Origin of the sequence: Streptomyces sp. NRRL S-920 (assembly GCF_000717945.1) — a bacterium.
GTDB lineage: Bacteria > Actinomycetota > Actinomycetes > Streptomycetales > Streptomycetaceae > Streptomyces > Streptomyces alboniger.
Genome location: NZ_JODF01000044.1, coordinates 1 through 54,878, shown reverse-complemented (window position 1 = coordinate 54,878; position 54,878 = coordinate 1). Strand labels below are relative to the sequence as shown.

The 54,878-nt window shown below is 71.2% G+C and carries 59 protein-coding genes (1 of these 59 running past the window's edge); 35 read left to right on the top strand and 24 right to left on the bottom strand.

Going from position 1 to position 54,878, the window contains the following annotated elements:
* From IG54_RS0126880 to IG54_RS0126870, 3 genes are all read left to right on the top strand, one after another.
* A protein-coding gene (locus IG54_RS0126880; protein ID WP_030789720.1) for an ABC-F family ATP-binding cassette domain-containing protein crosses the window boundary here: on the top strand, window positions 1-925 show its 3' portion. Its footprint begins 674 nt before the window's first position; 925 of the gene's 1,599 nt are visible here — the last part of the coding sequence; the start codon falls outside the window, past its left edge; it ends in the stop codon at window positions 923-925.
* Between the two features lie 389 nt (window positions 926-1,314).
* Window positions 1,315-1,536, top strand: a complete 222-nt coding sequence (locus tag IG54_RS0126875; protein WP_030789717.1) for a helix-turn-helix domain-containing protein — start codon at window positions 1,315-1,317, stop codon at window positions 1,534-1,536.
* 157 nt (window positions 1,537-1,693) lie between these two features.
* Window positions 1,694-2,497 carry an enoyl-CoA hydratase/isomerase family protein gene (locus IG54_RS0126870; RefSeq protein ID WP_030789714.1) on the top strand — a complete coding sequence of 268 codons (804 nt, stop codon included), beginning with the start codon at window positions 1,694-1,696 and terminating at the stop codon, window positions 2,495-2,497.
* 43 nt (window positions 2,498-2,540) lie between these two features.
* Here IG54_RS0126870 and IG54_RS0126865 read toward each other — a convergent pair whose 3' ends face one another.
* Entirely contained in the window at window positions 2,541-3,257 is a 717-nt protein-coding gene (locus IG54_RS0126865; RefSeq protein WP_030789711.1) for a hypothetical protein, read from the bottom strand.
* A 96-nt stretch (window positions 3,258-3,353) separates the two neighbouring features.
* On the opposite strand from IG54_RS0126865, the gene IG54_RS0126860 reads away from it, so the two are divergent.
* The 5 genes from IG54_RS0126860 to amaP are packed head-to-tail and all read left to right on the top strand — an operon-like array spanning window position 3,354 to window position 5,713.
* Complete coding sequence (locus tag IG54_RS0126860; RefSeq protein ID WP_030789707.1) at window positions 3,354-3,836, top strand: Asp23/Gls24 family envelope stress response protein; 483 nt, start codon at window positions 3,354-3,356, stop codon at window positions 3,834-3,836.
* A 40-nt stretch (window positions 3,837-3,876) separates the two neighbouring features.
* Window positions 3,877-4,062 carry a hypothetical protein gene (locus IG54_RS0126855; protein ID WP_030789704.1) on the top strand — a complete coding sequence of 62 codons (186 nt, stop codon included), beginning with the start codon at window positions 3,877-3,879 and terminating at the stop codon, window positions 4,060-4,062.
* Between the two features lie 3 nt (window positions 4,063-4,065).
* Entirely contained in the window at window positions 4,066-4,449 is a 384-nt protein-coding gene (locus IG54_RS0126850; RefSeq protein ID WP_030789701.1) for an Asp23/Gls24 family envelope stress response protein, read from the top strand.
* Complete coding sequence (locus IG54_RS0126845) at window positions 4,446-5,129, top strand: DUF6286 domain-containing protein (RefSeq protein WP_030789696.1); 684 nt, start codon at window positions 4,446-4,448, stop codon at window positions 5,127-5,129. The genes IG54_RS0126850 and IG54_RS0126845 overlap by 4 nt, the downstream gene beginning before the upstream one ends.
* Entirely contained in the window at window positions 5,126-5,713 is a 588-nt protein-coding gene (gene amaP / locus IG54_RS0126840) for an alkaline shock response membrane anchor protein AmaP (protein ID WP_234336357.1), read from the top strand. The genes IG54_RS0126845 and amaP overlap by 4 nt, the downstream gene beginning before the upstream one ends.
* A 27-nt stretch (window positions 5,714-5,740) precedes the next feature.
* Here amaP and IG54_RS0126835 read toward each other — a convergent pair whose 3' ends face one another.
* The 6 genes from IG54_RS0126835 to IG54_RS0126810 form a co-directional block, all read right to left on the bottom strand.
* The gene (locus IG54_RS0126835) at window positions 5,741-6,496 is read right to left on the bottom strand and encodes an SDR family oxidoreductase (protein WP_030789690.1); all 756 of its coding nucleotides are present in this window, start codon (window positions 6,494-6,496) and stop codon (window positions 5,741-5,743) included.
* A gap of 5 nt (window positions 6,497-6,501) precedes the next feature.
* Window positions 6,502-8,286, bottom strand: a complete 1,785-nt coding sequence (locus tag IG54_RS0126830) for a glycoside hydrolase family 15 protein (protein WP_030789687.1) — start codon at window positions 8,284-8,286, stop codon at window positions 6,502-6,504.
* A gap of 45 nt (window positions 8,287-8,331) precedes the next feature.
* Window positions 8,332-9,120, bottom strand: coding sequence for an SURF1 family protein (locus tag IG54_RS0126825; RefSeq protein ID WP_030789684.1), 789 nt, complete (start codon window positions 9,118-9,120; stop codon window positions 8,332-8,334).
* Between the two features lie 47 nt (window positions 9,121-9,167).
* Window positions 9,168-9,401 carry a hypothetical protein gene (locus tag IG54_RS0126820; protein ID WP_078594554.1) on the bottom strand — a complete coding sequence of 78 codons (234 nt, stop codon included), beginning with the start codon at window positions 9,399-9,401 and terminating at the stop codon, window positions 9,168-9,170.
* 92 nt (window positions 9,402-9,493) lie between these two features.
* Window positions 9,494-10,489 carry a DEDDh family exonuclease gene (locus IG54_RS0126815; protein ID WP_030789679.1) on the bottom strand — a complete coding sequence of 332 codons (996 nt, stop codon included), beginning with the start codon at window positions 10,487-10,489 and terminating at the stop codon, window positions 9,494-9,496.
* A gap of 31 nt (window positions 10,490-10,520) precedes the next feature.
* Window positions 10,521-11,156, bottom strand: a complete 636-nt coding sequence (locus tag IG54_RS0126810) for a TetR/AcrR family transcriptional regulator (protein WP_030789677.1) — start codon at window positions 11,154-11,156, stop codon at window positions 10,521-10,523.
* Between the two features lie 82 nt (window positions 11,157-11,238).
* On the opposite strand from IG54_RS0126810, the gene IG54_RS0126805 reads away from it, so the two are divergent.
* From IG54_RS0126805 to IG54_RS0126775, 7 genes are all read left to right on the top strand, one after another.
* Window positions 11,239-12,036, top strand: a complete 798-nt coding sequence (locus tag IG54_RS0126805) for an acetoacetate decarboxylase family protein (protein ID WP_030789675.1) — start codon at window positions 11,239-11,241, stop codon at window positions 12,034-12,036.
* Between the two features lies 1 nt (window position 12,037).
* Entirely contained in the window at window positions 12,038-12,922 is an 885-nt protein-coding gene (locus IG54_RS0126800; RefSeq protein WP_030789673.1) for an SDR family NAD(P)-dependent oxidoreductase, read from the top strand.
* 14 nt (window positions 12,923-12,936) lie between these two features.
* On the top strand, window positions 12,937-14,238 hold the full coding sequence (locus IG54_RS0126795) for an amidohydrolase family protein (RefSeq protein ID WP_030789670.1): 1,302 nt from the start codon (window positions 12,937-12,939) through the stop codon (window positions 14,236-14,238).
* Entirely contained in the window at window positions 14,235-15,497 is a 1,263-nt protein-coding gene (locus IG54_RS0126790; RefSeq protein WP_420712284.1) for an amidohydrolase family protein, read from the top strand. Before IG54_RS0126795 ends, IG54_RS0126790 begins: the two co-directional genes overlap by 4 nt.
* A 24-nt stretch (window positions 15,498-15,521) precedes the next feature.
* Window positions 15,522-16,232, top strand: a complete 711-nt coding sequence (locus IG54_RS0126785) for a VIT1/CCC1 transporter family protein (RefSeq protein WP_030789664.1) — start codon at window positions 15,522-15,524, stop codon at window positions 16,230-16,232.
* A gap of 106 nt (window positions 16,233-16,338) precedes the next feature.
* Window positions 16,339-17,265, top strand: a complete 927-nt coding sequence (locus IG54_RS0126780; RefSeq protein ID WP_051819994.1) for a sterol desaturase family protein — start codon at window positions 16,339-16,341, stop codon at window positions 17,263-17,265.
* Window positions 17,262-18,008 carry a lysoplasmalogenase gene (locus IG54_RS0126775; protein WP_051819993.1) on the top strand — a complete coding sequence of 249 codons (747 nt, stop codon included), beginning with the start codon at window positions 17,262-17,264 and terminating at the stop codon, window positions 18,006-18,008. Before IG54_RS0126780 ends, IG54_RS0126775 begins: the two co-directional genes overlap by 4 nt.
* Here IG54_RS0126775 and IG54_RS0126770 read toward each other — a convergent pair.
* The 4 genes from IG54_RS0126770 to IG54_RS0126755 all read right to left on the bottom strand — a co-directional run bounded on the left by IG54_RS0126770 (window position 17,915) and on the right by IG54_RS0126755 (window position 23,825).
* The gene (locus IG54_RS0126770; protein WP_030789655.1) at window positions 17,915-18,919 is read right to left on the bottom strand and encodes a CopD family protein; all 1,005 of its coding nucleotides are present in this window, start codon (window positions 18,917-18,919) and stop codon (window positions 17,915-17,917) included. The two genes, IG54_RS0126775 and IG54_RS0126770, sit on opposite strands and share 94 nt — an antisense overlap.
* Window positions 18,920-19,095: 176 nt before the next feature.
* Window positions 19,096-20,544: a CoA transferase gene (locus tag IG54_RS0126765; RefSeq protein ID WP_030789652.1), complete on the bottom strand. Its 1,449-nt coding sequence runs from the start codon at window positions 20,542-20,544 to the stop codon at window positions 19,096-19,098.
* Window positions 20,545-20,685: 141 nt separating this feature from the next.
* Window positions 20,686-22,257 (bottom strand): S8 family serine peptidase, encoded by a 1,572-nt coding sequence (locus IG54_RS0126760; protein WP_030789650.1) that lies wholly within the window; start codon window positions 22,255-22,257, stop codon window positions 20,686-20,688.
* Window positions 22,258-22,280: 23 nt separating this feature from the next.
* Window positions 22,281-23,825, bottom strand: a complete 1,545-nt coding sequence (locus tag IG54_RS0126755; protein ID WP_030789647.1) for a S8 family peptidase — start codon at window positions 23,823-23,825, stop codon at window positions 22,281-22,283.
* Window positions 23,826-24,162: 337 nt separating this feature from the next.
* Between IG54_RS0126755 and IG54_RS0126750 the strand changes: the two genes are divergently transcribed.
* The 3 genes from IG54_RS0126750 (at window position 24,163) to moaA (ending at window position 27,382) form a co-directional block, all read left to right on the top strand.
* Window positions 24,163-24,561, top strand: coding sequence for a DUF485 domain-containing protein (locus tag IG54_RS0126750; protein ID WP_030789644.1), 399 nt, complete (start codon window positions 24,163-24,165; stop codon window positions 24,559-24,561).
* Window positions 24,558-26,195, top strand: a complete 1,638-nt coding sequence (locus IG54_RS0126745; protein WP_030789641.1) for a cation acetate symporter — start codon at window positions 24,558-24,560, stop codon at window positions 26,193-26,195. Before IG54_RS0126750 ends, IG54_RS0126745 begins: the two co-directional genes overlap by 4 nt.
* Window positions 26,196-26,374: 179 nt before the next feature.
* Window positions 26,375-27,382 (top strand): GTP 3',8-cyclase MoaA, encoded by a 1,008-nt coding sequence (moaA, locus tag IG54_RS0126740; protein WP_030789638.1) that lies wholly within the window; start codon window positions 26,375-26,377, stop codon window positions 27,380-27,382.
* A 10-nt stretch (window positions 27,383-27,392) separates the two neighbouring features.
* Here moaA and IG54_RS0126735 read toward each other — a convergent pair whose 3' ends face one another.
* Together IG54_RS0126735 and IG54_RS0126730 are read right to left on the bottom strand one after the other, a co-directional pair.
* Window positions 27,393-27,608, bottom strand: a complete 216-nt coding sequence (locus IG54_RS0126735) for a hypothetical protein (RefSeq protein WP_030789635.1) — start codon at window positions 27,606-27,608, stop codon at window positions 27,393-27,395.
* A gap of 188 nt (window positions 27,609-27,796) precedes the next feature.
* On the bottom strand, window positions 27,797-28,183 hold the full coding sequence (locus tag IG54_RS0126730; protein WP_037897779.1) for a DUF3099 domain-containing protein: 387 nt from the start codon (window positions 28,181-28,183) through the stop codon (window positions 27,797-27,799).
* A 222-nt stretch (window positions 28,184-28,405) separates the two neighbouring features.
* On the opposite strand from IG54_RS0126730, the gene IG54_RS0126725 reads away from it, so the two are divergent.
* Entirely contained in the window at window positions 28,406-28,681 is a 276-nt protein-coding gene (locus IG54_RS0126725; RefSeq protein ID WP_030789629.1) for a GlsB/YeaQ/YmgE family stress response membrane protein, read from the top strand.
* 96 nt (window positions 28,682-28,777) lie between these two features.
* Here IG54_RS0126725 and tyrS read toward each other — a convergent pair whose 3' ends face one another.
* From tyrS to IG54_RS0126710, 3 genes are read right to left on the bottom strand one after another with little or no spacing between them, the layout of a single operon-like run.
* Window positions 28,778-30,046, bottom strand: coding sequence for a tyrosine--tRNA ligase (gene tyrS / locus IG54_RS0126720; RefSeq protein WP_030789626.1), 1,269 nt, complete (start codon window positions 30,044-30,046; stop codon window positions 28,778-28,780).
* A 57-nt stretch (window positions 30,047-30,103) separates the two neighbouring features.
* Window positions 30,104-31,498, bottom strand: a complete 1,395-nt coding sequence (locus IG54_RS0126715) for a metallopeptidase TldD-related protein (protein ID WP_030789624.1) — start codon at window positions 31,496-31,498, stop codon at window positions 30,104-30,106.
* A complete protein-coding gene (locus IG54_RS0126710; RefSeq protein WP_030789622.1) occupies window positions 31,495-33,018 on the bottom strand; it encodes a TldD/PmbA family protein in 1,524 nt (507 codons plus the stop codon). The genes IG54_RS0126715 and IG54_RS0126710 overlap by 4 nt, the downstream gene beginning before the upstream one ends.
* A 186-nt stretch (window positions 33,019-33,204) precedes the next feature.
* Here IG54_RS0126710 and fabG point away from each other — a divergent pair, with 186 nt between their 5' ends.
* From fabG to IG54_RS0126695, 3 genes are all read left to right on the top strand, one after another.
* Entirely contained in the window at window positions 33,205-33,924 is a 720-nt protein-coding gene (gene fabG, locus IG54_RS0126705; RefSeq protein WP_030789620.1) for a 3-oxoacyl-[acyl-carrier-protein] reductase, read from the top strand.
* A gap of 4 nt (window positions 33,925-33,928) precedes the next feature.
* Window positions 33,929-34,690, top strand: a complete 762-nt coding sequence (gene fabI / locus IG54_RS0126700; RefSeq protein WP_030789618.1) for an enoyl-ACP reductase FabI — start codon at window positions 33,929-33,931, stop codon at window positions 34,688-34,690.
* 115 nt (window positions 34,691-34,805) lie between these two features.
* The gene (locus IG54_RS0126695; protein WP_030789616.1) at window positions 34,806-35,132 is read left to right on the top strand and encodes a hypothetical protein; all 327 of its coding nucleotides are present in this window, start codon (window positions 34,806-34,808) and stop codon (window positions 35,130-35,132) included.
* Here the strand turns inward: IG54_RS0126695 and IG54_RS0126690 are convergent.
* On the bottom strand, window positions 35,116-35,796 hold the full coding sequence (locus IG54_RS0126690; protein WP_030789614.1) for a FadR/GntR family transcriptional regulator: 681 nt from the start codon (window positions 35,794-35,796) through the stop codon (window positions 35,116-35,118). The two genes, IG54_RS0126695 and IG54_RS0126690, sit on opposite strands and share 17 nt — an antisense overlap.
* A gap of 110 nt (window positions 35,797-35,906) precedes the next feature.
* On the opposite strand from IG54_RS0126690, the gene IG54_RS0126685 reads away from it, so the two are divergent.
* The 4 genes from IG54_RS0126685 to IG54_RS0126670 all read left to right on the top strand — a co-directional run bounded on the left by IG54_RS0126685 (window position 35,907) and on the right by IG54_RS0126670 (window position 38,359).
* Window positions 35,907-37,184 carry a CynX/NimT family MFS transporter gene (locus IG54_RS0126685; RefSeq protein WP_051819990.1) on the top strand — a complete coding sequence of 426 codons (1,278 nt, stop codon included), beginning with the start codon at window positions 35,907-35,909 and terminating at the stop codon, window positions 37,182-37,184.
* A gap of 43 nt (window positions 37,185-37,227) precedes the next feature.
* Window positions 37,228-37,344, top strand: coding sequence for an SGM_5486 family transporter-associated protein (locus tag IG54_RS43490; RefSeq protein WP_106977094.1), 117 nt, complete (start codon window positions 37,228-37,230; stop codon window positions 37,342-37,344).
* A 192-nt stretch (window positions 37,345-37,536) separates the two neighbouring features.
* Complete coding sequence (locus IG54_RS0126675) at window positions 37,537-37,752, top strand: hypothetical protein (protein ID WP_030789610.1); 216 nt, start codon at window positions 37,537-37,539, stop codon at window positions 37,750-37,752.
* Between the two features lie 88 nt (window positions 37,753-37,840).
* Window positions 37,841-38,359, top strand: a complete 519-nt coding sequence (locus IG54_RS0126670; RefSeq protein WP_030789608.1) for a SixA phosphatase family protein — start codon at window positions 37,841-37,843, stop codon at window positions 38,357-38,359.
* 98 nt (window positions 38,360-38,457) lie between these two features.
* On the opposite strand, the gene serB is transcribed toward IG54_RS0126670, so the two are convergent.
* Both serB and IG54_RS0126660 read right to left on the bottom strand, forming a co-directional pair.
* Window positions 38,458-39,678, bottom strand: coding sequence for a phosphoserine phosphatase SerB (gene serB, locus IG54_RS0126665; protein WP_030789606.1), 1,221 nt, complete (start codon window positions 39,676-39,678; stop codon window positions 38,458-38,460).
* Window positions 39,679-39,976: 298 nt separating this feature from the next.
* Window positions 39,977-41,671: a streptophobe family protein gene (locus tag IG54_RS0126660; protein ID WP_030789605.1), complete on the bottom strand. Its 1,695-nt coding sequence runs from the start codon at window positions 41,669-41,671 to the stop codon at window positions 39,977-39,979.
* Window positions 41,672-41,920: 249 nt separating this feature from the next.
* Here IG54_RS0126660 and IG54_RS0126655 point away from each other — a divergent pair, with 249 nt between their 5' ends.
* Window positions 41,921-44,521, top strand: a complete 2,601-nt coding sequence (locus IG54_RS0126655) for an FHA domain-containing protein (protein ID WP_234336356.1) — start codon at window positions 41,921-41,923, stop codon at window positions 44,519-44,521.
* Window positions 44,522-44,629: 108 nt separating this feature from the next.
* On the opposite strand, the gene IG54_RS0126650 is transcribed toward IG54_RS0126655, so the two are convergent.
* The gene (locus IG54_RS0126650; protein ID WP_030789599.1) at window positions 44,630-45,322 is read right to left on the bottom strand and encodes a DUF6033 family protein; all 693 of its coding nucleotides are present in this window, start codon (window positions 45,320-45,322) and stop codon (window positions 44,630-44,632) included.
* Between the two features lie 422 nt (window positions 45,323-45,744).
* Between IG54_RS0126650 and IG54_RS0126645 the strand changes: the two genes are divergently transcribed.
* From IG54_RS0126645 to IG54_RS0126630, 4 genes are all read left to right on the top strand, one after another.
* On the top strand, window positions 45,745-46,890 hold the full coding sequence (locus tag IG54_RS0126645) for a GAF domain-containing sensor histidine kinase (protein WP_030789595.1): 1,146 nt from the start codon (window positions 45,745-45,747) through the stop codon (window positions 46,888-46,890).
* Window positions 46,883-47,548 (top strand): response regulator transcription factor, encoded by a 666-nt coding sequence (locus tag IG54_RS0126640; protein WP_324615431.1) that lies wholly within the window; start codon window positions 46,883-46,885, stop codon window positions 47,546-47,548. The genes IG54_RS0126645 and IG54_RS0126640 overlap by 8 nt, the downstream gene beginning before the upstream one ends.
* Before the next feature lie 139 nt (window positions 47,549-47,687).
* Window positions 47,688-47,933: a chaplin gene (locus tag IG54_RS0126635; RefSeq protein WP_030789588.1), complete on the top strand. Its 246-nt coding sequence runs from the start codon at window positions 47,688-47,690 to the stop codon at window positions 47,931-47,933.
* Between the two features lie 125 nt (window positions 47,934-48,058).
* Window positions 48,059-48,307, top strand: a complete 249-nt coding sequence (locus IG54_RS0126630) for a chaplin (protein ID WP_030789584.1) — start codon at window positions 48,059-48,061, stop codon at window positions 48,305-48,307.
* A gap of 165 nt (window positions 48,308-48,472) precedes the next feature.
* Here IG54_RS0126630 and IG54_RS0126625 read toward each other — a convergent pair whose 3' ends face one another.
* Window positions 48,473-49,255 carry a hypothetical protein gene (locus tag IG54_RS0126625; protein WP_051819988.1) on the bottom strand — a complete coding sequence of 261 codons (783 nt, stop codon included), beginning with the start codon at window positions 49,253-49,255 and terminating at the stop codon, window positions 48,473-48,475.
* Window positions 49,256-49,376: 121 nt separating this feature from the next.
* On the opposite strand from IG54_RS0126625, the gene IG54_RS0126620 reads away from it, so the two are divergent.
* From IG54_RS0126620 to IG54_RS0126605, 3 genes are all read left to right on the top strand, one after another.
* Window positions 49,377-50,174 carry an ABC transporter ATP-binding protein gene (locus IG54_RS0126620; protein WP_030789579.1) on the top strand — a complete coding sequence of 266 codons (798 nt, stop codon included), beginning with the start codon at window positions 49,377-49,379 and terminating at the stop codon, window positions 50,172-50,174.
* 67 nt (window positions 50,175-50,241) lie between these two features.
* Window positions 50,242-50,670 (top strand): NfeD family protein, encoded by a 429-nt coding sequence (locus IG54_RS0126615; RefSeq protein WP_030789575.1) that lies wholly within the window; start codon window positions 50,242-50,244, stop codon window positions 50,668-50,670.
* Between the two features lie 117 nt (window positions 50,671-50,787).
* Complete coding sequence (locus IG54_RS0126605) at window positions 50,788-51,723, top strand: SPFH domain-containing protein (protein ID WP_030789573.1); 936 nt, start codon at window positions 50,788-50,790, stop codon at window positions 51,721-51,723.
* Between the two features lie 30 nt (window positions 51,724-51,753).
* On the opposite strand, the gene IG54_RS0126600 is transcribed toward IG54_RS0126605, so the two are convergent.
* From IG54_RS0126600 to IG54_RS0126590, 3 genes are all read right to left on the bottom strand, one after another.
* Entirely contained in the window at window positions 51,754-52,266 is a 513-nt protein-coding gene (locus IG54_RS0126600) for an HNH endonuclease (protein ID WP_030789570.1), read from the bottom strand.
* Between the two features lie 147 nt (window positions 52,267-52,413).
* Window positions 52,414-52,953 carry a YbhB/YbcL family Raf kinase inhibitor-like protein gene (locus IG54_RS0126595; RefSeq protein ID WP_030789567.1) on the bottom strand — a complete coding sequence of 180 codons (540 nt, stop codon included), beginning with the start codon at window positions 52,951-52,953 and terminating at the stop codon, window positions 52,414-52,416.
* 42 nt (window positions 52,954-52,995) lie between these two features.
* Window positions 52,996-53,778 (bottom strand): sporulation protein, encoded by a 783-nt coding sequence (locus IG54_RS0126590; protein ID WP_030789564.1) that lies wholly within the window; start codon window positions 53,776-53,778, stop codon window positions 52,996-52,998.
* 163 nt (window positions 53,779-53,941) lie between these two features.
* On the opposite strand from IG54_RS0126590, the gene IG54_RS0126585 reads away from it, so the two are divergent.
* Complete coding sequence (locus IG54_RS0126585) at window positions 53,942-54,583, top strand: DNA-3-methyladenine glycosylase (protein ID WP_030789561.1); 642 nt, start codon at window positions 53,942-53,944, stop codon at window positions 54,581-54,583.
* Window positions 54,584-54,878: the final 295 nt, after the last annotated feature.

The following is a 54,878-nucleotide window of genomic DNA, read 5'->3' as shown; positions in this document are numbered from 1 at the left end:
CTTCTACCTGGACGCCAACCGCTCCGCGATCGACGTCTACAACATGGGCTGGAAGCTCTACCAGCAGCAGCGCGAGTCCGACGAGAAGCGCCGCAAGCGCGAGCGGCAGAACGCCGAGAAGAAGGCCTCCGCCCTGCACTCGCAGGCCGACAAGATGCGCGCGAAGGCCACCAAGACCGTCGCCGCGCAGAACATGGCCCGCCGCGCGGACAAGCTGCTGGCCGGCCTGGAGGCCGAGCGGAAGTCCGACAAGGTCGCCAAGCTCCGCTTCCCCGAGCCCTCGCCGTGCGGCAAGACGCCGCTGATGGCCGAGGGCCTGTCGAAGTCGTACGGCTCGCTGGAGATCTTCACCGACGTCGACCTCGCGATCGACAAGGGCTCACGCGTCGTCATCCTCGGCCTCAACGGCGCGGGCAAGACCACGCTGCTGCGGCTGCTCGGCGGCGCCGAGAAGCCCGACACCGGCCAGGTCATCGAGGGCCACGGCCTCAAGCTCGGCTACTACGCGCAGGAGCACGAGACCCTGGACCCCGAGCGCACGGTCCTGGAGAACATGCGCTCGGCCGCCCCCGACCTCGACCTCGTCGAGGTGCGCAAGACGCTCGGCTCGTTCCTCTTCTCCGGGGACGACGTCGACAAGCCGGCGGGCGTGCTGTCCGGCGGCGAGAAGACGCGGCTCGCCCTCGCGACCCTCGTCGTCTCCTCGGCCAACGTCCTGCTCCTCGACGAGCCCACCAACAACCTCGACCCCGCCAGTCGCGAGGAGATCCTCGGCGCCCTGCGCACCTACAAGGGCGCGGTCGTCCTCGTCACCCACGACGAGGGCGCGGTGGAGGCCCTCCAGCCGGAGCGCATCATCCTGCTGCCGGACGGCGTCGAGGACCTGTGGGGCCAGGACTACGCGGACCTGGTCGCGCTCGCCTGACCCCCGCCGCCGCCCGTTCCGCCGCGTCCCCGGGGGCGTCCACACAGCGTGATCGAACCACTGATCCACTGCGTATGGATCATTCGGCCGATCCGTGATCCCTCATCTGTGTGAGCTGTCCTCGTACCGAGGTGTGTCATACACGGATTTTGGCGGCGCGACGGCATGGTGGCGGCTCTCCCGCCCCGCACCCCGCTGACCTGGCCGTTCGTCACTCAGCGCGTTCGGATGTGCACAATCCCACACGCGGAATCACGCATTCCGATCGTGGTGGCCCCTTCCTGAGCGGCAAACCTTGTCGTACGGACCTTGCCGAATGGGTGGCCAGGAAGCCCGCAAGGGGTGATCATGAGAAGTCCAGAGCGCACTTCCCATGAGGAGGCATTCGGGTGGCCGAGACTCTGAAGAAGGGCAGCCGGGTAACCGGCGCCGCGCGCGAAAAGCTCGCGGCAGACCTGAAGAAGAAGTACGACGGCGGTGCGAGCATCCGGGCGTTGGCCGAAGAGACCGGCCGTTCGTACGGGTTCGTGCACCGGATGCTCAGTGAATCCGGCGTCACGCTGCGGGGACGCGGCGGGGCGACGCGGGGCAAGAAGGTCGCCTCCGCCTGACGGCCGACGGCACGCGGTCTGGCTGACGGCCGGCGGCACGCAGTCCGGTGGTCGATGGTGACCACCCGGTCGATCGTGTGATCGCCCGGGTGGTTACTGTGCAGTCACTTACGGGCGCCCCCGCGCCCGGCCCGACTGCATCCCATCGGAGGCACCCATGGCTTCGTCCGACAGCGAGCTGACACCGGTTCTCGACAAGGACGGCGTACGCCTCACCATCGACGAGGCCGTCGCCACGGTGACGCTGACCAATCCGGCCAAGCGAAACGCCCAATCTCCCGCGCTGTGGAGGGCGTTGACCGAGGCTGGTCAGCTGCTGCCCGGCAGTGTCCGCGTCGTGGTGCTCCGCGGCGAGGGCAAATCCTTCTCCGCGGGCCTGGACCGGCAGGCGTTCGCGCCCGAGGGCTTCGACGGCGAGCCGTCCTTCATCGATATGGCACGCGGTGAGGACGACGTCCTCGACGCCACGATCGCCGGGTACCAAGAAGCGTTCACCTGGTGGCGGCGCGGCGACATCGTGTCCATCGCCGCCGTCCAGGGCCACGCCATCGGCGCCGGCTTCCAGCTCGCGCTCGCCTGCGATCTGCGGATCGCGGCGGACGACGTGCAGTTCGCCATGCGCGAGACCAGCCTGGGCCTCGTCCCCGACCTCACCGGAACGCACCCGCTCGTGGGCCTCGTCGGCTATGCCCGCGCCCTTGAGATCTGCGCCACCGGCCGCTTCGTCCACGCGGACGAGGCCGAGCGCGTGGGCCTCGCCAACCTCGTCGTGCCCGCGGACCAACTCGACGCCGCCGCCAAGGACCTGGCCGCCGCACTGATCTCCGCGCCGCGCGACGCGGTCATCGAGACCAAGACACTGCTCCAGGGCGCCACGGACCGCTCCTACGAAGAGCAGCGCATCGCCGAGCGCGCCGCACAGGGCCGCCGACTGCGCGACCTCGCGGGCCTCGGCGACTGACACCCGGCCGATGCCGAGTCTCGGCCGGTCCGCCGGACACGCCCTAGTCCACCGCCGTGACCAGCACGGCCACCGAAGGGTGATCCGGCAGGGTGGCGGCGATTGCCGCGCGGACCGCGAGCGCCACGTCCAGGGCGCGGTGCTCGCGGTCCGTCGCGACCTCCACGCGCGCGTGGCGGCGCGGCAGCGCGCCCGTCGCCGGGCGCTCCTCGATATGCACGGCAGGGCCGAGCGCCCCCGTCAGCCGGGTCACCCCGAGCACCCCCAGGGCGGCCCGCCCGGCGCGCGCCTCGGCGCTGTCGCCCTCGGGTGCCCACGCCTCGCCGCCCCGAGGCGCTTCAGTGCGTACGTCCCCGGGCTCGGCGTTCTCGTCCAGCAGCGCCGTCACCCGTAGATCCACCTCGTCGACCACCAGGCCGAGCCGGTCCGTGGCCCCGCGGAGCGCGGCGCGCAGCAGGTCCGCCGCGGCGGGCAGCGGCCGGCCGGTGGCGGCCGCGAAGTCCGCCGTGACGCGCAGCGGCCCCGGCGGCAGCGCGCTCGGCGGTGGCGGCACGGCCCCGACGTACGCGCCGCCGGGATCGGCCAGGGCGATCCGGAGCGTGCCGAGGCGCACACCGGTCACTCCTCGCGCGGCGTGCCGCAGCGCGCCGCCCGCCGCCGACTCCGTCACCCATGTGCCGTCCCGCGCGCCACCCAGTGGCAGCACCCGGCCGAGGCCCAGCTGTCGGCGTACCGCCTCGGTCCAACCGTCACCCGTCATGGCCCCAGCCTGCCGCATCCCTGGAGCGCTGCCGCGCAACCCGTCTTAATGTGGGCAAAGAAAGCAGATCCCCCTTTCGAAACGGACGGCACGGCGATGACCGAAACCGGAGAGCGGAAGACGGCTCAGACGCTGGAGAAGGACTCCCCGAACGAAGGCCTGACGGGCGCGGCCGGGCGCGGCGGGGGCGACGCCGCGAGCCGGGGCCGCACCACCATCGCGGACGGAGTCGTCGAGAAGATCGCCGGGCTCGCCGCGCGGGACGTCGAGGGCGTGCACGCGATGGGCGGCGGCCTCGCGCGGACCTTCGGGGCCGTGCGCGACCGGGTCCCCGGCGGCTCGAAATCCGTATCGCGCGGGGTGAAGGCCGAGGTCGGCGAGGTGCAGACCGCGCTGGACCTGGAGATCGTCGTCGAGTACGGCGTGCCGATCGCCGATGTCGCGCAGGACGTACGGGAGAACGTGATCGCGGCCGTCGAGCGCATGACCGGGCTCGAAGTCGTCGAGGTCAACATCGCGGTCAGCGACGTCAAGCTGCCCGACGAGGACGACGAGGAGCCTCCGGGCCGCCTCCAGTAGCAACCAACCTTCAGTCGCGTCTCGCTAAGGAGCGCACGAGATGAGCATGGCCGTGATCGGCATGGTGGCGGGAATGGCGCTCGGCTTCGCCGGATACTTCGGCGGATTCGGGGCGTTCCTGCTGGTGGCCGCCCTGGGAGCCATCGGCTTCGTGGCCGGCCGGTTCCTCGAGGGGGACCTGGAGCCCGGCGAGTTCTTCCGTACCCGCGGCGACCGGGGGAGGTGAGCGGTGGCGGCACAGGTCGCTCCCGGGGAGCGCGGCGCCACCCGGATCGCCGACCGGGTCGTCGCGAAGATCGCCGCGCGGGCGGCGCGCGAGGCGGTGGAGTCGGTACCCCCCGGCGGCGCCCCGCCGCACGCCACGGTCTCCGTGCTCGCGCCCCCGCACGACTCCGCGCGAGCGGGCCGGACCCCGTTCGGCACCGCCCGCGTCCGCGTCAGCCTCGAACTGGACTACCCCTGCGACATCGGCCGCCAGTGCGGTGCCGTGCGCCGGCAAGTCACCGAGCGGGTCGAGGCGTTGGCGGGAATGGACGTGCCCGAGGTGGTGGTCCAGGTGGAGCGGCTGCACTCGGCGCGGGTACGCGTCGCCGCGCAGGGGAGGACACGATGAGCGAACCCTCGGGGAGCGGCGCCACGCAGCCGCTGCCGGTCGTCGGACAGGCGCGACAGGGCGAGGACGGATCCGGGCCGGCGTCCGGCGCCACCCCTCACCCACTGCCCACGCTCGCGGCCGAGGACACCGGCGGCAAGGCCTCCCGGTTCTGGTCCCCGCGCCGGGTCCCCGCCGCGCTCCTCGCCCTGTTGATCTTCGGCGGCGCGGGGCTCCTCCTGTACGACATCGTCGCCGTGCGGGCCGGCCACTCCGCGATGCGCTGGCGGCACGACCTCGCACACCAGCTCGGCGAGCGGCCCCTGGACGACGCCGCGGTGCTCGCCGGGGCCGCCGTCGCCGCCCTCGCCGGACTCTGGCTCCTCGTGCTCGCCGCGACCCCCGGACAGCGCGCGCTCCTGCCGATGCGGCGCACCGGCTCCGACGTACGCGCCGGGCTCTACCGCGACGCCGCCGCCACGATGCTGCGCGATCGCGCCATGGACGTGTCCGGCGTGCAGTCCGCGCGAGTGCGCATGACACGCTCCAAGGTGAACGTGCGGGCCGTCTCGCACTTCCGTGAACTCGACGACGTACGCGGCGACCTGGACGCCACGCTGGCCGACGCCATCCGCGACCTCGGCCTCGCGCGCGCCCCCGAACTCTCGGTCCACGTCGCCCGGCCCGGAAAGAAGGGGTGAGCGCGATGCCGCGCACGGTCAACCGCGTCATCCTCGCCCTGCTCGGGCTCGTGCTGCTCGTCCTCGGCGGCTCGGTGCTTGCCATCGGGCTCGGCGCCTCGCCGCCCTCCTGGTGGATCCACGACGGGCGGCACGACGTGCTGCTCAGCGCCGCCGACCGGACGAGCCGGCGGGACGAGGGATGGTTCTGGCCCACGGTCATCGGCGGCCTCGCCCTCGTGGTGCTGCTCGCCCTGTGGTGGCTCTCGGCACAGCTGCGCAGGCGCCGTCTCGCGGAGGTCCTGGTGGAGACCGGGGACGGCGAGGGCGCACTGCTGCGCGGGCGCGCCCTGGAGCAGGTCCTTGCCGGTGAGGCCGAGGTGCTGGACGGCGTCGAGCGCGCCCACACCGCCCTGACCGGGCGCCGCGGCACACCGCGGGCACGCGTGGACCTCGTCCTCACGCCCGACGCCACGCCCTCCGCGGCGCTGCACCGGTTCTCCTCCGAGGTCCTCGCGCGCGCCCGCACCTCGGCGGGCCTGGCGAGCCTGCCCGCCACGGTGCGGCTGCGCGGGGTCAAGCACCGCGCCGAACGCGTGAGCTGAGCCCCGCGCCCCGCGGGCCCGCACCCATCAGAAGCCGCTGCGCGCCCCGCCGTCCACCGGCACCATGACCCCTGTCACGTACGAGGCGGCGGGTGAGAGCAGGAAGGCCGCCGCGCGCCCGAACTCCTCCGGTGTGCCGTAGCGGCGCAGCGGGATCCTCGCCTCGTTGGCGGCGCGGGTCGCCTCCGGGTCGGGGGAGAGCCCGTCCAGCTGACGCAGGCGGTCGGTGGCGATGCGGCCCGGCAGGACGCCGAGGACGCGGATGCCGCGCGGTCCGACCTCGTCCGCCAGGGACTTGGCGAACCCGGCGAGGCCGGGCCGCAGGCCGTTGGAGATCGTCAGGCCCGCGATCGGCTCGTACACCGAACTGGACAGCACGAACGCGATGACGCCGCCCTCGTGCAGCTCCGCGGCGGCGGTGCGGGCGAGCCGGACCGCGCCGAGGAAGACCGTGTCGAAGGCGGCCTGCCACTGCTCGTCGGTGTTGTCCGCGGCAAAGCCGGGCGCGGGCCCGCCCACGCTGATCAGCACGCCGTCGAAGCCGCCGAAGTGTTCGCGTGCCGCCGCGACCAGCCGGCCCGCGGCGGCCGGGTCGGCGTTGTCGGCGGCGACGCCCACCGCGTTCGGGCCGAGTTCGGCGGCCGCCCCGGCGACGGTCTTCTCGTCGCGGCCGGTGATGACGACCTTCGCGCCGTCGGCGACCAGCTCGCGCGCGGTGGCGTGGCCGAGGCCGCGCGTGGCGCCGGTGACTACGTAGACACGGTCCTTCAGTCCAAGATCCATGGCCGCTATCCTTCCGTGTCCTCGCCGAAGAGCGCCAGGGCGGTGTTCACCAGGCCGATGTGGCTGAATGCCTGCGGGAAGTTGCCCAGCTGGCGGCCGCAGACCGGGTCGTACTCCTCCGCGAGCAGCCCCACGTCGTTGGTCAGCGACACCAGGTACTCGAACAGTTCGAGCGCCTCCTTCGTGCGCCCCGTCATGTGCAGGGCGTCCACCAGCCAGAAGGTGCAGACGAGGAAGGTGCCCTCCTGGCCGGGCAGGCCGTCGATCTCCTTCCCGTCGGAGGTGTAGCGGCGCAGCAGGCCGTGGTGGCTCAGCTCGGCGCGGACCGCGTCGATCGTGCCGATGACCCGCGGGTCGTCGGGGGGCAGGAAACCGGTGTGCGGGATGAGCAGCAGCGAGGCGTCCAGCTCGGTGGAGCCGTAGGACTGCGTGAAGGTGTTGCGCTCCGGGTCGTAGCCCTTCTCGCACACCTCGCGGTGGACCTCGTCCCGCAGTTCCCGCCAGCGGTCCGCGTCGCCGGGCAGCTCCGGGTCCTCCTCCAGGGCGCGCACCGCGCGGTCGGCGGCGACCCACACCATCACCTTCGAGTACACGAAGTGGCGGCGCGGGCCGCGCACCTCCCACAGCCCCTGGTCGGGCTCGCGCCACTTCTCGCGCAGGAACTCCAGGAGGCAGAGCTGGAGGTTCCAGGCCTGCGGGCGGCGGGCGAGGCCCGAACGGTGTGCGAGGGCGAGGGAGTCGACGACCTCGCCGTACACGTCGAGCTGCAACTGCTCCACGGCTTCGTTGCCGATGCGCACGGGGGCCGAGCCCTCATACCCGGGCAGCCACGGAATCTCGTACTCCGGAAGGCGCCGTTCGCCGGCGAGGCCGTACACGATCTGGAGGTCGGCGGCGTTGCCCGCGACCGCGCGCAGCAGCCAGTCGCGCCAGGCCTCGGCCTCCTCCAGGTAGCCGGCGAGGAGCAGGGCGCCGAGGGTGAGGGTGGAGTCGCGCAGCCAGCAGAAGCGGTAGTCCCAGTTGCGTACGCCGCCGATCTCCTCGGGCAGGGAGGTGGTGGGGGCGGCCACGACACCGCCGGTCGGGGCGTAGGTGAGCGCTTTGAGGGTGATCAGGGAGCGTATGACCGCGTCGCGGTGCGGCCCGTCGTACTGGCAGCGGGAGGTCCAGGCACGCCAGTCCTCCAGGCTCTCGCGCAGCGAGGTGTACGGGTCGACGAGGGGCGGGCGCGGCTCGTGCGAGGGGTGCCAGGTGAGGACGAACGCCACCTTCTCGCCCTCCTCGACGGTGAACTCGGAGTGGGTGCCGAAGTCGTGGCCCCAGGTGCGCACGGGCGGTTCGCTGCGCAGCCACACGGAGTCGGGTCCGGCGACGGCGACGCGGTGGCCGTCCACCTTGCGCACCCACGGCACGACGGAGCCGTAGTCGAACCGGAGCCGGAGCGTGCTGCGGACGGTGACGCTGCCCTTGAGGCCCTCGACGATGCGTACGACATCGGGGGCGCGGTCACGCTGGGGCATGAAGTCGGTGACACGGATGGAGCCGTCCTCGGTGTCCCACTCGGTGTCGAGGACGAGGGAGTCGGGGCGGTAGGCGCGGCGGGCGCAGGAGTCCGCGTCCGTGGGGGCGATGCGCCAGTGGCCGTTCTCCTCGTCGCCGAGCAGCGCGGCGAAACAGGCGGCGGAGTCGAATCGGGGCAGGCAGAGCCAGTCCAGCGAGCCGTCCCTGGCGACGAGGGCGGCGGTCTGGTGGTCGCCGATGAGTGCGTAATCTTCAATGGGGCGGGACACGCAGAACGGGTTCCCGGAGGAGGCCCTCGTCAATCGAAGGGTGCCTCAAGCGGTGGTGGGCGCGGCTTCCGGAGTGGGTGCTTCCGCGGCGGCGGCGCGGTCACGGCGCTCCCTGCGGACCAGGACCACCCAGCCGATCGGGACGCCCGTGGCGAACAGCCACCACTGGACCGCGTACGCCATGTGCGCGCCGATGCCGCTGTGGTCGGGCTCGCCGATCAGCTCGGGGGTGTTGCCGCGGTTCTCGGGCGAGGTCTGCTCGATATAGCCGCCGAGGACCTGCTTGCCGAGGCTGTCGGCCTGCTGCCCGCTGCTGATCAGCATGATCTGACGGTCCGGCAGGCCGCGGACGTCCTTGATGCCGCTGGCCGCGGACGTCTCGTCGGCCATCAGGCGCCCGGTGATGGTCACTTCGCCCTTGGGGGCGGCGGGGATCTCCGGGAACGCGGTCTGCGGGCCGTCGGCCGGGATCCAGCCGCGGTTGACGAGCAGGACCTTGCCGTCGTCCAGGACGAACGGCGTCAGGACGTGGAAGCCGACCTCGTCATCGGAGTTCGTGCGGCGCCGCACGACGACCTCGTGCTTGGTGTCGTACGTCCCCTTGGCGCTCACCCGGCGGTACAGATCCGTCCTCGGCACCTCGTGGCCGGGGGAGGTCAGCTCCTCGGCGGGGACCGGGTCGGCGGCCAGTGCCTTGGCGATCCGCTCGTTCTGCGCGACGCGGTGCTCGTGCCGGTGCAGCTGCCAGAAACCCAGCTCGACCATCACGGGGATGAGAACGAGGGCGATAAGGGTGAGGATCACCCACTGCCGGGTCAGGAGGAAGCGGTACACCCCACGACGGTACAACTCGGTCGCGGGGTGCCGGGACGTGGGGTCACTCAGACCTTGTCGACGATGCCCACCCGCCCCTCCGCGCGTGAGCAGTGGGCGCCGCAGTACCAGTGGCCCTCCACCTCGACGCCCTGGCCGATGATGCGGCACCGGCAGTGCTCGCAGATGGGCGCCATGCGGTGGATGGCGCAGGAGAAGCAGTCGAAGACGTGCACCGAGCCTTGCGCGTGCACTTCAAAGGACATGCCGTAGTCGTTTCCGCAGACCTCGCAACGTGCCATGCGCCACAGGGTGGGGCGCCGCGGCGGTGCGGAGCGAGTGGTGTGCGGGCGAGTCGCCCGCAATCACCCGTCTGACGGTCACCGACCCGCGATCACCCGTCCGTGGCGGGCGCCACGTCCTGGAGCAGCTGGCCGAAGGCGGCCTCGTCGATCACCGGCGTGCCGAACTGGCGTGCCTTGACGGTCTTGGAGGTGCCCGAATCCGGGTCGTTCGTCACGAGCAGGCTGGTGAGGCGGGACACGCTCGTCGCGATGTGCAGGCCCGCCTCGACCGCCCGGTCCTCAAGGAGATCGCGCTCCACGGAGGTGTCTCCGGAGAACGCGACCCGCATGCCCTGCTTGAGTGGTTTGCCCGGTTCGTAACGCCCTGGGTTCGGGTAGGGGCACGGCGGTCGCTTGCGCGAGGGGCGCCAACTGGCGGGCCGGTACGACGAGGAGGGCGCCGGTCCCGTCGACTGCCGGACGACGCGGGGCGTGCCGTCGGACCACTCGGTGAGCGGGCGGCACTCCAGGAGCGGCAGGCGGACATTGCCGCCGGCCGCCGCGTGCAGGCTCGGGCGGAACGCCTCGGCGAGCACGCGCGCGTCGTCGAGGGCGTTGTGCGCGTGGCGCTGCTCGACGCCGAAGTGCGCGGCCAGGGACTCCAGCTTGTGGTTGGGCAGCGGGAGCGCAAGCTCCTTGGAGAGCGCGATGGTGCACAGCCGCTGGCGCACCGGGGCGGTGCGCTCCGCGCGCGCGTACTCCCTGGCGATCATCGACCAGTCGAAGACGGCGTTGTGCGCGACCAGGACGCGGCCGTCGAGGCGGCTCGCGAACTCCTCGGCGATGTCCTTGAACAGCGGCGCGTCCGCGAGCACCTCGCTGGTGAGGCCGTGGATCCACACGGGCCCCGGGTCGCGCTGGGGGTTCACCAGCGTGTACCAGTGGTCCTCGATCTCGCCCTGGGCGCCCACCCGGTAGACGGCGGCCGACACTATGCGGTCGTCGCGGGCCAGGCCGGTGGTCTCCACGTCGACGACCGCGTACCCCGTTGGATACGCGGCCGGCCAGGGGGCGGCGGACGCTGCGGTCGTGCGGTCTTCGAGCATGGTCAATGAGGATACGGGCCGCCACCGACAGTCATGCCCCCGGTCCGAGAAGCCCCGTCACCAGAGCCTTGACGGAGACGGTGAACAAGGCCTCCGGATCGAGGGGTCCTGCCAGCGCGCGGGCGAGCGCGCCGTCCTGCTCCGCCGTGTCCTTCGTCCACGGCTCCTCCTCGGCGGGGCGCTGCACGGGAGCGCGTTCGCGGTTGCGCTCGACGAGGACATGGCCGACGACATGGACCTGGACGGAGCGCACCGCGTCGGCGGCCCGGGCGCCGCGCAGGCCTGCCTCGTGCACCTCGTGGACCAGGGACCGCTGGGCGGGCAGGAACATCCGTTCGGTGAGGCCGCGTTCGTGGACCATCGCGACGAGGTGCGGGTGGTCGAGCAGTTGGCGGCGCAGGGCGCGGGCCACGGAGACGACGCGCTGGGCGGGGGTGCGGCCGACGGGGTGGATCTCGCCGAGGTCGGCGACGGTGCGCTCGACGAGGGCGGCCAGGAGCGACTCGCGGTTGCCCACGTGCCAGTAGATCGAGGTGACGGCGGTGCCCAGCTCGGCCGCGAGGCCGCGCATCGTCAAGGACCGGGGACCGTGCCGCCGCACCAGTTCCGCGGCGGCGCCGAGCACGTCCTCCCGGCTCAGCCGCGTGCGCGTCTCTTTACCCTTCACGAGTCCTGTTGTAACTGTGTTACAGAACCCCCGCAAGTCCCGGCCGCGGGCCCCAGTCCGCGCTGACGAAGGGTGGTACGACATGGCACGCGTACGGTACGCAGCGCGCACCGAGGCGGAGATCGCCGCCGCGCGCACCGCCAGTTCCCGGCTCCCCGAAGTCTGGTCGACGGGCGTGGTGGCCGTCTGGGAGAGCGACCCCGACGCGGTCGCGGCGGTCCTGCCGCCCCCGCTGAAACCCACCGGGCGGCCCCTGGTGCGGGCGAACATCAGCAAGGTCGACCTGCCCGGCTATCCGCTCGGCGCGGGCTCGGTGGCCGTCGCCGCCGAGCACGGGGGAGTGGGCGGCTGGTATCCGCTGGTGATGCCGATGACCCACGAGCGGGCCCTGATCGGCGGGCGCGAGGTCTTCGGGGAGCCGAAGAAGCTCGGCGAGGTCGAGGTCGAGCGCGACGGCCTGGTCGTGCGCGCCGCGCTGGCCCGGCACGGCATCGCGTTCGTGGAGGTGCGCGGTGCGGTCAGCGGCGCGCTGCCGCTCCCGGAGCCGGCCCGCAGGACGGACTTCTACTTCAAGTTCCTGCCCGCGGTGGACGGTTCGGGCTTCGACGCCGATCCGGTGCTCGTGCACTGCGTACGCGACGAGAAGGTGCGCAAGCTGGAGGGCGTCACCGGAGACGTCGTCCTGCGCGAGTCGATGTACGACCCGGTGGCCGATCTGCCGGTCCGCGCGGTCGCCGGGATCACCATCGGCGAGAAGACCACCGTCCAGCGGGGCCATGTCGCGGAGCGCGTCAGCGCGCGGGCCCTGCTGCCCTACATCCACCAGCGGTACGACGACCCCGCGCAGATCCTCGACGGCCCGCCCGAGGGGAGCGGCTGAGATGGAGCTGTGCGAGGGGCAGGTCGCCGTGGTCACCGGGGCGGCGAGCGGCATCGGGCTCGCCCTGGTGCGGCGGTTCGCGGCGGGCGGCCTGAAGGTGGTCCTCGCCGACGTCGAGGAGAACGCCCTGGAACAGGCCGCCGCGGGGCTGCGCGAGGACGGGGCGAGAGTGCACGCGCGCGTGGTCGACGTCGGGGACCGCGCGCAGGTCCTCGCCCTGGCCGACGAGGTGTACGAGACCTTCGGCGCCGTCCATGTGCTGTGCAACAACGCGGGCGTCGGATCGGGCGCCGAGGGCCGCATGTGGGAACACGATCCGAACGACTGGAAGTGGGCCTTCGAAGTCAACGTATGGGGTGTCTTCCACGGCATCCAGGCGTTCGTGCCCCGGATGATCGCGGGCGGCGAGCCCGGTCACGTCGTGAACACCTCCTCCGGCGACGGCGGCATCGCACCGCTGCCCACCGCCTCCGTCTACGCCGTCACCAAGGCGGCCGTGGTGACGATGACCGAGTCCCTGTACGCGCATCTGAAGGCGGAGCACGCGCGCGTGGGCGCGTCCGTGCTCTTCCCCGGCCCCCACATGCTGCGTACCGGCCTGTGGGAGTCGCACCGCAACCGGCCCGAGCGGTACGCCAAGTCGCGCCCCCGCAAAACCCCTTACCGCAGCCTCGACCAGTGGGAGGCGGCGATGAAGGAGGCCGGGCAGGCGGTGGAGTTCACGCCCGTCGAACAGGTCGCGGACTTCGTCGCCGAAGGCATCGCGGCGGGCCGCTTCTGGCTGCTTCCGGAGAGCGAGCACAGCGACCGGCAGATCAAGGCGAGGTCGCGGTCGATGCTCGACCGCTCCGACCCGGCGTATCTCGAAAGCTTCATCCTGGACTGACCGAGGGACACCTGATGACGGCTCAGCAGAACGATCCCCGCCTCGACCCCTACCTGATCATCTCCTCCGACTGCCACGCCGGGCTCCCCACCGAGGAGTACCGCCCCTACCTGGACAGCCGCTTCCACCGCGCCTTCGACGACTTCCTCGGCGAGCTGGACGCGCGCAGGGAGGAGGCGACCCGGCTCGGCATCCGCAACGACGTCTTCGCCGCCAAGTGGTTTAACGACAACGAGGAGGGCCTGCGCGGCGGCTGGGACACCGCGCAGCGCCTCAAGGAGCTGGACGGCGACGGGGTCGCCGCCGAGGTCGTCTTCCCCGACGCGGACGCCGTGGACAGCCGGACGGCCGCGCCCTTCGGAGTGGGCCTCGGCCTCTCCGGCGACCAGGACCCCGAGCTGGGCATGGCGGGCGCCCAGGCGCACAACCGCTGGCTCGCCGACTTCGTCTCCGAGCACCCCGAACGGCACTGCGGGGTCGCCCTGCTGCCCGTCACCGGTGAGGTGGACCGCGTCGTCGCCGAGATCCACCGCGCCAAGGAGTCGGGGCTCGGCGCGCTGATGATCCCCTCCATGTGGGTCGACAAGGCGCCCTACCACGACCGGCGTTACGACCCCGTATGGGCGGCGGCGGCCGAGTGTGCCATGCCCGTCGTCACGCACTCGGGGGCCGCGCCCCGCCACGAGTACGGCGACCACCTCGGGATCTACGTCTCCGAAGTGACGTGGTGGCCCGCGCGGCCGCTGTGGTTCCTGCTCTGGTCCGGCGTCTTCGAGCGCCACCCCGGGCTGAGGTTCGGCGTCGCGGAGTCCGGCTGCTGGTGGCTGCCGAACCTCCTGTGGTTCATGGACCGCCTCTACCTGGGCGCGCACGGCGGCAAGAAGCTCTCCCCGTTCGCGGAGCTGAAGCGCCCGCCGCACGAGTACCTCGACCGGCAGATCTTCGTCTGCGCCACCAACACCAAGCGCCGCGAGCTGGCCCAGCGCTACGAGATCGGCGTCGACAACATCCTCTGGGGCAGCGACTTCCCGCACCCCGAGGGCACCTGGCCCGACACGCGCGCGTGGCTGAGGAAGACCTTCCACGACATCCCCGTGGCGGAGACCCGGCGCATGCTGGGCCTCGCCGCCGCCGAGGTCTTCGGCTTCGACACCGGCGTCCTCGCGCCGCTGGCCCGCCGCATCGGCCCCACACCGGCCGAACTGGGCCAGCACGACGACCAGACGGCGGTGGAGGCCTCCTGGGCGCGCTCGCGCGAGGTGGGCCGCCACTGGCTGACCGACCACGACTTCCCCGCGCTGGGGGTGACCCCATGAGCGAGCCCATGAGCGATCCGACCCACCAGGACCGCTACACCGTCATCTCCGCCGACTGCCACGCGGGCGCCGACCTCCTGGACTACCGGCCCTACCTGGAGTCCCGCCACCACGAGGCGTTCGACGAGTGGGCGGCCACCTACGTCAATCCGTACGAGGACCTGCTCGCGGACACCGCCGACCGCAACTGGAACTCCGACCGCCGTATCGCCGAACTCGAAGAGGACGGCATCGTCGCCGAGGTCGTCTTCCCGAACACCATCCCGCCGTTCTTCCCCTCGGCCTCGCTGATGGCCCCGGCGCCGACCCGCGAGGAGTTCGAGCTGCGCTGGGCGGGCCTGCGCGCCCACAACCGCTGGCTCGCGGACTTCTGCGCCGCGGCGCCGGGCCGCAGGGCGGGCGTCTTCCAGATCCTCCTGAACGACGTCGGCCGGGCCGTGGCGGAGATCCGCGGGGCGGTGGAGGCAGGCCTCACCGGAGGGCTCATGCTGCCCGGCACCCCGCCGGGCTCGGGTCTGCCGGAGCTGTACTCGCGGGCGTACGACCCGATCTGGGCGGTCTGCGCCGAACTGGGCGTGCCGGTCAACCACCACGCGGGCTCGGCGTCGCCGCTACTCGGCGAGGAACCCGCAGCGCGCGCGGTGTTCATGGTCGAGACGACGTGGTTCTCGCACCGGGCGCTGTGGCACCTCGTCTTCGGCGGCGCCTTCCGCCGCCACCCGGGGCTGCGGCTCGTCCTCACCGAGCAGGGCTCCGGGTGGATCCCGGGCGTCCTGGACATGCTGGACTACTACCACTCGCGCCTGGTCGCGGCGGAGATGAGGACAGGTGCGGCCGACACGGCCGAGTCGAAGTTCGGGGCGGGCCTGGCCGACGCGATGGGCAAGGGCCCCTCCGAGGTGTGGCGCGAGAACTGCTTCGTCGGCGCCAGCTTCATGCGCCCGCACGAGGCGGCCCTGCGCGACCGCATCGGCCTCGACAAGATCATGTGGGGCAGCGACTACCCCCACGACGAGGGCACCTACCCGCACTCGCGCGAGGGCCTCCGCCGCGCCTACGCGGGCCTGCCCAGGGACGAGATCGCGGCGATGGCCGGCGGCAACGCCGCCGGCGTCTACGGCTTCGACCTGGAGCGGCTCGGCCGCATCGCCGCGCGCGTGGGACCCACGGTCCAGGAACTGGACGAACCCCTCAAGGAGGCACCCGCAGGCGCCACGAGCCCGGTGTTCGCGCCGGGAGGGTCGGTACGGGTCTGGTGACGCGGGTGATGCGATGCTCCCTGCGTGACGGAAGCAACGCACGAGGAAGCGCACGGCGGCGCCCTCGGCTCACGGCTCAACTGGCTGCGGGCCGCCGTGCTGGGGGCCAATGACGGCATCGTGTCCACCGCGGGCCTCGTCGTCGGTGTCGCGGGCGCCACGGATGCCCGCGACACCCTGCTGACGGCGGGCCTGGCCGGACTGCTGGCCGGGTCCATGTCCATGGCCGCGGGCGAGTACGTCTCCGTGTCCACGCAGCGCGACTCGGAGCGGGCCGCCCTCGCTGTGGAGAAGCGCGAGCTGCGCGAACAACCCGAGGCGGAACTGGGCGAGCTGACCGACCTGTTGGAGGAGCGCGGACTCAGCCGTGACGTGGCCCGCGAGGCCGCCGAGCAACTGACCGAGAGGGACGCGCTGCGGGCCCACGCGCGCGTGGAGCTGGGGATCGACCCCGACGACCTCACCAACCCCTGGCACGCGGCCTGGGCCAGCTTCGTCGCGTTCACCGCGGGCGCGCTGCTGCCGCTCCTCGCGATCGTCCTCCCGCCCGCCGACTGGCGCCTCGGCGTCACCGTCGTCTCGGTCCTCGGCGCCCTCGGCCTCACGGGCTGGAGCAGCGCCCGCCTGGGCGCGGCGGACGTGCGCCGCGCCGTGCTGCGGAACATGGCGGGCGGCGCGCTCGCGATGGCGGTGACCTACGGGGCGGGCGCGCTGCTGGGAGCGGCCGGGGTCTGACGCGGGGCCTTTGGCGAGGATCACCAACAACTCCTCCCGTACCGCCGGTAATACTTGTCGGTAACAACCTCTAGTCGCGGGCGATGAGCCGTTCTACGGTGCACGCATGTCCCCGAACCTGCCCGATGTGGTGCTGTGGTCCATACCGGCCTTCGTGCTGCTCACCGTCGTCGAGATCGTGAGCCACCGGATCCACCCCGACGAGGACGCCGCCGGGTACGAGACCAAGGACGCCGCCACCAGCGTCACCATGGGCCTCGGCAGCCTGGCCTTCGACTTCCTGTGGAAGATCCCGATCGTGGCGGTCTACACGGCCGTCTACACGCTGACGCCGCTGCGGGTGCCCGTCCTGTGGTGGACGATCCCGCTGATGCTCCTCGCGCAGGACTTCTTCTACTACTGGTCGCACCGGGGCCACCACGTCATCCGCATCCTGTGGGCCTGCCACGTGGTGCACCACTCCAGCCGCAAGTTCAACTTCACCACGGCGCTGCGCCAGCCCTGGACGAGCCTCACCGTGTGGCCGTTCTACCTGCCGCTCATCGCCTGCGGCGTCCATCCCGCGGCGCTCGCCTTCTGCTCGTCGGCCAACCTGGTCTACCAGTTCTGGATCCACACCGAACGCGTCGGGAAGCTCCCCCGCCCCTTCGAGTTCGTCCTCAACACGCCCTCGCACCACCGCGTCCACCACGCCTCCCAGGGCGGCTATCTGGACCGCAACTTCGGCGGCATCCTCATCATCTGGGACCGGCTGTTCGGCTCCTGGGTCGCCGAGACCGACCGTCCTGTGTACGGCCTGACGAAGAACATCAACACGTACAACCCGCTGCGCGTCGCCACGCACGAGTACGTCGCCATCGCCAGGGACCTGAGGGCGGCCACCAGTTGGCGCGAGCGCGCCGGGCGGGTCTTCCGCGGCCCCGGATGGCAGCCGAAGGCTCCCGAGACGCGGGTCGCGGAGACGCCGGTGGCAGAGACGGCTGTCGCGGAGCCGACTGTCACGGAGTCGGCTGTCGCGGAGCCGGCGACGTGACGGCGCGCCCCGCGCCCCGGCTGCTCCTCGGCGCCTTCGCCCTCGCCGCGCTCGCGGACCTCGTGGCGCTCCTCGCGGACTCCGACTACGGACACGCCGTCTTCAAGCCGCTGCTCATGCCGCTCCTCGCCGCGTACGTGGGCGTACAGCGGGGCCCGCGCCTGCTGATCGTCGCCCTCCTCCTCGGCTGGGGCGGCGACACGCTCCTGCTCTTCGACGCCGAACCGGCCTTCCTCGCCGGAATGGGCTCCTTCGCCGCCGGACACATCTGCTACCTGGTGCTCTTCAAGCGGTACGGAGACACGGAGCGGTCCGCGCGCGTGGGCGGCTCGCCCCACGCGCGCGGGGCGGCGCTCGTGGCCGCGTACGCCCTCGCGCTCGTCGGCACCGTGGCGCTGCTCTGGCCGGACCTGCCGTCCGACATGCGGGGCCCCGTCGCGGGCTACAGCGTGCTGCTCACCGCCATGGCGTTCCGCGCGACCGCGCTGGGCCTCACGGCGGGCCTCGGAGGGGCGCTGTTCCTGTTGTCGGACACGCTCATCGCGACCGGCGTCGCCGAGTGGCCGCAACTGCCCCGGCCCGACTTCGCGATCATGCTCACGTACCTCGCTGCCCAGTACTTGCTGGCCAGGGCCCTCCTGCTCGCGGATCACCAGCGGATCGGCACCGGCACCGCGGTCAACAGCGCCGACAGCGCCACGACGACGCCCAGCGCGGCCACCTCCCCGCGCGCGGGCACATAGGCGCGCAGAGGGGCGCCGGTGCCGCGCAACCGCTGACGGGCCAGCAGCGCGAGCACGGCGACGACGGCCACCACCAGTACCTTGGCCAGCAGCGTGCGGCCGTACGCCGTCTCGGTGAGCTGGTCCATCACCGTGCCGGGCGGCATCCGGCGCAGCGTGCTGAAGCAGCCGGTCACGGTGATCGCCGCGAACAGAACGGCCGCCACGCGCGCGTAGAGCCCGAGAACGGCGAGGCCCTCCTCCGGAGAGGTCGTCCGCCACCGGCGCAGCATCCGCAGGACGTGCAGCAACCCGCCCGCCCACAGCGCCCCACAGGTCAGGTGCACGAGGGTGAGGCCGCTGCCGACCAGCGCGGAGTCCTCCACGGGAGGGTGGGCCCGCAGCGCCTCGGCGAGGATCACCGCGGCCAGGGGGAGCGCGCCCGCCGAGGGGCGCCGGGAGCGGGCGCACAGCGCGGCCGCGATGAAGGCGTTGACCTCCAGCAGGGCGAGCCATCCGTCGCGGGAGTCGTACAGCCGCCCGATGTCCAGGTCCGCGAGCCGCTGGGGGACGAGGTTGCCGTTCGCCACGACCGTGGCCAGCCCGAGCGCCGCCGCGCACCCCGCCCACGCCGCGTACGCCGCCCACCCGCGCGGCGCCCGGTGCAGCGGCGCCCCCGGGACGCGGCGGGCGAGCCGCGTCGCGAACACCTCGCCCAGCTGCACGCACAGGGCGGCGAACACGACCGCCCGCAGGAAGGTGATGCCGCCCGTGCCGGGCGCCCGTGCCTCGCCGGTGTCGCGCAGGGCGACCGAGGGGCCGAGCAGCGGGATCAGCGCGGCGACGGCCACCAGTACGAGCACGGCCACGGCGCGCCCCACGGGAGGGCGGCGGCGCGGGGCGCGGTGCGAGACGGAAGCGGTGGCCGGTATGCCGGTCGTCGCGTCGCCTCCGGGCTCGACGGACGGTCGTATGGAACTCACCACAAGATCTTCACCAGCTGTGAGCGGGACGGGCAACTCCTGGGGGACAAGTGGGGCAATACCGGTCCGATCCGGTCCGATCCGGGCCGGTCAGATCCGTACGCTTCCGCCGCGACCGGCCGCCCTCAGCGCCACGCGGGCCGGTCGGCGCCCCAAGCTCCGGGTGGTCGGCTCCAGTTGTCCGGGCCGCCCTCGAAGGAGACCGGGGCCACGGCGTGCCGCAGCCGCCCGAGCGGGCCGTCCGTCTCGGTGAGCCAGGGCCCGGGACCGTCGTACGCGGTCTTCTGTACCTGCTGTGCCTGCTGAGCCTGGTGTGCCCCCGTCCCCATCAGCCACGCCGCCGTCCTTGCCAGCGAGAGCCGTGCCAGATGGGTCCCGCCCGTGGCCGACCGCTCGGTGAGCGCGCGCAGGACGGCCGCCGCGAGGAGATAGCCGCTGCCGTGGTCCAGGGCCTGGGCGGGCAGCGCGCCGGGCCGCTCCGGCGACCCCTCGACGGCCGCGATCCCCGTCGCCACCTGCACCAGGCTGTCGAAGCCGCGCCGCGCGGCCCACGGCCCGTCCTCGCCCCACGCGGAGAGCTGGGCGAGGACGACGCCGGGCCTGCGCTCGGCCAGCGCCTCGGGGGAGAGGCCGAAGCGGTCGAGGGTGCCCGGGCGGTAGCCGGTGACGACCACGTCGGCCCGTGCCAGCAGCTCCTCGAACACCCGCCGGTCCGCGCGGGCCTCCAGGTCCAGCGTGGCCGAGCGCTTCCCGAAACCCGTGTCCGCGTGCTGGTCGGCGAGTTCGGGCAGCCGGGGCGAGTCGACGCGCAGCACGTCCGCGCCGAGCAGCGCGAGGGTGCGGGTGGCGACGGGGCCCGCGATGACCCGCGTCAGATCGAGGACGCGGACCCCTTGGGCGGGCAGCGCGGGGTCGCCGTCGAGCGGCGGCAGAGGCAGCGCGGGGGCGTCACAGGACCGCTCCCGGCGCAGCAGCGGAGCGGCGGCCACCGCGGCGCCCTGCGGATGCGCCGTCCACTCCTTCGGGGACCGCAGCGCGACGGCGAGGCCCCCGGCGGCGTACACGGCGTCCTCGACCTCGACGGCGGACCGCTCGGCGAGGCACGCGGCCACCGAGGTCACCATGTCCACCGTGTCCACTGCGTCCCCCGCGTCCCCCGTGTCCACCGAAGGCTCGTCGGCGAGCCCCAGGGCTGCCGTCAACGCCGCGCGGTGATGCGGGTAGTTGGCATGCGTGCGCACCCAGCCGTCCGCGGTGCGCCAGAAACGGGACAGCGGCGCGAAGTTGACCGGCGCGCGCCCGTCGACAAGGAGATGCCGCTCGCTGGTGAACGCCGTCGCCACGGCCCCGTCGTCGACCCGCACCCGGGGCACCTGCCGCCCGGTCCGCGCCGCGGTCAACTCCGCGGCGGCCAGGGCGCAGACGCCCGCGCACGCGCGGGCGAGTCCGATGACGGGCAGCCGGGCGGGCAGGGCGCCGTCGCGTACGACGGCCGAGACGCCGGACAGCAGGGCGGGATCACCGCCGAGCGCGGCCCATGCCTCTCCTGTGCTCTCCCAGGATGTCTGTGTCATGCACGCACTATGCCGCACGCGGCTCGGACGCGGCTCGGACGCGGCCCGGACGCGACGGAGGGGCCGGACGACGCATCGCCGCCCGGCCCCTCCCACTCGTTCGCGCGTCGAGCTACTCGCGCAACTCGTACGCGCGTCGGCCTACTTGCGCACGGCGTCCAGCGCGTCGGCCATGCCCACGCCGTAGAAGCCGTTCTTGTTCCTGTCGCCCTCGCAGACCGCGTCGACCTTGCCGTCACCGTCGAAGTCGTACGGATCGGTGCAGGCCATCGCGTCCGCCTGGCGGTACAGGAGGGCCTTGATCCGCTGCGGTGAGGCGTGCGGATGCGTGGACTTCAGCAGTGCGGCAACGCCCGCGGCGTGCGGTGACGCCATCGACGTACCGCCCTTGTAGCCGAATTTTCCGCCCGGCAGGGTCGACAGGATCCTGCCGTCGACGGCGGGCGGGTTCGGCGCCTGGTACCTCGTGGCGTCGCCGCCCGGGGCCGTGATGTCGATGACGCCCTTGCCGTAGTTCGAGTACGACGCCTTGATGTTCTTGGCGCCGGTGGCGGAGACCGTCACGACGCCGGGCAGCTGCGACGGGAGGTCGAAGCACTCCGCGGTGTTGATGGTGCGCGTCACCGGAGTGGTGTCGTTGGGACTCGTCTTGTCGACGATCTCCTCCTGGGCGAGGTCGGTCTTCGCGTTGCCCGCCGCCGCGACGTTCACCGCGCCCTTGCGCTCCGCGTACCTCGCGGCCCGGCCCACCGCGTCGACCAGCGCCTTCTGATCGTCGTCCGTCGTGCAGTTGAAGAGCCACGGATCCGTGTAATAGCTGTTGTTGGTGACGTCCACCCCGTGGTCGGCCGCCCATACGAACCCGCAGACGACGGCCTCCGTGTAGTAGAGGCCGGTCGCGGGCTCCGCCACCTTCAGGCTCGCCACCTTCACGCCGGGCGCCACGCCCGTGATCCCGGTGCCGTTCTTCGCGGCGGCGATCGAACCGGCCACGTGCATGCCGTGGTCGCTCTCCTTGGCCACCGGACGCCACGCGTTGTCCTTCTGGACGGGCACGCCGCCCAGGCAGCTCGCGGACGCCCGGCGGTCGAAGTTGGGCGCGATGTCGGGGTGCGTGTCGTCGACTCCGGAGTCGAGCACGGCCACCGTGACCTCGCGGCTGCCGAGCGAGATCTCGTGCGCCTTGTCCGCCTTCATGGCGGGCAGGTCCCACTGGAGCGGCTCCAGCTCGTCCTGCCCCGCCGCCGCCCTGCCCGCCGCGGCCCTCGCCTCGGCGGCGGTCAGCGGACGCTCGGCGGCGAGGGCGTTGTCGGACTGCGCGGACAGCGGAGCCGTCCGGGTCGCGCCCGCCGAGTCGACGCCCTTCACCCCCCGGATCGTCCTGGCGAAGTCCGGGTTCGCCGAGTGGACGACGATGACGCCGATCCTGTCGTACGCGATGACGACATCGCCGCCGGCCTTGGCGATGGCCCTCTCGGCACGGGCCGTACTGCCCTTTCCGGGGCGCACGTTCACTACGTAGCTCATCGAAGGGGCGTCCGCCGACGGCGCGGAGAGGGCCGACGCCGGAGCGTCCGGCAGGGTGGCGGGCCGTGCCGAGGCCGAACCCGGCAGGAACGCGACGGCCGAGGCCACCGCCATGCCGACGGGAAGGGCCAGCGCGCGGCGCGAGCGCCGGAAGCCGGTGGCTCGGCCGCTCAGGGGCCTGGTCATGTCAGTCATATCCGTACTCCCCGTCACTTCTTCTTCACCGCTTCGAGCGCGTCGACGAGTCCGCTGCCGTAGAAGCCGTTCTTGCCCTTGCCGCCGTCCTCGCAGACCGCGTCGACGTCACCGTCGCCGTCCGGGTCGTACGGTCCTGACGGGCACTCCATACGGTCGGCCTGCGCCTTGAGGAGGCGCTGCAACTCGGCGGGGCCCGCCTTGGGGTGCGTGGACTTCAGCAGCGCGGCGACGCCCGCGGCGTGCGGCGCGGCCATCGACGTACCGCGCAGCCAGCCGTACTCGCCGTTCGGCATCGTCGAGAGGATGTTGCCGTTCTTCGAGGGGGTGTCGGCCGGCAGTTGGTACTTGTCGCCGCCCGGGGCCGTGACGTCGACGACGCCCTTGCCGTAGCTGGAGTACGACGACTTGAGGTTCTTGACGCCCGTCGCACTCGTGGTGACGACGCCCGGCAGCTGCGTCGGCACGTCGAGGCACTCGCTCGGGTCGATGGTGCGGGTGACCGGAGTGGAGTCGTCCGGGCTGGACTTGTCGACGATCGCGTCGGAGCCCAGATCGTGGTTGGAGTTGCCCGCGGAGGCGACGTTGAGGACGCCCTTGCGCTGCGCGTACAGCTGGGCGCGGTTGACCGCGTCGAGGATCGCCTTCTGGTCCGGGTCGTCCTTGCAGTTGTACAGCCACGGGTCCACGTAGTAGCTGTTGTTGGTGATCTCCACGCTGTGCTCGGCGGCGAACACGAAGGCGCAGACCACGTTCTCCGGGTAGAACAGCTCATCGACCGGGTCGGCGACCTTGATGCCCGCTATCTTCACACCGGGCGCGACACCCGCGACACCGACGCCGTTGCGCGCCGCGCCTATCTCGCCCGCCACGTGCGTGCCGTGGTAGTGGTCCTTGTTCGCCGGGCGCCAGGCACCGGCCGAGGTGTCCGCCTTGCCGCCGGCGCAGTTCGCGGACTGCGACGCCGAGAAGTTCGGCGCGAGGTCCGGGTGGGTGTCGTCGACGCCGGTGTCGATCACGGCGACGGTGACCTTCTTGCTGCCCGGGTTGACCCTCGCCGCCTTGTCGGCGCCGATCGCCCGCAGGTCCCACTGGTCGGCCTCCATCGGCTCGGCGCCGGGAGCGGCGCTCCGCTTCAGGGACTTGGCGTCGGCCTCGGACAGCAGCTTCGCCTTGCCGTCGTTCGTGGTGCCCGCCGCCCGCAGGGGCGCGGTGTGGGTCGCACCGGCGGACCGCACGCCGCGCACATCACGCATCCGCTCGCCGAACTCCGGGTCCGAGGAGTGCGCGACGATGACGCCTATCTTCTCGTGCGCGACGACGACGGACCCGCCTGCCCTGGCTATCGCCCGCTTCACGTACGCGATCGTCCGGTGGTCCGCACGGGTGTTGACGACGTACGCGAAGACGGGGGCGTCCTCCGCGGCCGCCGCGACCGGGGCGGGCGGCTCGTTCGGGGCCGCTGTCGCGGCACCGGGCACGAAGCCGACCGAGGCGGCGAGCGCGATACCGAGCGGCACGGTCAGCGCCGTACGGCGTCTTGAACGCAGATGAGCCATGGGATCTCCACATCATCCGGATACGGAACTGCCCGAACACAGCTGGTGCTCGGGCAGGTACATGACGGGGGTGCAGGGGTGAAGCTATCCCCCGAACTCCCAGGCCAGCAATGGCTCCCCGAAGAAAGAAGAAACCGGGGAGTCAGGGCGCGTCGTGCACGCCGCCGCGCCGTTGAGCAGACAACGGAAGCAACATCAACCCCTGTCGGATCACGGCCTGTGGCCTTAGCATCGCCAACCGTGGCTCACGTGATCCGCATCACGCCGGAATGTGAGAGCACAGACCTCCATGGAACAACTGTCCGTCCCCACCCCGCCCGCACCACGAGGAGACTCCGTGGCCACCGACGCACCGCCCCCTTCGAAGGGTGGCGCAGGAAAAGAACCCGCTCCCCACGCGCCCACCACGGAGGAGTTCGCCGAGGTGCAGCAGAGCGCGGAGTTCGGTGAACTGCGCCGCACCCACCGCTCGTTCGCCTTCCCGCTCACCGTCGCCTTCATCACCTGGTACCTCGTGTACGTCCTGCTCTCCAACTACGCGGGCGGCCTCATGGGCACCAAGCTGTTCGGCAACATCAACGTCGCCCTGGTACTCGGCCTCGGGCAGTTCCTGACCACGTTCCTCATCGCCTGGTTCTACTCGCGGCACGCGGCGGCGAAGCTCGACCCCAAGTCCGAGGCGATCAAGTCCCGTATGGAGTCCCGCATGGAGTCCCGCATGGAGGGCGACGCATGAGCCCCGCGCACCCCGCCGTCATCGACCTCGCGGCGGCGTCCGACGCCTCCCAGCACCGGCCGCTGATCATCAGCCTCTTCGCCGCCTTCGTCGTCGCGACCCTCTTCATCACCGTCTGGGCGGGCCGGCAGACCAAGAGCGCCGCCGACTTCTACGCGGGCGGCCGCCAGTTCACCGGCTTCCAGAACGGCCTGGCGATCTCCGGCGACTACATGTCCGCCGCGTCCTTCCTCGGCATCGCGGGCGCCATCGCCCTCTTCGGGTACGACGGCTTCCTCTACTCCATCGGCTTCCTGGTCGCCTGGCTGGTGGCGCTGCTCCTGGTCGCCGAGCCGCTGCGCAACTCCGGGCGCTACACCATGGGTGACGTCCTCGCGTACCGCATGCGCCAGCGTCCGGTCCGTACGGCCGCCGGCACCTCCACCATCGTCGTCTCGATCTTCTACCTGCTGGCACAGATGGCGGGCGCGGGCGTCCTGGTCTCGCTGCTGCTCGGCATCACCTCCGACGCGGGCAAGATCCTCATCGTCGCCCTCGTCGGCGTGCTGATGATCGTCTACGTCACCATCGGCGGCATGAAGGGCACCACCTGGGTGCAGATGGTCAAGGCCGTCCTGCTCATCACGGGCACGCTGCTCATCACGTTCCTGATCCTGCTGAAGTTCAACTTCAACATCTCCGACCTGCTCGGCTCCGCCGCCTCCAACAGCGGCAAGGGCTCGGCGTTCCTGGAGCCCGGGCTCAAGTACGGCGCGAGCGCCACCTCGAAGCTGGACTTCATCTCGCTCGGCATCGCCCTGGTCCTCGGCACCGCGGGCCTGCCCCACATCCTCATCCGCTTCTACACCGTGCCCACGGCCAAGGCCGCCCGTAAGTCCGTGAACTGGGCGATCGGCATCATCGGCGCCTTCTACCTGATGACCATCGTGCTCGGCTTCGGCGCCGCCGCCCTGCTCAAGCCCGGCGACATCATCGCCTCCAACAAGGCGGGCAACACGGCGGCCCCGCTCACCGCGCTGGAGATCGGCGGCGGTGGCGACTCCACCGGCGGCGCGATCCTGCTCGCGGTGATCTCGGCGGTCGCCTTCGCCACGATCCTCGCGGTCGTCGCGGGCCTGACCCTGGCCTCGTCGTCGTCCTTCGCGCACGACATCTACGCCAACGTCATCCGCAAGGGCAAGGCCACCGAGAAGGAGGAGATGAAGGCCGCCCGCTGGGCGACCGTCTTCATCGGAGTCGTCTCCATCGCGCTCGGCGCCCTGGCCCGCGACCTGAACGTCGCGGGCCTCGTCGCCCTCGCCTTCGCGGTCGCCGCCTCCGCGAACCTGCCGACCATCCTCTACAGCCTGTTCTGGAAGAGGTTCACCACCCAGGGCGCGCTCTGGTCCATCTACGGCGGCCTGACCGCGGCCGTCGGCCTGGTGCTGTTCTCACCGGTCGTCTCGGGCAAACCCAGCTCGATGTTCCCCGACGCGAACTTCGACTTCTTCCCGCTGGAGAACCCGGGCCTCATCTCCATCCCGCTGGGCTTCCTGCTCGGCTGGCTCGGCTCGATCCTCTCCAAGGAGGAACCGGACAAGGGCAAGTACGCCGAGCTGGAGGTCAAGTCCCTCACCGGCGTCGGCGCCCACTGACCAGGAATCGTTCACACGCTCGTAGCGGCCGCGTCGTAGAGTCCTACGACGCGGCCGCCCCGTTCCTCGTGGCAAATGGCCCATGGTGATGTCAGAGGTGTCGCGTAAGGTCGAAAGCAGTGGGGCCCCCGTACCGGCGGGACCCCTGGAGCAACCAACCGCCGGGGGAGGAGGCCGCAGTGCTGATCGACACCTACGGCCGGGTCGCTACTGACCTGCGCGTTTCGCTGACCGACCGCTGCAATCTGCGGTGCACGTACTGCATGCCGGAAGAGGGCCTGCAATGGCTGGCCAAGCCGGACCTGCTCACTGACGACGAGATCGTCCGCCTCGTGCGGATCGCCGTCACCCGGCTCGGGATCACCGAGGTCCGCTTCACCGGCGGTGAGCCCCTGCTGCGCCCCGGCCTCGTCGGGATCGTCGAGCGCTGCGCCCAGCTGGAGCCCCGCCCCAAGATGTCCCTCACGACGAACGGCATCGGCCTCAAGCGCACCGCGAGCGCCCTCAAGGCCGCGGGCCTCGACCGGGTCAACGTCTCGCTGGACACCCTGCGCCCCGACGTCTTCAAGACGCTCACCCGCCGCGACCGCCACAAGGACGTCCTCGAAGGCCTCGAAGCGGCACGCGACGCGGGCCTCACCCCGGTCAAGGTCAACACCGTCCTGATGCCGGGTCTGAACGACGACGAGGCCCCCGACCTCCTCGCCTGGGCCGTCGAGAACGCCTACGAACTGCGCTTCATCGAGCAGATGCCCCTGGACGCCCAGCACGGCTGGAAGCGCGACGGCATGATCACCGCGGGTGACATCCTCCAGTCCCTGCGCACCCGCTTCGAGCTGACGGAGGAGGGCTCCGGGGAGCGCGGTTCCGCGCCCGCCGAGCGCTGGCTCGTCGACGGCGGCCCGCACCGCGTCGGCGTCATCGCCTCGGTGACCCGCCCCTTCTGCTCGGCCTGCGACCGTACGCGCCTGACGGCCGATGGCCAGGTGCGCACCTGCCTGTTCGCCACCGAGGAGACGGACCTGCGCGGAGCACTGCGCGCGGCCCCCGAAAGCAGCGCGGACGGCTCGGACGAGGCGATCGCCCGCATGTGGAAGCAGGCCATGTGGGGCAAGAAGGCCGGTTCGGGCCTGGACGACCCGTCGTTCCTCCAGCCGGACCGCCCGATGTCGGCGATCGGCGGCTAGGGCCCGGGGCCTAACCCTCGCGGGCTGCCCACTCCGCCAGCGGGACGACATCCTTCAACATCCCGCGTACGCCCAGGAATTGGGAGAGGTGCTCGCGGTGCTCCTCGCACGCGAGCCACGTCTTGCGCCGCTCCGGCGTATGGATCTTCGGGTTGTTCCAGGCGAGCACCCAGACCGCGGCCGCGCGGCAGCCCTTGGCGGAACAAATCGGCGTTTCGTCACTCACAGTCGCGTCCAAAAACGTTCCGAACAAGGCGACGCCGAGCAGCCACGGGGGGAGCTGCCCGGCGTCGGTCTGTCGCTCCGACGGGGGATGCGGAGCGCGTACGAAGTATGTCACGGGGGACCCGGTCACTGGCACCGGAACTACATGATTGATCTGAGGTTTTCTTGAGCTTGGCGGAACGTCGACGGTCAGTTCCGACCGTGCGCGGGGCCCCGCCGCTGGTCGTGCGAGGCACCCACGGGATCTTCCGGGACGGATTCCGCGGGACCGGCCGCGACGGGCGGCGCGAGCATTGGCCGAGAAGGAGCGGGTACGAACGTCGACGGAAGCGAGGGGTTGCTCTCGCGGCCCGCGTTGGCGATCACCACGGAGATGTACGGCAGGAGCACACCGAGCACCAGAGCCACGATGGCCACGTGCCGTTCGACGTTCCACAGCACGGCGGCGGCGACGACGGAGACGGTCCGCACCGACATCGAGATCACATACCGGCGCTGCCGGCCGCGCACGTCCTCCGCGAGTCCCTGGCGGGCCCCCGTGATCCGGAAGACCTGGCCGTCGTGTCGCTTCCGCATCACGTTCCACCACCCTGTCCGCTGCGCCGGACTCTCCTGGGTGCCTGCCCGTCCCGGCTCACTCCACGTTACGCCGGGCCTGCGCCGCCTACGAGACCGGGGCGGGCCCCACCTCGGTGTACAGGCTGCGTCGCGCCACGTATGGGGGCGCCCGACATGCGCCGTACGGCACACGGGCCGACACTGGCGGTAATGCTCATGTAGAGCCACAAGGAGGCAGCTATGGGCTGGTTGTGGGCGATCATCGTGGGGTTCGTGCTGGGGCTGATTGCCAAGGCGATCCTGCCCGGAAAGCAGCACAGTCCCATCTGGCTGACCACGGTGTTCGGCATCATCGGAGCCGTCCTGGGCAATTGGCTCGCGACGCAGTTCGGCATCAACGAGACCAAGGGCATCGACTGGGGCCGCCACGCGTTGCAGCTGGCCGCGGCGGTCGTGGTCGTGGGGATCGGTGATGCGCTCTACAAGATGGTGCGCGGCAACAGACGGACGGCCTAGCCGCACGGAGAGGGCCGGTCCACTCGGACCGGCCCTCTGCGCATGCGTTCGCATTTGTTCACGTGCGCACGCGCGAGTTCACGTGCGTACGGGGGATCAGCCCGCCGTGACCTCGACCGCGGCCAGGTTCTTCTTGCCGCGCCGCAGCACCAGCCAGCGACCGTGCAGCAGGTCCTCGCGGGCCGGCACGGCGTCCTCGGCGGCGACCTTCACGTTGTTCACGTAGGCACCGCCCTCCTTGACCGTGCGCCGGGCGGCCGACTTGCTCGCCACCAGGCCGACCTCGGCGAGCAGGTCCACGACCGGCCCCAGCTCGGCGACCTCGACACGCGGCAGCTCGGAGAGCGCCGCCGCCAGCGTCGCCTCGTCGAGATCGGTCAGCTCGCCCTGGCCGAAGAGCGCCTTGGACGCGGCGATGACCGCGGCGCACTGGTCGGCGCCGTGCACCAGCGTCGTCAGCTCCTCGGCGAGAGCGCGCTGCGCGGCGCGCGCCTGCGGCCGCTCCTCGGTCTGTTTCTCGATCTCCTCCAGCTCCTCGCGGGACTTGAAGGAGAGGATCCGCATGTACGTCGAGATGTCCCGGTCGTCCACGTTCAGCCAGAACTGGTAGAACGCGTACGGTGTCGTCATCCGCGGGTCGAGCCAGATGGCGCCGCCCTCGGTCTTGCCGAACTTGGTGCCGTCCGCCTTGACCATCAGCGGCGTCGCGAGCGCGTGGACCGTGGCGTCCGGCTCCAGGCGGTGGATCAGGTCGATGCCGGCCGTGAGGTTGCCCCACTGGTCGGATCCGCCCTGCTGGAGCGTGCAGCCGTAGCGCCGGTACAGCTCCAGGAAGTCCATGCCCTGGAGGAGCTGGTAGCTGAACTCGGTGTAGGAGATGCCCTCCTGCGACTCCAGGCGCCGGGCGACCGAGTCCTTCGTGAGCATCTTGTTCACCCGGAAGTGCTTGCCGATGTCACGCAGGAACTCGATCGCGGACAGGCCCGCGGTCCAGTCGAGGTTGTTGACCATCACGGCGGCGTTCTCGCCCTCGAAGGACAGGAACGGCTCGATCTGCGAGCGCAGCCGCGCCACCCAGTTCGCGACCGTCTCCGGGTCGTTCAGGGTGCGCTCGGCGGTCGGCCGAGGGTCACCGATCTGGCCCGTGGCGCCACCGACCAGCGCCAGCGGGCGGTGCCCCGCCTGCTGGAGCCGGCGCACGGTGAGCACCTGCACGAGGTGGCCGACGTGCAGGCTCGCCGCGGTGGGGTCGAAGCCGCAATAGAACGTGACGGGACCGTCCGCGAGCGCCTTGCGCAGTGCGTCCTCATCGGTGGACAGGGAGAAAAGCCCCCGCCACTTCAGCTCGTCGACGATGTCCGTCACGGGTCTCGCGTCTCCTCGGGAGTGCTTACAGGGTGCACGGATGTGCAAGGTCCGAGGTTATACGCCCTGGCTGACCGAACTCATATTGAAATCCGGGACGCGCAGCGCGGGCATCGCGGCCCGGGTGAACCAGTCGCCCCACTCGCGCGGCAGCGTCTTCTCCGTACGGCCCGCCTCCGAGGCCCGGCCGAGCAGGTCGACCGGTGACTCGTTGAACCGGAAGTTGTTCACCTCGCCCACGACCTCGCCGTGCTCGACGAGATAGACGCCGTCCCTGGTCAGGCCCGTGAGCAGCAGGGTCGCCGGGTCGACCTCGCGGATGTACCAGAGGCAGGTGAGCAGCAGTCCGCGCTCGGTCGCGGCGACCATCTCGTCCAGGGAGCGGTCGCCGCCCCCGTCCAGGACGAGGTTGTCGATGGCGGGCGTCACCGGCAGCCCGGTGAGGGCGGCGGTGTGCCTGCTGGTGGTGAGGTGCGCCAGCTCACCGTCGCGGATCCACTCGGTGGCGCCGAGCGACAGTCCGTTGTCGAACACCGACGCGTCACCGCCCGAGGCGTGCGCGAGCACGAACGGCGCCGACTCCAGGCCCGGCTCGTGCGGGTCGCTGCGCAGCGTCAGCGGCAGTTCGGCCAGCCGCTCGCCGAGCCGCGTGGCGCCGCCCGGCTTGGAGAAGACCGTACGGCCCTCGGCGGCGTCCCGGGCCGAGGACGACCAGATCTGGTAGATCAGCAGATCCGCCACGGCGGTCGGCGGCAGCAGCGTCTCGTACCGCCCGGCCGGCAGGTCGACGCGGCGCCGGGCCCACCCGAGGCGCTGCGCCAGCTCCGCGTCGAGGGCCTGCGGGTCGACGTCCTTGAAGTCACGCGTGGCCCGTCCGGCCCACGCCGACTTCGTACGGTCGGGGGACTTGGCGTTGAGTTCGAGGGTGCCGTTGGGCTGGTCGTGCCGCAGCCGCAGCCCCGTCGACGTACCGAGATAGCTCGATACGAACTCGTGATTCGCGAAGCCGTACAGCTCGCGCCCGCCCGCGCGGGCCCGTGCGAAGGCCTCGCCGAGCGCGGGGGCGAAGTCCGCGAAGACCGCCGAGGAGGTCTCGACCGGGGCCTCCGTGAAATCGGGGGAGGCGGCGGTGCCGGTCACCAGCGGCTGCGCGTCCTCGGCGGGACCCGCCCCGCGCGCGGCCTCCTCGGCGGCCCGCACCAGCGGCTCCAGGTCGTCCGCCGTGACGGCCGAGCGGGAGACGACCCCGGTCGCGGTGCCTTCTTTGCCGTCGACGGTGGCGATGACGGTCAGGGTGCGGCCGCGGGTGACGCCGTTGGTGGTCAGCGCGTTGCCGGCCCAGCGCAGGTTCGCCGACGACTCCTCGTCGGCGATCACCACGCAGCCGTCGGCGGTGGACAGTTCCAGGGCGCGCTCGACGATCTCGTGCGGCTTGGTGACGCTGCGGCTCATCGACCGGCCTCCTGCGTGGTGTTCAGAATGTTCACGCCCCGGAACAGGGCGGACGGGCAGCCGTGCGAGACCGCGGCGACCTGGCCCGGCTGGGCCTTTCCGCAGTTGAAGGCGCCACCGAGTACGTAGGTCTGCGGTCCGCCGACCGCGGCCATGGAGCCCCAGAAGTCGGTGGTCGTCGCCTGGTAGGCGACGTCGCGCAGCTGCCCGGCGAGCCGCCCGTTCTCGATGCGGTAGAAGCGCTGCCCCGTGAATTGGAAGTTGTACCTCTGCATGTCGATCGACCACGACCGGTCGCCGACCACATAGATCCCCCGGTCGACGCCCGCGATCAGGTCCTCCGTGGAGAGCCCGCCGGGATCCGGCTGGAGCGAGACGTTCGCCATGCGCTGCACCGGCACATGGCCGGGGGAGTCCGCGTACGCGCAGCCGTTCGAGCGCTCGAAGCCGGTGAGCCGTGCGATGCGCCGGTCCAGCTGGTAGCCGACCAGCGTGCCGTCCTTGACCAGGTCCCAGGACTGCGCCGCCACGCCCTCGTCGTCGTACCCGATGGTCGCGAGCCCGTGCTCGGCGGTCCTGTCACCCGTCACGTTCATCAGCGAGGACCCGTAGGCGAGCTTGCCCAGCTGGTCGAAGGTGGCGAACGAGGTCCCCGCGTACGCCGCTTCGTAGCCGAGCGCGCGGTCCAGCTCGGTGGCGTGGCCGATGGACTCGTGGATGGTCAGCCAGAGGTTCGACGGATCGACGACCAGGTCGTACGAGCCGGCCCGCACGCTCGGCGCCCGCATCTTTTCCGCCAATTGCTCGGGGATGCGCTCCAGCTCGCCCCGCCAGTCCCAGCCGGTGCCGGTGAGGTACTCCCAGCCGCGCCCGGCGGGCGGCGCGAGCGTGCGCATCGAGTCGAACTCGCCGCTCGACTCGTCGACGGCGACCGCGGTGAGCTGCGGGTGCAGCCGCACCCGCTGCTGGGTGGTCACCGTGCCCGCCGTATCCGCGTAGAACTTGTTCTCGTGCACGGTGAGCAGCGAGGCGTCGACGTGCGCGACCCCCGCCGCGGCGAGGAGCCGCGCGCTCCAGTCGGCGAGCAGCCCCGCCTTCTCCTCGTCGGGCACGGAGAACGGATCGATCTCGTACGACGACACCCACGTCCGGTCCGCGTGCACCGGCTCGTCCGCCAGTTCGACGCGCTCGTCGGACCCGGCGGCCTCGATGACCTGCGCCGACAGCTTCGCCATCGCCACGGCCCGCGAGGCGACCTTGGCCGCCGCGTCCATCGTCAGACCGACGCCCGAGGCGAACCCCCAGGTCCCGCCGTGCACCACACGGACCGCGTACCCCAGGTCCGTGGTGTCGGAGGAGCCGGACGGTTTGGCGTCGCGCAACCGCAAGGACGCGCTGCGCACCCGCTCCAGGCGGAAGTCCGCGTGGTCGGCGCCGAGCGCCCGCGCGCGGGCGAGCGCGGCGTCGGCGAGAGCCCGCAGCGGCAACGCCGTGAAGGCTTCATCGATGGAATGAGGCACGGATGTCTCCCTGCTGTCGGCACCGGTCAGGTCCGATCATGTCGCGCCCGACGGCCGCGCGGCCAGACCTTTCTGTAGGGACCCGACAGGGAGTCCTCCGCGCCACTGTCGATCGCCGATTCTCCGTATCGCGGAAGGTACCGATAGGTTTTCGGCGTACCAGACCGCTATCGAAAGGGTGATCCGTTGAGCCGCTCGGTTCTCGTCACCGGAGGAAACCGGGGCATCGGCCTCGCCATCGCCCGCGCCTTCGCCGACGCCGGCGACAAGGTCGCGATCACCTACCGCTCGGGCGAGCCGCCGCAGGTCCTCACCGACGCCGGGGTCCTCGCCGTCAAGTGCGACATCACCGACGCCGAACAGGTGGAGCAGGCCTACAAGGAGATCGAGGACAAGCACGGCAACGTGGAGGTCCTGGTCGCCAACGCCGGCATCACCAAGGACCAGCTCCTGATGCGCATGTCCGAGGAGGACTTCACGTCCGTCCTCGACACGAACCTCACCGGCACCTTCCGCGTCGTCAAGCGCGCCAACCGCGGCATGCTGCGCGCCAGGAAGGGCCGGGTCGTCCTGATCTCCTCCGTCGTGGGTCTGTACGGCGGCCCGGGACAGGCCAACTACGCCGCCTCCAAGGCGGGCCTGGTCGGCTTCGCGCGCTCCCTCGCCCGCGAGCTGGGCTCGCGCAACCTCACCTTCAACGTCGTCGCACCCGGTTTTGTCGACACCGACATGACCAAGGTGCTGACGGACGAGCAGCGCAAGGGCATCGTCGCCCAGGTGCCGCTCGGCCGTTACGCGCAGCCCGAGGAGATCGCCGCCGCGGTCAAGTTCCTCGCGTCCGACGACGCCTCGTACATCACTGGAGCCGTCATCCCCGTTGACGGCGGATTGGGCATGGGTCACTGATCACATGAGCGGAATTCTCGACGGCAAGCGCATCCTCATCACGGGTGTGCTGACGGAGTCCTCCATCGCCTTCCACGCGGCCAAGGTCGCCCAGGAGCAGGGCGCCGAGGTCATCCTGACCGCCTTCCCGCGGCCCACCCTCACCGAGCGCATCGCCAGGAAGCTCCCCAAGCCCGCCAAGGTCATCGAGCTGGACGTGACCAACCAGGAGCACCTGGACCGCCTCGAAGGCGTCGTCCGCGAGGAGCTGGGCGGTCTGGACGGCATGGTCCACTCCATCGGCTTCGCCCCGCAGGGCGCCTTCAACTTCCTGGAGGCCAGCTTCGAGGACGTCTCCACGGCGATGCACGTCTCGGCGTACTCCCTGAAGTCGCTCACGATGGCCTGCCGTCCGCTCTTCGGCGACAGCGCCTCGGTCGTCGGCCTCACCTTCGACGCGCAGTACGCGTGGCCCAAGTACGACTGGATGGGCCCGGCCAAGGCCGCCCTGGAGGCCACCAGCCGCTACCTCGCCCGCGACCTGGGCAAGGAGGACATCCGCTGCAACCTGATCTCCGCGGGCCCGCTCGGCTCGATGGCGGCCAAGTCCATCCCGGGCTTCGGCGAGCTGGCGGACATCTGGAACTCCCGCTCCCCGCTGGAGTGGGACATGGCCGACCCGGAGCCCGCGGGCCGCGGCATCGTCGCGCTGCTCTCGGACTTCTTCCCGATGACCACCGGCGAGATCATCCACGTCGACGGCGGCGTCCACATGATGGGTGCCTGACCAGGTAGCGCGTACGTCGATGACGCCCCGTCCCCCGCAGCGCGCGGGAGGCGGGGCGTCACCCGTTCGGCCCCCGTGCCGGGCGGCGGCGGGGCTGTGCCGCGCACCCTGGAGTGTGCGTCTCTCCGGTGCGGTGCTCGCCGCTCTCGCCCTGTTGGTCGCCGTGCCGCCGTCCGGCGCCGCGTCCCTCGGCGAGGCCGCCCCGAAGCCGCGGCCCTTCGGCGCGGAGTGCCGTACCGGCGTCGCGGGCTCAGCCGTGATCGCGTACTGCCACAACCCCTACCCCGAGACCGACCGGGTCCGTCTGCACGTGGAGTGCGACCAGTGGTGGGACATCGACGTCGACAGCGCGCCGGTCGAGGCGGGGCCGGCCCAGACCGTGCGGCTGGCCGGGCGGTGCTGGAAAGAGGTCCGTTCGGCCTGGGTCAGCCACCAGAAGTGACCGGGCGGCACAGGAACGGATAGCTCGCCGCCTCGGTCGCGGCCGCCTCCGCGTCCCGCGCGCGGATCGCGTCGACGAGCCGGCCGTGGTCCATGTGCGTCTCGGGGGTCAGCTCCGTGCCGATGTCCACCCGCAGCCAGTCGCGCAGGACCTCGCCGAGGTCCGCGTAGAGCGCTGTCATGACGTCGTTGTGCGACGCGGCGACGACGGCCATGTGGAAGGTCGCGTCCGCCGTCACGAAGGCCTCCGCGTCCCCCGAGGCCCACACCTCCTCGCGGCGGGCCAGGAGGCCGTCGATCTGCTGGAGGTCGCGCTCGGTGCGGCGCTCGGCGGCGAGCTTCGCGGCGCTCGACTCCAGCGTGCTGCGCAGCTCGGCGATGTGCCGCGGGTCCGCGTCGGCGAACCTGCGGTGCATCACGCCCGCAAGCTCGCTGGTCGCGATCACGAAGGTGCCCGAGCCCTGCCGGATGTCGAGCAGGCCGTTGTGCGCGAGGGCGCGCACGGCCTCCCTGACGGTGTTCCTGGCCACGCCCAGCTGTTCGACCAGCTCGGGCTCGGTGGGGATGCGGGAGCCGACCGGCCACTCGCCCGAGGAGATCTGGTTGCGCAGCTCGGAGATGACCTGCTCGGAGAGCGCGGAACGGCGGGGAGTGGTCAGCGGCATGACGTTCCTTCTGCGAGCACACGGTCCGGCAGCGCGAACCGCAACGGATTGGACAGCCAATCATCCCATGATTCTATGATGGCCTCATGGCTAGCGAGGAAACCACGACGATGACCCCGGCGGCGACATCCCCCACGCATACCAAAGCGGCGGAGCAACAGGCCCCCACGCGCGCGTGGGCGACGCGCCTCGTCATCGTCGGCATCGTCCTCGCGGCCCTCAACCTCCGTCCGGCCATCACCAGCCTCGGCGCCCTCCTCGAAGAGGTGCGCGACGGCCTCGGCATGAGCGGCACCCTCGCCGGACTGCTCACCTCGGTGCCCCCGCTGTGCTTCGCGGTCTTCGGAGTGATGGCGCCGCGCTTCGCCCGGCGCTTCGGCCCCAGCGCGGTGGTCTGCGTCGGCATGGCCGCGATCGCCACCGGCCTGGTGATACGCCCCTTCGTCGGCGGGACGGCCGGCTTCCTCGCCGCCACCGCGCTCGCCCTCATGGGCATCGCGGTCAGCAACGTCCTGATGCCGGTGATCGTCAAGCGCTGGTTCCCCGACCGGGTCGGCTCCATGACCGGCCTGTACTCCATGGCCCTCGCACTCGGCACCGCGCTCGCCGCGGCCCTCACGGTTCCGATGACCGACGCGCTCGGCGGCCGCTGGCAGACCGGCCTCGCCGTCTGGGCCGGGCTCGCCGTCGTCGCCGTCGTGCCGTGGATCCCGCTCGCCCGCGACCGGAGCACGGCCACCGCGGCCCCGGAGCACATCAGCGCCACCGTGCGGCAGGAGGACAGCGCGCTGCGCATCACCCACAGCCGCACCGCCTGGGCGCTCGCCGTCTTCTTCGGGCTCCAGGCCACGGCCGCGTACATCACGATGGGCTGGATGCCGCAGATCTTCCGCGACGCGGGCGTACCCGCCGGGGAGGCGGGCGTGCTGCTCGCCGTCACGATGGCCATGGGCGTGCCGCTGGCGTTCGTCATCCCCAGGGTCGCCACACGCCTGACCCACCAGGGCCCCGTCGTGGTCGCCCTCGGCGCCTGCGGCCTCGCCGGATACACCGGCCTCTACCTCGCCCCGGCGGGCGGCGCCTGGGCCTGGGCCCTGCTGCTCGGCATCTCCAACTGCGCCTTCCCGCTCGCCCTCACGATGGTCGGCATGCGGGCCAAGAGCAGCGTGGGCGTCGCCAAGCTGTCCGCCTTCGCGCAGAGCACCGGCTACCTCATCTCGATCCCCGGGCCCCTCCTGGTGGGCGTCCTCTACCAGCACAGCGGCGGCTGGGGCCTGCCGATCGCCCTGATGGCGGGTCTGATGGTGCCGCAGATCGTCGTCGGCACCCTCGCGGGCCGCGACCGCACGGTCGAGGACGAGGTGGCGGCCAGGGCCGAGACGGCCTGACCCCGCCGGAAGGGGGACGGGCGAAGAGTGCGAGACTGACCGTATGCCCGTACTCGACCCGAACCCCCAGAACGGCCAGAAGAAGCTGCTCGTCGTGCTCGGCGCGATGCTGGCCATCACCGTGATCATCGGCATCGTCGCCTCCGTCGCCTCGCCGTGAACCGACACACCCGCGGTGCTCCGAACGGGCTCCGGCGCGGCGGATGGTGGGGCTAGCACCCCCATCCCCTAGGGGGTCAGTCTCAGGGTCAAGTGGGTGGATCTCCGGATGGGCCAAGGGCCGCCGATCGCCTAGTTTCGAGATGTGCCCGCGACGACGCGGCACGGAGCACTCGAAGCCCACGGAGGCGGCATGTCGGTCCGTCCGCACACCCGGCGCGACCCCGCGGAGCCGGGAAGCACCGAGATCCAGCTCCCCTGGTGGGCGATCGCCCTGCCCGCCGTCGCCTTCGCGGCCCTGCTCCTGCTGATCCTGAACCCGGCGGACGCCCACGCCGCGAGCAGCGGGCCCGCCGTCACCGGCCTCCTTGAGCACATACAGACGCTGATCTCGCGCACGGCCCCGTGAGCCCCGCCCCGCCACAGCCGTCCTCCACGCCGGGCGACCGCGTCAACTACCCGCGCCCTGTGGCGCGTTTCATGCGAAGCTGGGACGCATGAGCGTCGCAGAACCCCGCAGGATTGTCCTCTTCCGGCATGCGAAGGCCGACTGGCCGCAGGTGTCCGACCACGAGCGGCCGCTCGCTGATCGAGGCCGCCGGGACGCCCCCGTCGCCGGACGCAAGCTGGCCGACAGCGGCATCCCCTTCGACCTGGCCCTCTGCTCGACCGCGGCCCGGACCCGCGAGACCTGGAAGCTCGCCGTCCAGGAGCTGCCGCAGCGGCCGAAGACCGTCTACGAGGAGCGGTTGTACGAAGCCTCTCCCGGCGAGCTGATCGCCGTGCTCAACGAAACCCCGGACGACGTGCAGAACGTGGTCCTGATCGGTCACAACCCCGGAGTGCAGGGACTGACCGACATCCTCGCCGGGGACAGCGAGGGCGATGCCCGCCAGCGGCTGACCCGCCGCGGCTTCCCGACCGCGACCTTCTCCGTCCTGACGTACTCCGGTTCGTGGAAGGCGCTCGAACCCGGCGTGGCCACCCTCGTCGACTACTGGGCCCCGTCCGAGTAACCCCCCTGACCCGACTTCGATCGCTACGCCGTCGGGGCCCCGCACCTTGGTGGTGCGGGGCCCCGACAACGTAGAGCGAAGGGCCGTCGTGGCGGCCGTCAGTCGGAATCGGTGTGCGTCTCCGCCGCCTCGACCTCTTCCCGGGTGATCCCGAGGAGATAGAGGACGGTGTCGAGGAAGGGCACGTTCACCGCGGTGTGCGCGGCCTCGCGGACCAGGGGCTTGGCGTTGAAGGCGACACCGAGGCCCGCCGCGTTCAGCATGTCGAGGTCGTTCGCACCGTCGCCGATCGCGACCGTCTGCTCCAGCGGGACCCCGGCCTCCTGGGCGAAGCGGCGCAGCAGCCGCGCCTTGCCCGCCCGGTCGACGACCTCCCCGGTCACCTTCCCGGTGAGCTTGCCGTCGACGATCTCCAGGGTGTTGGCCTGGGCGAAGTCGAGGCCGAGACGTTCCTTCAGATCATCGGTGACCTGGGTGAAACCGCCCGACACGACGCCCACTTGGTAGCCGAGGCGCTTGAGGGTCCGGATGAGGGTGCGGGCGCCCGGGGTCAGCCGGACCGCGGAGCGCACCTTGTCGACGACCGAGGCGTCGAGGCCCGCGAGCAGCGCCACGCGCGCGTGCAGCGACTGCTCGAAGTCCAGCTCGCCGCGCATCGCGGCCGTCGTCACCGCGGCGACCTCCTCCTCGCAGCCGGCGTGCGCGGCGAAGAGTTCGATGACCTCGTCCTGGATGAGCGTCGAGTCGACGTCCATCACGACCAGGCGCTGCGCGCGGCGGTGCAGGCCCGCCGCGACCACCGCGACATCCACGCCGAGCTTCGCGGCCTCTATGGCGAGGGCGGTGCGCAGCGGCTCGGTCTCGGTGCCGGACACCGCGAACTCGACGGCGGTGACGGGGTACTTGGCGAGCCGGAAGATCCGGTCGATGTTGCCGCCGGTCGCGGTGATGCTCGCGGCGATCGCGGCCGTCGACTCCGAGGTCAGGGGGTGGCCGAGGACGGTCACGTGCGAACGCCCGAGGCCGCGCGGCCGGTTGTCGCCGATGCCCGAGATGATCTCGGCCTGCATCTTCATCGACTCCGCCCAGCTGTGGACGGTGGCGCGCAGGTCACCCTCAAGACCGGCGGGCGGCGCGGTCACGAGCGCGCACAGCACGATGCGGCCGCGGGTGACGACCTGCTCGATGTCGACGACGTCGACGGAGTAGGCGGCGAGGGTGTCGAAGAGGCCGGCGGTGAGGCCGGGACGGTCCTTGCCGAAGATCTTGACGAGGAGCGTCGGGATGTCGGCGGGCTGAGGGGGCTGCGGAGCACTCATGGTGATCCCTACCGTATCCGCCTGCCTTCCTGGGGTGCCTGGTGGTCCGCTTCCCGGACACCGGACGTTCGTCTTTTCGTCGCTGTCCGTGCTCTGCGTTCTGCGATCTGCGTTCTGCCCGTCGTTTGTATTCCGCCCGCTTCGCGGCGGATCACCCCACCCACCCACCCGTTTGCCCCGCACCACCCAGCTAGGCAGGGCCCGCTCCTCCCGCTCCTCCCGTTGTGGGCAGGCGTCCCGCACGGCGGGACGGGTGGGCACAACCTTCGGTGCCGGGTTTCGAGGGAAGAGGCGTGCGTCAGCGGGGCCTGCGGGGCGGGGCCTCCGGAGGTGGTGGGGGAGGCGGCGGCGGAGGAGGGGGCCAGTCGCCCGAGCGGGGGCGGGGCCGGTTCGGGTGAGGGCGGGGCTGGGGCCGGGGCGGTGGCACGATCGGCCCCACCATGGTCGGCGCGCTGGAGACATCCCCCGGCGGCCGCAGATAGGGGTTCGTATCAGGGTTCGGCGGCCGATGCGGAGCCCCGGGCCGATACGGCCCCGCCGCCGTGGAAGCCTCAACCACAACCCCCGCCGAGTCCGCCGCCGGCACCGGCACCGGCACTGACGCCAGAGGCGAAACCCTCCCACCCGCCACCCCGGTGGCACACGCCATCAACGCCCCCGCCACCCCCGCCCCGAACCCCCACGCCGCCCCGAGCGGCACCGCTACCCCCAGTCGGCCGTGCAGCTCGATCCCCGCGCCGAACGCGTCGAAGCCGAACACCGACAGCGAGGCGTCGGCGGATACCCCGGTCAGCCACACCAGCAGCGGAAGCCCGACCGCGGTCACGGCCCCGAGCCGCACTCCGCAGCGCCCGGCGAACCCCACGGCGCCCCCCGCCTTGGGGGACCGCACCGCCGTGAGCACCCCGGCGAACAGCATCATCAGCACCGCCGCGACGCCCAGCAGCCAGACCCTGCCGTCCAGTTCGGCGAGCCGCCCCAGCGTGAGTGCCTTGTCGGAAGGACCGGTCAGCAGATCGTCCACCGGATCCGGCAGGAAGCGGACGAGCACGCCCGTCGCCCTGCCGTCCCACGGCACGAGGAGCCCCACGGGAATGCCGAGCCACACACCGTTCGGCGCCCCGAGCAGCGCGGCACCGGCGATACGCCGCGGATGGTCGTCGCCGATCATCGCGTACGCCGCCGCGGCGAACCCCGCGGCGACCGCGACCAGAACCACCGCGACCAGCGCGGAAGCCGCGGGCCGCACCACCCGGTGCAGTACATCCAGGCCGCGCGGCAGCGGCGTGCGGCGCGAGGCGAGCAGCGCGATCAGCAGCACACCGGCCGCCCAGAGCGTCCCGCCGAGCAGCGTCGGCACGGTGTCGACGGAGAAGCCGACGGAGGCCTTCGCCTCCGCAAGGTCCCCGAGCCGGTCGGGCAGCAGCCCCCCGATGCCCCCGATGTCCCCCAGGCCGTCGGGCAGCTTGTCGCCGATCCCGTCGGGCAACCGGTCGAGCCCTTCCTCGATCCCTTTGTCGATGCCGAGCTGCTCACCGTCGATCGTGACGACGTCGTGACCGACCCACGCGAGTCCCGCGAGCATCGCCACGAAGAGAGCGAGCACCGACCCCACCCGCGCGCCGAGTTCGACGGGGGTGATGACCACCCCCGCTCCGCGCAGGGAGCGCAGGAGGAAGTGGGCGAGGAGCAGCGCCCCCACCAGGCCCACGCCGAGTGGCGCGATATCGATCGCCGTGGTCGCCTCCGCCTCGTCCAGGCCGAACGCCGAGACGTCGCCGGACGGCGTGACCGAACCCCCCGCGCCGAGCGCGACCGTCGCGGCCGCCATCGGTCCGAGCGCGCCCATCGAGTCCGCGCCGAGCAGATGTAGCGCGAGAGCGGCCGTCGCCGCCATGCCGACCAGCGACCAGCTCACGGCCGCGACGGCACAGAGCAGTACGTCGCCCCACGGCACGCCCCGGCCTTCACGTTCGTATGCGCAGGCCTGCATCAGGACCCCCGAACCGCAGTGCGTCGCCCTCTCACCACGGGGCTCACATTTCACGCGATACGTAGGTTTTCACGCATCTCATACGCGTAATGGCCGTGATGGGTGCTTACTACTCTCCGGGGCGATTTCTTCCCCGTCAACGGGGCAACCCCGGGGGCCGGTACGCAGTCTTCACAAGGCCCGACTTTCGGTCAGAGGCCTCCTCCTGAAATAGTTCCTCCCGATGTTCGACATCCCTAGACTCCCCACATGGGGGCTAGCTCGGGGGACAACTCAGTGGGGCATGGAGTGCCGGAACTCGTACTGGAATTGAATGGAAGGTCCTGGACGCTCGACGCGTCCAGGCCATACACCCTCGGACGTGATCCGCAGGGAGATATCGCGCTCGACGACGCCAGGGTCTCCTGGCGTCACGCCACGATCAGCTGGAGCGGGCGCAGTTGGGTCATTGAGGACCACGGCAGTACCAACGGCACCTACGTGCAGGGCCAGCGGATCCACCAGATGGAGATCGGCCCGGGCTCGGCCGTGCACCTCGGCAACGCGACCGACGGCCCGCGGCTGAACCTGTCCGCGAGCGCCGCGGCCGCGGCCGTGCCCGCACCGCAGCAGCACGCCCAGCAAGCTCAGCACGCGCCGCAGCAGGCCCCGTACCAGCCACAGCACCAGGGCTGGCAGCAACAGCAGCAGCCCCAGCAACACCAGCAGCAGCCGCCCCAGCAGCAGCACCAGCCGCCCCAGCGGCCCCACGTGCCGCAGCAGCAGGGCGGCCCTGCCGAGCAGTACGCGCAGAAGACGCCCGGTTCCGGCGGCGCCGCGGGGGCACCGCCGGTCTACGGCGACCGCAGCCCGACGACGTTCCACCAGCTCGCGCTCGGCCGCAAGATGCGCATCGGCCGCGCCCTGGAGAACGAGCTGGTCGTCTCCGACCTCCAGGTCTCGCGCCACCACGCGGAATTCACGGCGACGCCCGACGGCCGCTTCGAGATCCACGACCTCGGCTCGCACAACGGCACGTACGTCAACGGCCAGCCGATCGCGAAGTCCTCGACGGTCCTGATCGGCCCGAATGACATCGTCGGTGTCGGCCACTCGACGTTCCGCCTCGTCGGCGGACAGCTCGAGGAGTTCGTCGACACCGGTGACGTCTCCTTCTCGGCCCGTCACCTCACGGTCACGGTCGACGGCGGCAAGCAGATCCTCAAGGACGTCTCCTTCGGCGTCCCGGAGAAGTCGCTGATCGCGGTCATCGGCCCCTCGGGTTCCGGAAAGTCCACCCTGCTCAAGGCGCTGACCGGCTACCGGCCCGCCAACCAGGGCGACGTCCTGTACGACAACCGCAACCTCTACAAGCAGTTCGCCGAGCTGCGCCAGCGCATCGGTCTGGTCCCGCAGGACGACATCCTGCACAAGGAGCTGACCGTCAAGAAGGCCCTGAAGTACGCGGCCAAGCTGCGCTTCCCGGCCGACACCACGGAGACCGAGCGCGACGCCCGCATAGGCGAGGTGCTGCGCGAGCTGAAGCTGGACATCCACAAGGAGAAGAAGGTCACCTCCCTCTCCGGTGGCCAGCGCAAGCGTGTGTCGGTCGCTTTGGAGCTGCTGACCAAGCCGTCGCTGATCTTCCTGGACGAGCCGACCTCCGGCCTCGACCCGGGCATGGACCGCGACGTCATGCAGCTCCTGCGCGGCCTCGCCGACGACGGCCGTACGGTCCTCGTCGTCACGCACTCGGTCGCCGAGCTGGCGATCTGCGACAAGCTCCTGGTCATGGCGCCCGGCGGCTCGGTGGCGTACTTCGGTCCTCCGGAGGAGGCCCTCAACTTCTTCGGCTACAGCACCTGGGCCGACGTCTTCTCCGCCTTCGAGAACTACCGCGACTACGACTGGGCGGGCCGCTGGAAGGGCTCGCAGCACTACCAGATGTACGCCGCGGACATCGACGCCGTCGCCGCGCAGTCCGTCCCGATGCCGCCCCCGCAGGCGGTCAAGCCGCCCAAGCCGCAGGGCTGGGGCTCGCAGCTGTGGACCCTGATCCGCCGCTACACCTCGGTGATCGCCTCCGACAAGGGCTTCATGGGCCTGATGGTGATCCTGCCCGCGGTCCTCGGCATCGTCAGCGTCGTCATCCCGGCCGACTTCGGCCTCGCCGCACCGAAACCGCCCTCGAAGTTCAACGGCGACGCCGGCACGATCATGCTGATCCTCGCGGTCGGCATGTGCTTCTCGGGCGCGGCCAACTCCGTACGTGAGCTGATCAAGGAACGGGTCATCTACGAACGGGAACGGGCCACCGGCCTCTCCCGCTCGGCGTACCTGATGTCCAAGGTCATCGTCCTCGGCGTGATCACGGCCATCCAGGGCGTCATCATCTGCGGCATCGGCTTCGCCCCGCGCAAGCTGCCGGAAGAGGGCCTGCTCATGCCCCCGGCCGTGGAGATCTGCCTGACGATCATCGCCCTCGGCTTCACGTCGATGATGTTCGGCCTGGTCATCTCCTCGCTGGTGAAGACCGCCGAGAAGACCATGCCGCTCCTGGTCATGTTCGCCATCGTCCAGGTCGTCTTCACCGGCGTCCTCTTCCAGGTCTACGGCTCGCCCGGCCTGGAGCAGTTCGCCTGGCTGATGCCGTCGCGCTGGGCCATCGCGGGCGCGGGCTCCACGCTCGACCTCGCGCACCTCATGCCGCCGTGGGACGCGAAGAACCCCACCGACCTGGACCCCCTCTGGGAGCACTCGGTCGGACAGTGGGGCATCAACATCACGGTCCTGCTCGCGCTCGGCGTCATCTGCGGCTTCGCGGTCGCGCGCCTGCTGCGCCGGCACGAGCCGGAGGTCATGCGCAAGTAAGCGCGCCATGACGCACGAGAAGGGCGGCACCCCGCGCGGGGTGCCGCCCTTCGGCGTCTGCGAACCTCGTCTTCGACTGAAGAGGTCCAGTGATCAGGCGATCAAGGCTCAGTAGGCGCCGTTCACGTTGTCCATGGAGCCGTACCGGTCGGCGGCGTAGTTGGCCGCGGCCGTGATGTTGGCGACCGGGTCGTAGATGTTCGTGGACGTGCCCTCCACGTGGTACGCGTCGAACGTCGGCTTGATGACCTGGAGCAGGCCGATCGACGGGGTGCCGTTGATCGCGTTGATGTCCCAGCCGTTGATGGCGTTCGGGTTGCCCGAGGACTCGCGCAGGATGTTGCGGTGCAGACCCTCGTAGGAACCGGGGATGCCCTTGGCCTTCATGATGTCCAGGGACTGGCGGATCCAGCCGTCGAGGTTGTTGGCGTAGACGGGCTTGCGGGCGGCGGCGCGGCTCGCCGTCTCCTTGGCCTTGCGCTCGTCCTCGGCCTTCTTCTTCGCGGCGGCCTCGTCAGCCGCCTTCTTGTCGGCGGCGGCCTTCGCGGCGGCGTCCTTGGCCTGCTTGTCGGCGTTCGACTGCTGCTTGGAGACGCCGGCGTGCACCGACTGCTGCGCGTCGGCGGAGACGGCGAAGGCGACGGGGGAGACGTCGGCTGCCTGGGTCGTGGCCTCGGAGCTGCCCGGCACGAGGGAGAAGGCGAGGGCGGCGGCGCCGAGGGTGGCGACTCCGGCGATCGAGAACTTCTGGGTCTTGGTCAGGTCGGCGCGACTATGACCAGGGGTGCTGTGCTGGGACATGCGAAACGGACCTCTTCGAATCAGCGGAGGTCGCTCTGGCCGGTGGGGGACAGGTGCTTACGCGGCACAAACGCCGCGGTGCGAAGACCGCGGCGCCGAGCGACGGGAGCAATTCTTAGCGGCAGCAAAATTCTGTGGCAAAGCAGTGACGTACGACCCGGCATAGTGGATCAGGGGGTGGGCGACCGATCCGTATGACCCCGCATCCCCGTCCCCATAAGGGTTTCCTTATCCACTAGGGACCTTCGTACGTGATGTTCGCCCTATGCGCGGGCTCACATCGGTCGAGTAACAGTCTCACCATGAGTTGCCCCAGCAATGCGCTCGGTGAGATCGGCCGCCGGTCCTAGGCCTCGCGGCCCATGGGCGGGCCTCCACAGGGCGGATACGCACTGTCACACCTCGCCGGTACGGTGTCGCCCATGAGTCAAGGACCCCGATCCGGCCTGGACGCGGTGAGCGCCGCGCTGCTCGCCATGAGCAGGCACCTGGAGGTGCGCGACGTCCTCAAGACGATCGTCGCCTCGGCCCGCGAGCTGCTCGACGCCGAGTACGCCGCGCTCGGGGTCCCCGACGACCACGGCGGCTTCGCCCAGTTCGTCGTCGACGGCGTCAGCGAGGAGCAGTGGAAGGCCATCGGGCCCCTGCCCCGCCAGCACGGCATCCTCGCCGCGATGCTCCAGAAGGCCGAGCCCGAGCGCCTCGCGGACGTGCGCCAGGACCCCCGCTTCGAGGGTTGGCCCGACGCCCACCCGGACATGTCCGACTTCCTCGGCCTCCCGATCCGCTACGGCGACGAGACCCTCGGCGCGCTCTTCCTCGCCAACAAGACGTGCCCCAAGCCCGAGGGCGGCTGCGGCTTCACCGCGGACGACGAGGAACTGCTCGCCCTCCTCGCCCAGCACGCCGCGATCGCCCTCACCAACGCCCGCCTGTATGAGCGGAGCCGCGAGCTGACCATCGCCGAGGAGCGCTCGCGCCTCGCCCACGAGCTGCACGACGCCGTCAGCCAGAAGCTCTTCTCGCTGCGCCTGACGGCCCAGGCCGCCGCCGCCCTGGTGGACCGCGACCCCTCCCGCGCCAAGGGCGAGCTGCACCAGGTCGCCACGCTGGCGGCCGAGGCGGCGGACGAGCTGCGCGCGGCCGTCGTGGAGCTGCGCCCCGCGGCCCTGGACGAGGACGGCCTGGTGGCCACCCTGCGCACGCACACCCAGGTACTGCACCGCGCGCACTCCGCACAGGTCACCTTCGAGAGCAACGGCGTACGAGCGCTGCCGGCCTCCCAGGAGGAGGCGATGCTGCGGGTCGCCCAGGAGGCCCTGCACAACGCCCTGCGCCACTCCGGGGCCGAGCGGGTCACCGTGCTGCTGGACAAGCGGGGCGCCGGAGCCGTCCTGCGCGTCATCGACGACGGCACGGGCTTCGACCCCAAGGCCATACGTCGCGCGGGGCGCCACCTGGGCCTGGTCTCCATGCGGGACCGGGCGAGCGGGGTCGGCGGACGGCTGACCGTGGAATCGGAGCCCGGCAAGGGCACCACGATCGAGATGGAGGTCCCCGGTGGCTGACGACGCCGCGCGCGACGCGAAGAGTGGGATCCGGGTGCTGCTGGTCGACGACCACCAGGTGGTCCGCCGCGGTCTGCGGACGTTCTTGGAGGTGCAGGACGACATCGAGGTCGTCGGTGAGGCGTCGGACGGCGCCGAGGGCGTCGCGCTCGCCGAGGAGCTGAGGCCGGACGTCGTCCTGATGGACGTCAAGATGCCCGGCATGGACGGCGTCGAGGCGCTGCGCAAGCTCCGCGAGCTGGCCAACCCCGCGCGCGTGCTCATCGTCACCAGTTTCACCGAGCAGCGCACGGTCGTCCCGGCCCTCCGCGCGGGCGCCGCGGGGTACGTCTACAAGGACGTCGACCCCGACGCCCTCGCCGGTGCCATCCGCTCGGTGCACGCGGGACACGTCCTGCTCCAGCCCGAGGTGGCGGGCGCTCTCCTCTCCCAGGAGGAGGCGCACGGCGGCCAGGGCAGGGGCGGCACGCTGACCGAGCGCGAGCGGGAGGTGCTCAGCCTCATCGCCGACGGCCGTTCCAACCGCGAGATCGCCCGCGCCCTCGTCCTCTCCGAGAAGACCGTCAAGACACACGTCTCGAACATCCTGATGAAGCTGGACCTGGCCGACCGCACCCAGGCCGCGCTGTGGGCCGTACGCCATGGCGTGACCGGCTGAGAGCGGACCGTCCTGTTCCGGTGTGAGATTCATACCGTCGTGTGAGTGTCACCCGGATGGCGCATCCTCCGCGCCGCCGCGGCGTTCTCCAGTGCGTGCTGCGGCGGCTGGTCGCAGCGATCGCTAGGAGGGTCCAGAAGTGAAGAACCTGAAGAAGGCCGCTGCCGTCACGATGGTGGCCGGTGGTCTGGTCGCGGCCGGCGCCGGTATGGCCTCCGCCCACGGCGGCGCGGGCGCCCAAGGCGTCGCCAAGAACTCCCCGGGCGTCGTCTCCGGCAACCTGGTTCAGGCCCCGATCCACGTCCCGGTGAACGCGTGCGGCAACAGCGTCTCGGTCATCGGCGTCCTGAACCCCACGTTCGGGAACGTCTGCAAGAACATCTGATCGCACCCACGCGATCCACCGGCCGCGTCCGCGCGGCCGGTCCCCGTTCTCCGCGACTGCCACCGCGCCGCACGCCCCTGACCCCGCGGCCGGGGTCGCCCACGTCAGCAAGAGGAGCACTCCCCATGAACAGCATCGCCAAGAAGGCCGCCCTGGCCGCCGTCACCGCCGGTCTCGCCGCCGCTGCCTCCGCCGGTGCCGCGTCCGCCACCTCGGACGCCCAGGCCCAGGGCACCGCCGCGAACTCGCCGGGCGTCGGCTCGGGCAACCTCGTGCAGGCCCCGATCCACATCCCCGTCAACGCCACGGGCAACAGCGTCGACGTGATCGGCGTGCTCAACCCCGCCTTCGGCAACGCCTCGGTGAACCGCTGACACACTGCCCTCCCGGGCACACTGCCCTCCCGGGCACACTGCCCTCCCGGGCACACTGCCCTCCCGGGCACACCGCCCTCCCGGGCACACCGCCCTCCCGGGCACAGAAGGCCCCGCGGACCAACCGGCCCGCGGGGCCTTCCCCGTGCCCGGCTCCAGGACCCGTCAGTGCCGCTCCCGCTCCTCCACGTACGCGTTGTAGGCGGCCACCTGCGCCCGCCTGGCCGTCCGCTCCACCGGCCGCAGCGCCAGCCCCCGCGCGGCCATCTCCGAGGCGCTCACCGCGCCGCCGTGACCGTTCTCGTACGCCAGGGAGATCAGCAGGCCCACCCGCTGCGCCAGCTCCAACACCCGTACCGCTCGCGGCGGATACCCGGGAGCCAGCACCTCGCGGCCCGCCTCGGCCCGCGCCCGGTACGCGTCGAGCGCGGCCTCCGCCACGGGACCGGAGCCCGCCACGTCGAGCCGGGCCAGCACCGCCGTCGCCTCCCGCAGCGCCTCCGCCAGCTCGCGCTCCGCCTCGCCGAGCGAGGGCACGTCGGCGGGCGGCGCCTCACGGACGGCCAGACAGAGCCAGCGGACCTCCACGTGTACGTCGCCCTCGGGCCCCGCCTCGTACACCTCGGGAACGAGCCCGTACGGGGCGCCGAACGCGACGACCGCCTCCTCCGCCTCCAGGGCGCGCGCGTTGAACTCGGGCGGACCGCTCAGTCCGAGCGGATGCCCCGGCGCGGGCAGCGCCACCCGCAGACCCCGCACCCCGAGCGCCCGCAGGCGGCCCATCGCGAGGGTCAGACCGACCGGGCCCGACTCGCCGGGAAGTCCTTCGACCCGGTGCACCGCGTCCTCGCCGACCATGGCGAGCACCGCGTCATCCGGAGAAACAAGTCCGGCCAAAAGGGCATTTCCCCATGCGGCCAAGCGTCCTGAGCGTGGTTCCGAGAGCATGCACACAGCCTAAGGACCGGGCTCACGACAGGAACGCCCGGCCGGTGGCGTAGGTTTTATCCGGGGGCCGCGTCCACAGGCGCGAGCGACGACCGAGACTGCAATGGGAGACAGCGCGCTCATGAGCGATGTACTGGAGCTTGAGGACGTATCTGTGGTCCGCGAGGGCCGGGCTCTGGTGGACCAGGTCTCCTGGTCGGTCAAGGAGGGGGAGCGCTGGGTCATCCTCGGACCGAACGGCGCGGGCAAGACCACCCTCCTCAACGTCGCGTCCAGCTACCTCTTCCCGAGCACCGGCACCGCCACCATCCTCGGCGAGACCCTCGGCAAGCCCGGCACTGACGTCTTCGAACTGCGCCCGCGCATCGGCGTCGCCGGTATCGCGATGGCGGACAAGCTGCCCAAGCGCCAGACCGTGCTCCAGACGGTGCTCACCGCCGCGTACGGCATGACCGCCGGCTGGCACGAGAACTACGAGGACGTCGACGAGCAGCGCGCCCGCGCCTTCCTCGACCGCCTCGGCATGAGCGACTACCTCGACCGCAGGTTCGGCACCCTCTCCGAGGGCGAGCGCAAGCGCACCCTGATCGCCCGCGCCCTGATGACCGACCCCGAGCTGCTGCTCCTCGACGAGCCCGCCGCGGGCCTCGACCTCGGCGGCCGCGAAGACCTCGTACGCCGCCTCGGCCGCCTCGCCCGCGACCCCATCGCCCCCTCGATGATCATGGTCACGCACCACGTCGAGGAGATCGCCCCCGGCTTCACCCACGTCCTGATGATCCGTCAGGGCAAGATCCTTGCCGCGGGCCCGCTGGAGCTGGAACTCACCTCCCGCAACCTCTCCCTCTGCTTCGGCCTCCCGCTGGTCGTCGAGCAGCGGAACGACCGCTGGACCGCCACGGGCCTGCCCCTCTCCTGAGGGGCGCGCCCCGGCCCGACTGATCGCGCCCTGTCCCGGAAGGGACCCCCGCGCCTACGATGACCGCGTGGACATCGACGCATGGGTGTGGTGGCTGATCGGCGCCGCCGCACTCGGAATCCCGCTCGTACTGACCGCCATGCCCGAGCTGGGCATGCTCGCCGTGGGCGCCGTCGCGGCGGCCGTCACCGCAGGCCTCGGCGGTGACACGGTCGTTCAGGTCGTCGTCTTCGCCGCGGTCTCGGTCGCGCTCATCGCCGTCGTACGCCCCATCGCGAACCGGCACCGGTCCCAGCGGCCCGAACTGGCCACCGGAATCGACGCGTTGAAGGGCAGATCGGCCGTCGTCCTCGAACGGGTCGACGCCTCCGGAGGCCGCATCAAACTGGCGGGGGAGACCTGGTCGGCACGCGCGCTCGACCCGGACCGCGCCTACGAGGCGGGCCAGGAGGTGGACGTCGTCGAGATCGACGGAGCGACGGCCATCGTCCTGTGAATGCCCCACGGGCCGTGCGGCGGTCTGACAGACTCGACCAGCAAGATCTTTGAGATCCCGCAGATCGTCGAGATCCCGCGGACAAACGCCGAGGCATGAAGGGTACGGGGAGCCACGATGGAACCGATCATCATCGTCCTGATCATTCTGGTGGTGCTGGTATTCATCGCCCTGATCAAGACCATCCAGGTCATCCCGCAGGCCAGCGCCGCCATCGTCGAGCGCTTCGGCCGCTACACCCGCACGCTGAACGCGGGACTCAACATCGTCGTCCCGTTCATCGACTCGATCCGCAACCGCATCGACCTCCGTGAACAGGTCGTCCCCTTCCCGCCCCAGCCGGTGATCACCCAGGACAACCTGGTGGTCAACATCGACACGGTCATCTACTACCAGGTGACCGACGCGCGGGCCGCGACGTACGAGGTCGCCAGCTACATCCAGGCGATCGAGCAGCTCACCGTCACCACCCTGCGCAACATCATCGGCGGCATGGACCTGGAGCGGACCCTGACCTCCCGCGAGGAGATCAACGCCGCCCTGCGCGGCGTCCTCGACGAGGCCACCGGCAAGTGGGGCATCCGCGTCAACCGCGTCGAGCTGAAGGCGATCGAGCCGCCGACCTCCATCCAGGACTCGATGGAGAAGCAGATGCGCGCCGACCGCGACAAGCGCGCCGCGATCCTCCAGGCCGAAGGTGTACGGCAGTCGGAGATCCTCCGCGCCGAGGGCGAGAAGCAGTCCGCGATCCTGCGCGCCGAAGGTGAGGCCAAGGCCGCGGCCCTGCGCGCCGAGGGCGAGGCCCAGGCGATCCGTACGGTCTTCGAGTCCATCCACGCAGGCGACCCGGACCAGAAGCTCCTCTCCTACCAGTACCTCCAGATGCTCCCGAAGATCGCCGAGGGCGACGCCAACAAGCTCTGGATCGTCCCCAGCGAAATCGGCGACGCCCTCAAGGGCCTCGGCGGCGCACTCGGCAACTTCGGCCCCCTGGGCGGAGGTTCGGTCCCCGCGCAGGGCAAGGAGCGTCGCGAGCAGCCGCCGATCGACTGACGCGCCGAAGGGGCCCGACGCCTCGGGGCCCTACGCCGCGGGCACGGGCTGCGCCAGCCACTCCGGCAGGGAGGCCAGTTCCTCCCGCCCCAGTGACAGGAGCATCGCGCCCGCGGGAGTCGGCTCGAACGGCTGCCGCAACAGCGGCATCCCCGCCTCCTCCGGAGTCCGGTTCGCCTTGCGGTGGTTGTCCATCGCGCAGGAAGCCACCGTGTTCAGCCAGGAGTCGGCGCCGCCCTGCGACCGCGGCACCACGTGGTCCACCGTCGTCGCGCGCCTGCCGCAGTACGCGCACCGGTGCTGGTCCCGTACCAGGACGCCCCGCCTCGACCACGGAGCCTGTCTTCGGAACGGCACCCGGACATATCTACAGAGCCTGATCACCCGCGGCAGCGGCATCTCGACCGCCGCCGCGCGCACACGGAGTCCGGGGTGGGCCTGCTCGACCACGGCCTTGTCCTGGAGCACCAGAACGACGGCTCGGTTGAGCGTCACCGTAGAGAGCGGCTCGAAGCTCGCGTTCAGTACCAGCGTGTCCCGCATCAACCTGCCCACCTCCCGTATGCACCGGCCCACCGCCTGGCGGGCTGGATCAACTCTGGCCGGGCACGCCGAGATGGACAACGCAATAAAAAATGCCCGCCTCTGATCACTTCCATGACCAGAGGCGGGCAAACAATCGGTGAACGCTCAGTTCTCTGCGGGAGCGCCGTACTCGGCGATGACCTGCGCACGCGCGAGCGTGTGGAACCGGAGGTTGAAGCCCACGAACGCGGGTGAGGCGTCCGAGTCCGGCCCCAGCCGCTCCTGGTCCACCGCGTACACGGTGAACACATAGCGGTGCGCCGGGTCGCCGGGCGGCGGCGCGGCCCCTCCGAAGTCCTTCGTCCCGAAGTCGTTGCGCACCTGCACCGCGCCCTCGGGCAGCCCTTCGAACTTGCCGCTGCCCGCACCGGCCGGCAGCTCGGTGACGGAGACCGGGATGTCGAAGACGGTCCAGTGCCAGAACCCGCTGCCCGTAGGGGCATCCGGGTCGAAACACGTCACGGCGAAGCTCTTGGTCTCCGGCGGAAAACCCTCCCACCGCAGCTGCGGCGAGGTGTTCCCGGCCGCGTAGACCTGGGCGTCGGCAAGGACCGCCCCCGGCTCGACGTCCTCACTCGCGACCGTGAACGACGGCACGGGCGGATGGAAGTCATGGGGAAGCGGCGGCCTCTTCAACTCGGTCACGTGAGCACCTCCTGGTTGATTGCTGTGCGTCCGACCTCGACCCTAGAACCAGTTGCGCTTGCTGCCGACCTGGGACAGCCACTCGTTCAGGTACGCGGGCCAGTCCGTGCCCTGGAAGTCGTTCAGCCCCACCTTGAAGGACCGGAACGAGTCGCTGCTCTCGCTGAACAGGCCCGGCTTCTTGTCCATCTCCAGGACGACGTCCATCTCGCGCTCGTCCGCGACGAAGCTCAACTCGACCTGGTTCAGACCGCGGTACTGCTGCGGCGGGAAGAACTCGATCTCCTGGTAGAACGGCAGCTTCTGCCGCGTACCCCGGATGTGGCCGCGCTCCATGTCGGCGCTCTTGAAGCGGAAGCCCAGCTGGATGAAGGCGTCCAGGATGGCCTGCTGCGCGGGCAGCGGGTGCACGTTGATCGGGTCCAGGTCACCGGAGTCCACGGCGCGCGCGATCTCCAGCTCGGTGGTCACCCCGATGTTCATGCCGCGCAGCTGCTGCCCGTCGATGCTCGTGACCGGCGTCTCCCAGGGGATCTCCAGGCCGAACGGCACCGCGTGCACCTCGCCCGCCAGGAGCGTGAAGGCACCGCCGAGGCGCACCTTGGTGAACTCGATGTCCTGCTTGGTCTCCTGGTCGTTGCCCTCGACCTCGACCCGGGCCTGAAGACCGACGGACAGCGCCTCGATCTGCTGGTCCACCGACCCGCCCTGGATCCGCACCTCACCCTGGACGACACCGCCGGGAACCACGTTGACCTCGGTCAGCACGGTCTCGACCGAGGCACCGCCGGCACCCAGACTCGCGAGCAGCTTCTTGAACCCCATGACACTCCACTCCCCAGGCCGCCGCCTGTGGCTCGTCTCGACTTGAATCCTTGATCGGTACAAACGCGAGGGGACCCCGCCCGGTTCCGCGTCCCCGCCCTGACAACCGGGCACCCCGAAGGGCATCCGTATAAACGGCCCGGGTGTACTACGCTCGTAAGGCATGATCTTGGCCCCTGACCGTACGCCCCTGACCCGAGACTTCTTCGACCGCCCCGTCCTGGAAGTCGCCCCCGACCTCCTTGGCCGCGTCCTCGTACGCGACTCGGACGACGGACCGATCGAGGTCCGCCTGACAGAGGTGGAGGCGTACGCGGGTGAAGCCGACCCCGGCTCCCACGCGTATCGCGGCCGCACGCCCCGCAACGACGTGATGTTCGGCCCGCCCGGACACGTGTACGTCTACTTCACCTACGGCATGTGGCACTGCATGAACCTCGTCACCGGTCCCGAGGGCACGGCGAGCGCGGTCCTGCTGCGGGCCGGGGAGATCACGGTGGGTGCCGAGCTGGCTCGGACGCGTCGACTCTCGGCCCGAAACGACAAGGAACTGGCCAAAGGCCCGGCCCGACTGGCCACCGCCCTTGACGTGGACCGGAGCCTCGACGGCGCGGACCTCTGCGGAGACCCGGCCAGCCCCTTCCGGCTCCTGGCGGGGACGCCCGTCGAAGCCGACCAGGTCAGCGAGGGTCCCCGCACCGGAGTAGGAGGGGAGGGCTCCGTCCACCCCTGGCGCTTCTGGACGGCCAACGACCCTACGGTCAGCCCCTATCGGGCCCATGTGCCCCGGCGCCGCCGAACTTGACGCGGCCTGGGGGCCTCCGTAATGTAGTCCGAGCCGCTTGAACCGGTCACGGCAATCTGCCGGGAGCTGGAAGCGGCCAACCACTACCTACGACTTCCCCTCAGCGGGGGCTTATTTCGCATGCTCGCATGTCGAAATTCGAACCCGCAGAACTCGATTATGAGTTGCGGAGGGAATCCGCTAAAGTAGTGAACACGCCGAAAGGCAAAGGCCCTCCAACGGCCACCGGAAATGAAATCCGAACCGGAAACGGAACGGAAAACGGATCTGGTAGGGTTGGAAACACGAAATACCG

What these genes read in the sequence shown, in the direction of transcription:
- IG54_RS0126870 (WP_030789714.1), top strand. Translation starts at nt 1,694, where the DNA reads ATGGCTTCGTCCGACAGCGAGCTGACACCGGTTCTCGACAAGGACGGC.
- IG54_RS0126865 (WP_030789711.1), bottom strand. Translation starts at nt 3,257, where the DNA reads ATGACGGGTGACGGTTGGACCGAGGCGGTACGCCGACAGCTGGGCCTC.
- IG54_RS0126860 (WP_030789707.1), top strand. Translation starts at nt 3,354, where the DNA reads ATGACCGAAACCGGAGAGCGGAAGACGGCTCAGACGCTGGAGAAGGAC.
- IG54_RS0126855 (WP_030789704.1), top strand. Translation starts at nt 3,877, where the DNA reads ATGAGCATGGCCGTGATCGGCATGGTGGCGGGAATGGCGCTCGGCTTC.
- IG54_RS0126845 (WP_030789696.1), top strand. Translation starts at nt 4,446, where the DNA reads ATGAGCGAACCCTCGGGGAGCGGCGCCACGCAGCCGCTGCCGGTCGTC.
- IG54_RS0126835 (WP_030789690.1), bottom strand. Translation starts at nt 6,496, where the DNA reads ATGGATCTTGGACTGAAGGACCGTGTCTACGTAGTCACCGGCGCCACG.
- IG54_RS0126820 (WP_078594554.1), bottom strand. Translation starts at nt 9,401, where the DNA reads ATGGCACGTTGCGAGGTCTGCGGAAACGACTACGGCATGTCCTTTGAA.
- IG54_RS0126815 (WP_030789679.1), bottom strand. Translation starts at nt 10,489, where the DNA reads ATGCTCGAAGACCGCACGACCGCAGCGTCCGCCGCCCCCTGGCCGGCC.
- IG54_RS0126805 (WP_030789675.1), top strand. Translation starts at nt 11,239, where the DNA reads ATGGCACGCGTACGGTACGCAGCGCGCACCGAGGCGGAGATCGCCGCC.
- IG54_RS0126800 (WP_030789673.1), top strand. Translation starts at nt 12,038, where the DNA reads ATGGAGCTGTGCGAGGGGCAGGTCGCCGTGGTCACCGGGGCGGCGAGC.
- IG54_RS0126795 (WP_030789670.1), top strand. Translation starts at nt 12,937, where the DNA reads ATGACGGCTCAGCAGAACGATCCCCGCCTCGACCCCTACCTGATCATC.
- IG54_RS0126790 (WP_420712284.1), top strand. Translation starts at nt 14,235, where the DNA reads ATGAGCGAGCCCATGAGCGATCCGACCCACCAGGACCGCTACACCGTC.
- IG54_RS0126780 (WP_051819994.1), top strand. Translation starts at nt 16,339, where the DNA reads ATGTCCCCGAACCTGCCCGATGTGGTGCTGTGGTCCATACCGGCCTTC.
- IG54_RS0126765 (WP_030789652.1), bottom strand. Translation starts at nt 20,544, where the DNA reads ATGACACAGACATCCTGGGAGAGCACAGGAGAGGCATGGGCCGCGCTC.
- IG54_RS0126760 (WP_030789650.1), bottom strand. Translation starts at nt 22,257, where the DNA reads ATGACCAGGCCCCTGAGCGGCCGAGCCACCGGCTTCCGGCGCTCGCGC.
- IG54_RS0126755 (WP_030789647.1), bottom strand. Translation starts at nt 23,825, where the DNA reads ATGGCTCATCTGCGTTCAAGACGCCGTACGGCGCTGACCGTGCCGCTC.
- IG54_RS0126745 (WP_030789641.1), top strand. Translation starts at nt 24,558, where the DNA reads ATGAGCCCCGCGCACCCCGCCGTCATCGACCTCGCGGCGGCGTCCGAC.
- IG54_RS0126730 (WP_037897779.1), bottom strand. Translation starts at nt 28,183, where the DNA reads ATGCGGAAGCGACACGACGGCCAGGTCTTCCGGATCACGGGGGCCCGC.
- IG54_RS0126725 (WP_030789629.1), top strand. Translation starts at nt 28,406, where the DNA reads ATGGGCTGGTTGTGGGCGATCATCGTGGGGTTCGTGCTGGGGCTGATT.
- IG54_RS0126715 (WP_030789624.1), bottom strand. Translation starts at nt 31,498, where the DNA reads ATGAGCCGCAGCGTCACCAAGCCGCACGAGATCGTCGAGCGCGCCCTG.
- fabI (WP_030789618.1), top strand. Translation starts at nt 33,929, where the DNA reads ATGAGCGGAATTCTCGACGGCAAGCGCATCCTCATCACGGGTGTGCTG.
- IG54_RS0126690 (WP_030789614.1), bottom strand. Translation starts at nt 35,796, where the DNA reads ATGCCGCTGACCACTCCCCGCCGTTCCGCGCTCTCCGAGCAGGTCATC.
- IG54_RS0126685 (WP_051819990.1), top strand. Translation starts at nt 35,907, where the DNA reads ATGACCCCGGCGGCGACATCCCCCACGCATACCAAAGCGGCGGAGCAA.
- IG54_RS43490 (WP_106977094.1), top strand. Translation starts at nt 37,228, where the DNA reads ATGCCCGTACTCGACCCGAACCCCCAGAACGGCCAGAAGAAGCTGCTC.
- IG54_RS0126675 (WP_030789610.1), top strand. Translation starts at nt 37,537, where the DNA reads ATGTCGGTCCGTCCGCACACCCGGCGCGACCCCGCGGAGCCGGGAAGC.
- IG54_RS0126670 (WP_030789608.1), top strand. Translation starts at nt 37,841, where the DNA reads ATGAGCGTCGCAGAACCCCGCAGGATTGTCCTCTTCCGGCATGCGAAG.
- serB (WP_030789606.1), bottom strand. Translation starts at nt 39,678, where the DNA reads ATGAGTGCTCCGCAGCCCCCTCAGCCCGCCGACATCCCGACGCTCCTC.
- IG54_RS0126660 (WP_030789605.1), bottom strand. Translation starts at nt 41,671, where the DNA reads ATGCAGGCCTGCGCATACGAACGTGAAGGCCGGGGCGTGCCGTGGGGC.
- IG54_RS0126655 (WP_234336356.1), top strand. Translation starts at nt 41,921, where the DNA reads ATGGGGGCTAGCTCGGGGGACAACTCAGTGGGGCATGGAGTGCCGGAA.
- IG54_RS0126650 (WP_030789599.1), bottom strand. Translation starts at nt 45,322, where the DNA reads ATGTCCCAGCACAGCACCCCTGGTCATAGTCGCGCCGACCTGACCAAG.
- IG54_RS0126645 (WP_030789595.1), top strand. Translation starts at nt 45,745, where the DNA reads ATGAGTCAAGGACCCCGATCCGGCCTGGACGCGGTGAGCGCCGCGCTG.
- IG54_RS0126630 (WP_030789584.1), top strand. Translation starts at nt 48,059, where the DNA reads ATGAACAGCATCGCCAAGAAGGCCGCCCTGGCCGCCGTCACCGCCGGT.
- IG54_RS0126625 (WP_051819988.1), bottom strand. Translation starts at nt 49,255, where the DNA reads ATGCTCTCGGAACCACGCTCAGGACGCTTGGCCGCATGGGGAAATGCC.
- IG54_RS0126620 (WP_030789579.1), top strand. Translation starts at nt 49,377, where the DNA reads ATGAGCGATGTACTGGAGCTTGAGGACGTATCTGTGGTCCGCGAGGGC.
- IG54_RS0126605 (WP_030789573.1), top strand. Translation starts at nt 50,788, where the DNA reads ATGGAACCGATCATCATCGTCCTGATCATTCTGGTGGTGCTGGTATTC.
- IG54_RS0126600 (WP_030789570.1), bottom strand. Translation starts at nt 52,266, where the DNA reads ATGCGGGACACGCTGGTACTGAACGCGAGCTTCGAGCCGCTCTCTACG.
- IG54_RS0126590 (WP_030789564.1), bottom strand. Translation starts at nt 53,778, where the DNA reads ATGGGGTTCAAGAAGCTGCTCGCGAGTCTGGGTGCCGGCGGTGCCTCG.
- IG54_RS0126585 (WP_030789561.1), top strand. Translation starts at nt 53,942, where the DNA reads ATGATCTTGGCCCCTGACCGTACGCCCCTGACCCGAGACTTCTTCGAC.